Below are 56,827 nucleotides of genomic sequence, written 5' to 3'. Positions count from 1 at the left end.
TCATCTTCGTGATCTTCAACGCCGTCTTCTTTGTGGTCGCCTACAACACGCTGCTCGGTGTCTCCACCATTCCGATGACGATCCGCAATGCCGCCGCCTCGCTCGGTGCCGGACGATGGGCCTTGCTCACCGAGGTGCTGCTGCCGGGTGCGCTACCCAATATCGTGACAGGCGTGCGCACCGGGCTCGGCTTCGCGTGGCGCGGCCTGATCGCGGCGGAGATGATCGCGACCAATGTCGGACTTGGCTACATGCTGTTCGTCGCCCGTGACTTCTATCGCACCGAAGTGATCGTGCTCGGCATGATCGTCATTGGCGTGCTGTGGCTATTCATCGACCGGTTGCTGCTCGTTCCGCTGGAGCGCGCGACGATCGAGCGATGGGGACTGGTGAGGCGCACATGAACATTGCACTGAAATTCTGGAGCGGTTACGTGCGCGCGACGCATCGGTGGCCAATTATCGCGACCATCGTGCCGTTTATTCCCGTGGTGGCGATCTGGAGCATTGTCGCCAATTCAGGCATGTTTCCGCGCGCCTTCTTCCCGGCGCCGGCGGATGTGATGCGGTCGTTCATCTCCCTCACCTACAAGGGAATTCTGCCCGACTATCTGCAGGACAGTCTGATCCGGCTGCTGTTCGGTGCATCCATCGGCGTCGCGCTGGGCATTCCGCTCGGCATCCTGATCGGCTCCAGCCGCCTCGCGCATCGCATCTGCTGGCCAGTGCTGCTGTTCTTTCAGGCCATCGGCGATATTGCGTGGCTGCCGATCCTGCTGATCTGGTTCGGCTTCGGCCTCACCACCATGACCTTTGTCATCGTTTACACCGTGCTGTTCCCGATCGTGCTGAGCACCGTGCTCGGCGTGCAGTCGGTACATCGCGATCTGGCCCGTGCGGCGCAGAGCCTCGGCGCTTCGCCGATGCGAGTGTTGTGGGAGGTGACGCTGCCCGGTGCGTTGCCGAATATCATTACCGGCCTGCGCAACGGCCTCGGCTATGGCTGGCGCGCGCTGATCGCGGTGGAGATCATCGTCGGCACCAGCGGCATCGGATTCATGATGTTCGATGCACGTCGTGCCGGCTCAACGGTCGAGATCCTGCTCGGCATGATCGTTCTCGGCACTCTTTGGTACATCGTCGATGCCTGGATCCTTGCGCCGATCGAGCGCGCAACGGGCCAGCGGTGGGGATTGGTTACGTCATGAAAACGCTGTCGCTCAAAAATCTGCGCAAGACCTATTTCGATCCCTATGCGGGATCGCAGGTCACCGCCGTCCAGGACGTCTCGCTCGACGTCGAGCAGGGCGAATTCGTCTCCGTCGTCGGCCCCTCGGGCTGCGGCAAGACGACGATCCTGAACATGATCGCGGGCTTCATTCCCTATACGGGCGGTGAAATCCTGATCGACGGCAATCTTGTCAAGGGACCGGGTCCGGATCGCGGCGTCGTTTTCCAGTCGTTCGCCCTGTTCCCGTGGAAGACGGTACTGGAGAATGTCGGCTTCGGCCCGAAGATGCGCGGCGTACCAAAGGACGAGCGCGACCGCACTGCCCGGGAATATCTCGCGCTCGCCGGCCTCTCGCATGCCGCGGATCGCTACCCGAATGAACTCTCAGGCGGCATGCAGCAGCGCGTCGGCGTCGTCCGCGCGCTGGCCAACAATCCGGCCGTGCTGCTGATGGACGAGCCGTTCGCCAGCGTCGATGCGCAGACCCGCATGACACTGCAGGAGGAGCTCACGCGGATCTGGCAGGAGCGCAAGCCGACCGTCATTTTCATCACACACGATGTTGCCGAAGCCGTGTTTCTTGCGAACCGCGTCGTCGTGATGTCCAAGGGCCGCGTGCTCGATCAGATCAAGGTCGATCTTCCGCGTCCGCGCGTCTGGGATCAACTGATCGAGGATGAAACGTTCAAGCGTCTATCGGCGCAGGTGCTGCAAATGGTGCGGGCCGCATGAGTATCGCGCGAGATGTCATTCGTTCGACGCGCGGGCGTGTGGTGCTCGCTGTCATTGCCGTGTGGGCCGCGTTTCAGGGCTGGCTGAGCATCGAGGCGCCGGGCAAGATCTCCAAGGAGCTCGCCGGCGCGTCCGACAAGGTCAATATCCAGATCGATATGCCGTTTACGCCGGAGCGTTTTCACGTTCTGGCGTTTCAGAAGTATGGGCGGATCGCCGGGGCCGACGATCATTCCATCGGACTAAGGGGTGTGAAACGAACGGACCTCAACGCGGTTGCCCGGCCTTACTGGGTCACGAGCGTGGGGCCAATCAAAGAGGAGGACTGATTTTGAAACGCATATTATGGGCTTTGACTGCCGTGATGCTGGCTTGCGTGCCCGCACAATCGCAGACATTGACGAAACTGAACGTCGGCATGGTCAGCGCCATCGACATGCTGGCGATCCCGGTGGCACTGGAGCGCGGTTACTTCGAGAAGCAGGGTCTCGATGTCACCATCGCACGCCCCTACGCGACCGGCGTTGATGCGCTGAACGCGCTGCAGGCCGGCGAGACGGAGATCCTGCAGGTCGGCGTTCCGATGATCGGCGCCGTGCTGCGCGGCATGGATCTCGTGGCGCTCGGCAATTACAGCGGCAGCGCCACCAAGTCCGGTTCCGATGCGACCATGGCGATCATTGCCCGTGAGGGATCGGGCATCGTCAAGGGTGACCTCAAGAGCCTCAAGGGCAAGAAGATCGCGACCTCCTTCGGCACCATCAACCATCTCTATATCCTGGCGCTGCTAGAGAAGGCCGGCCTCAAGCCCGACGACGTCCAGCTGGTCAACACGCCGCCGCCGGATATGACGGTCGCGCTGCTCGCCAAGGGCATCGATGCGTTTTCCGGCTGGGATCCTTGGCCGATCATCGCGCAGAAGGACGTCCCCGGTGCCTTTGAAGTGATCCGCGGCGGCGATGTCATCGCCTATCTCGGCTATGTCGTCTCGCTTCGGTCCTGGGTCGAGAAGAATCCGGAGACGACGGAGAAATTCCTGGCCGCGACCTCACAGGCCGACCAGTGGATGCGCAAGAATCCCAAGGCCGCCGCGCAGATCGGCACCCGCTGGATTCCCGGCCTGAAGCCGGAGATCGCCGAAGCCGCCATGGAATTCAATGTCCAGCAGCTTGATCGACGTCTTTCGGCAAATAGCTACAAGGCACTCTGGAGCGCGCAGGACCGGCTTCAACGGCTGGGCGTGCTGAAGGCGACATTCGACGTCAACAAGAACATCGACGCCAAGCCGATCCTGAATGTGATGAAGAAGCATCCGGAGCTGTTTGCCGATCTGCCGCCCATTCCGGCTGAGGTGGCTATCGGACCGGACTTCACGTTCAAGCCCTGAATAAAGGAGGCGGTCCGCGCAATTGCGGACCGCCTTTTAGCAGCGTCGTGCTTTTGCGACCAGCTCACGTTTATCCGCAACCTCAACTGCAACTAAGCCAGTCCCAGGCCGCCATCAATAGCGACAACCTGGCCCGTCATCCATTCCGAAGCGGGACTCGAAAGCCTCACGATCCATTCTGCCAGGTCGTCAGGAACGCCGCGCCGCCCGAGCGGTATGCGCGCACGCTCCTGTTCCTTGATTGCCGCAGCCTGTTCCAGGGAGAGCCCCATCATGCCAGTCAGCGCGCCTGATTCCGTAGGCCCTGCCGCCACGGCGTTCACGCGTATGCCGAGTGGTGCAAGCTCCAGCGCCCAGCAGCGGGTCAGTTGCTCCAAGGCCGCCTTGCTGGCGGCGTAATGAGACAGTCCAGCCACCGGCTTGTGACCGAAAGTGCTCGAGACATTAACGATCGTGCCCCGTGTCGCCCTGAGGTGAGGAAGAGCGGCAGCGGCGAGGAGACTTGGGCCGAGCACATTGACGGAGAAAATGTCCCTGATGCGATCGGCTGTCGCGTCTGCCAGCGGAAGGATGGCACCTGCGCCCGCATTGTTGACCAAGGCATCAACCCTGCCCCAAAGATCGACCGTCTTGGCGATTGTGCGCTTGGCATCTTCGGCGGAGGCTGCATCCGCCACCATGCCGGCTATGTTCGCATGCTCGGCAATCGTTTCTTCGATAGGGCCGGGACGGCGGCCGGTCACGAACACCTTATTGCCTTCCCTTGCGAAGCGCAGCGCCGCCGCCTTCCCTATGCCGGAGCTGCCGCCCGTCACAATCACGACCTTTTCACTCTGCATTTTCAATCTCCTTCTTGCCAAGATGACGCGGCTTGGTCCCGCTACTGTGCAGTCCATCTGAATCGGCGCTGCTAAAACCAGGGCGCGCACTCATTAGCGAAGAGAACGCGCCCGTGTCCTAACCCGGCAAGCGATCAGTAGTCCCAGGAGATCGGAACCCAGCGAAACGCGTCGCCATCGATCGCCACGTGTCCGGCGGACGGGAATGGCAGATGGGTCGCGACCAACAATTCGCCGCTGGCCGCCAGCTCCCGCAACAGACGGGTCCGCACGCGCGCGGCTTCTTCGGGGTCGTGCTCGAAACCGTTGTGCCAATCGGGTTGGTCAAACCCGACCGTGAACACGGCGTCGCCGGCGAAGGTTAGCGCGTCACCGCCGGATGCCAGGCGGACGACACTGTGTCCGGGCGTATGGCCACCGGTCCGACGCACGATGACTCCCGGCGCCAGTTCGTGCTCGTCCGTGAATGTCCGGAAATGCTTTCCATATTCGGCCATGAACCGCTTGGCGGTCGCCCGCAGTGCGTCCGGGAATCCCGGCGGCATTTGGGTGTGAGAGAAATCGGGCGCTTTCCAGAATTCGACCTCGGCGGCAGCGACGTGGATCCGCAGATCCGAACGCAATTGATCCTTCACCCCTTCGACGAGAAGTCCGCCGATATGATCCATATGCAAGTGCGTCAGCACGATATCGGTGACGCATGCAAGATCGATCTCGGCAGCTGCCAATCGCTGGATCAGTTGTCCGGCCCGCGGCAAATGTAGGTCCGGGTCCAATCCCAGCCCGGCGTCGACAAGAATGGTCTGCTCGCCACTCTGCACGACGACCACGTTCAGCGGCCAGTCGAAAGCGTCCGGCGGCAGGAACATGTCGCGCATCCAGGCGGCCCGGACGGCGGGGTCTGCGTTATGTCCCAACATGGAGGTTGGGAGTGGCAGCACGCCATCGCTGACCACCAGCACATCGATGTCGCCGATCTTTACTGCATAGCGCGACGGAACCAGTTCGTTACGCCCCGACCTGACGGGGGCTGATGTCGTATCAAGGTTCATGTGTTTCTCCTTCTGAGTATTTTGCTGAGTGTTTTTCCGAGTGGCTTGAATCGTCTGTGTCATCTGCGGGTCCTCCTGGTTGATCGATTGCGAGAGCTGGCCACGCTCCGGCTTGGAGCGCGGTCCTTTCTTGTGTGAGGAGTTAGACTTCGGTCACATGCTCCGGATCGGCCGAGGCGAGAGCGGCGGCACGCTCGGGCTTCGGCGGATAAATCCAGACGGTGTTGATTTCCTGCTTGGTCTTCTTGGCGACGTCGCCAACCATCTCGACCTTGCGATCCCAGCCGCGCGTGAACAGTGCGCCGGCTTCGCCGAGATCGAGACAGGTGACGTAGGCCTTCTGGTGGTACGGCCTGGGCGCCATGCGCAATAATTCGGCGGCGGCATTGTTGCCGGCAAAGGCGCCCATCCGCGTCGCATGCTGACACGACATCAGCGCGTAGTTGCCGACATCGTCGCTGGCCGCTCTGGCGGCATCGCCCGTGGCAAAGACGCCAGGTACCGAGGGTACGCGCAAATCGCGGTCGACCAGCAGCCGGCCGAAATTGTCGCGCTCGGCGGGGATCTGCGTGGTCAGCGGCGCGGCGCGAATGCCTGCTGCCCAGATCACGGTCTCGGTTTCGATGCGTTCGCCGTCGGACAGTGTGATCCCGGATGCATCCAGCGAGGCAACGCCGGCACCGAGCCGGGTCTCCACACCGAGCTTGCGCAGCGCCTCCTCGATGATGGGACGCGGACCCTCGCCCATGTCGGGAGCGATCGCACTGTTTCGTTCGACAATGATAACGCGCGGCCGGGCGTCCTTGCCGAGGATCGCGCGAAGCCGCGTCGGGATTTCGGTCGCTGCTTCGATTCCCGTGAAGCCGCCGCCGGCGACGACGATGGTGTCGCGTCCGCTCGACGCCGGCCGGTTAGCCAGGCCATGCAGATGCTTGTCGAGCGCGATCGCATCGTCGAGATTGTCGACGCTGAAACCATGCTCCGCAAGGCCGGGAATATTCGGACGGAACAACCGGCTTCCGGTCGCCACGACCAGCCGATCGTAGGAGAGCGACTGTCGCTTATTGTTGGCGGTCGCGACCTGCACCGTGCGGGATGCGGTGTCGATCGTCTCGGCGCTGCCTTGCACATAGACGACGTCGACGGCCTTGAGGACATCCAGCAAAGGCGCCGTCAAGGTTTCGGGCTTCGGCTCATAGAGCCGCGGACGAATGACCAGTGTCGGCTCGGGTGCGACCAGCGCGATCTCGAGTTCTTCGGGCGAAACACCCTTGATGTCGCGCAGGCGTGCTGCGGAAAGTGCGGCGTACATGCCGGCGAAGCCGGCGCCTATGATGACTATTCGCATGTGATTTTCTCCTTGGGTTTAAGTTGCTCGGCAGTACGCGCGTCACCGCCGCCGCTTCTCACCTGCGGCAAATTTGTTGCGATCAACGATGACGCGAAGACGGGAAACGATGAGGTGAGCCCCTATGGCGGGGTACAGTCCAGCATCGACGCCAGTTGCATGGGACGTTCACATTCGGCGCGGCAGATTCGCGGAACCAGCGGCCGGTCACGGTGAAAGATGATCGGCTGAGCGGACGTCAGCGGCCGGTCGTTCAAAGCCTGGATGTCGTCGCTCACGATGATGGACAACGAAGGGGTGCTGTCTTGCGCGGTCTGCGCTGGCTTCTCGACCTCTTCGCCCGTCGATGTCGTCAGTCGAATGGTCAGTGAAAGTCCATATATCAGAGAGCTCGTGACGACTCTCCGTCGCGGTATCATTGCAAGTGGGTCGACGAAGGTCTTCCAGGCCATTGTCTGTCTCCGTCCGTTATTGGCGTGGGCACGGTGATGATCTAGCTGATCGGATCTGCAACTGCCCCAGAGCGATTGACGTACCTGTCGAGAGATTGCGGCTAACGCGTCCGTCGGCGCCAATCGCTTGGACTTTCGCCGGTCAGCTTCCTGAACGCCGCTGCAAACGCTGTCTGCGAGGCATAGCCAAGCGCCGCTGCCACCGACACGACCGATGCGTCGGTGTCGCGCAACATGTTCATGGCTTGCTCGAGCCGGTGTTGGCGCAACCAGGCATGTGGCGAAAGCCCGGTGCTTTCCTTGAAAGCGCGGCAGAAGTGAAAGCGCGACAGGCCGGCATCCGAGGCCAGGGCGGAGAGAGAGACGTCCGTATCGCTGTCCGAGCGCAAACGTTCGATGGCACGTAGCAGCGTCTTCGGCGCCAGCCCACCCATGGTCTGCTGGAACGTGGTTGGCGCGCCGGTGTGCGCAGCCAGCAGGCGCGTGGCCAGAAGATCCGTCACCTGCTGCCTGAACAGGGCATCCAGGGCCGCGTTACCCTCCAGGACGTCCGCCGCACTTATGAGCAACCGCGATGTGATGGGATCGGGATGCGCCGTTCGCTCCAGAAGGTCGCCAGGAGCGGCGATGTCGGCTTCGTGGGCAACACGCTCGAGTATTCTGTGCGGAAGATAGAGCTGAACGACATCAACAGGTTTCGGAATATCCCATCGGGAGCTTGATCCTTCTGGAATGATGATCACAACACCGGGACGAAACGTTCCAATCGCAACCGATCTTCCTGACCGCCGCTCCATGCGCTGCATCGAACCGTTGTAAGCCATGATGACGTGATGGGTCATGGGCTCGACGACGTCGTGCAATGGCTCATGTTTCCAGTGGGTGATTCCGGCACCGGAGGAATCCAAAGCCATATGAAATGGTGTGGTCCCGAGCACGCGGGACATCTCCGCACCGGCAGAACGCCGCTCCGCATGGGACGGAGTTTCCTGGGGCGTCTCAGATGCGGCTGCCGGATCATTCAAACGATCGTGAGGCTTGGTCATGGACGTGCACCCGCATCAAGGGTTCGTGTGGGTCCGATGAGACCTGTACCGCCCATGACGATAATCCTCATGACTTTCCTCCGATTGTTCGGGCCATCTGTGGCCTTGCTCCTGAAAGCACTGCCAGAATGCGCGCGTGCGGGCCGGAAAGCCTTGTAGGCATCTTGAATTGCCGTTGAGTTTTCCTTGGCTTCTTGTGCAATCGACGCGCGGACGTGCACTTTTCGTTCGAAAATGATGGTCTGGATGCCGACCGGCGCGCGCTCGAGCGAGGCGTCCGAGCTCGTCGCTGCTGGACCGAAGCTGTTCGATCTGCTGCTCTTTCCGGTCCAGAACCGGGCACAGGCTGTGCAGGAGCTGACCTCCTGCAGGGCGTTTGGGGCGGGCGGGTCGTCTCCGAGTCCACGCTGACGGCCACATCGACGCGGTGCGCAAGGCGGACCCACCGTTATGGCCTCAGCGTTCTGCTATCGGCGGACAAGCGGACGTGCTCCGCACCGGAGTGGGATGTCTGCAAATCTGGTCAACACAACAAGGGCGACGGGTTCTGGCGCACCGAACGACATGATTGCAAAACGCAACGCTCGCATCGGGATTGGCTCCTGCTCGATAATCCCGGCTTTGATAACGGCTCCTGAACCTTTCACTGCCTCTGGCGACCTAATCGGTGCGGAAGGAAGGTCATGCGCAATCAGCAGGCGTGTGGTCGCCTCCAAAAGTCGCAATGGGGCAAGAATCGTTGGTCTGCGTTTTTCCATGATCGTCGATGACGGCGTGTTTCGGCATCAGCACGGCCTAGAGATCAAAAAATTCGCACTGAATTGAATGACCCGCCTCGATCGAGGGGCAAGCTCGTCTCTTCGGCGAAAACATCCACCAAAGACTCTTACGATGAGGAAGTGGGACTCGCGGCGCGGGCCTCCCCGCAGGATTAATTCGATGAAAAGCGTCTTCGTCCTGACATTGACCATGCTAGGCGCAATAATTGGTGTCACGCTCTTTGCCGAGATTGGCCCGGTGTTCGGCTTCCGTCACATGGAGGGAAGCTCGGCAATATTCGGTTTTCTATTCGGTCTTCCAGTAGGCACTGTTGTGTTCGGGCTTTCCGCGTATCGATACGCGCGGCATCTCGATCGTCGCGGTCTGGGTCGGGCGGTCATTTACATTTGGCTTGTTACTATTCTTCTGGCTGTAAGCGGAGTGGTGTATGAGCTCTGGAGAACTTCGGATTATCTCTCCAGCAATCGGACAGCGGCGTCGATACAGTTCGAGATCTCCGTCCCGGACGGAACGTCATTGACGGGTCCCGATGCCATCTCCATCTCGATGGAGAGTCCGAAAGAAACCCGCTCGGCATCATTGGGCCAGGTTACCCCAGCCAGCGGAGGAGCCGCAGAGGGCCTCATACGCGGGTATATTGATCTCTACCGGGTGACGCCCGAACGTGTCATCAAGGCGAAGATCGGCAACGTAATCCACGAATTCAGGCTGGAGTTACCTGCACGACCTCGTCGCCAATCGGAGTTCGGAGAGTGGAAGCCGGCAGACCGGGGACCGGTGCCCAAGGCCCGTATCCGATACAAATATTGGCTGATGAACTGACAGGCCGTGTCGAATTGTTGCGGACCACGGTCATCAAAGGTCGGATGAGCCCTCGAATGTCCGATACCCCAGATCATTTGCTGGAGTTTATTGTCGCGGCGCTGGCGTCGAAGCCGCAAGAGCGTGGCGACTTGTTCTACGCCGTGCTGATTTTCACCGTTGGCATCGGCGTCGCGGCACTATGGCCGTTCGGCGGCACCTCGGCGGACGTCCTGACCGGCTACGGGATTGTGGTGGTGGCGATCGGCAGCGGCGTGTTGCTGGTGAAGTGGTTCTTTCACAGCATCAATTGATGCGGTCTTCGCAGTTCGCAGGCGTTGGCCTCACGCCACGCCTGCGCGACGCACGCACGGCGCAAACGGATCGACCGCCCATGCCTCGCCGGATTTGAGCCACGCCCGGCTGATCTCAAGCCAGTCCGCCAGCGGCAGCAACCGGAGACCAGAGGGCGTTGCCCAGCCCTGCGACTCCGTCACGAACGGCGCATCGTCATCGGGGCGGCGCACGATCTGAACCACATGGGTAATCCCGCGTGGCCGCGGATGGTTCGCGGCCCATGCTCCACCACCCTGTCGCAGGCCAATCGTTGCAAAGCGCGGCAGGCTTTCGAGATCGATCCGATCGCCTTCGAGAATAAACCCGGTGCGGGCCTCGATGACCTCGATCATGCGATCGGACCAGGTCGAAATCCCAGCAATCTCACTGGCGCTGAAGACGCCGCTTCTGGATGCATCATTCATCGCCTGCATCGCGCTGGACAGCAGCAGCGCAGCCCAGCCGGAGCAATCGATGACCGGTGGCCCCCACGCAAGTCCTTCGGACTTGACGCCGCCTTTATAGCCGACGTGTCCCACATAGCGCTCGACGAGTTGCCACATGGCGGGAGCGATCAGGCTCGTATGAGGAGGCTCAGTCAGCTCACGCACCAGACGCGCGACATGCGCTTTCAGCTCGCCCAGCGCGACGTCGGGAGGCGCCACGTCGATGTCATGCACGTGCCAATAGATCGCGCGGTCTTCCCAGCCTGGAAACCGCTCCGCCAGCAAGGTGCGGTGCTCGGCTTCGTTCACGGCCACGACCATATCGGACGCTGCAAGCGCATCATGCGTGCAAACCACCGGCATCCGCGACACGCCAATGGGCGAGATGCCATCGATGGTCAGGGCGTCGATGGTCTGCCGCGCCATCGGGCCGATATTGTCCTTGCCTCGCTCGATAGCCAGGGCGTGCGACGTCGCCTCCCAGTCCAGGCCGGCGCGGCGCGCCAGGTGATTGAAGAGTTCTTCCGCATAGCGGCTGCGATAGTAGTTGCCGGTGCAGAGAAAGAGGACGGTCCTGGCCATGGCCGAGTGTGTTTGGTGGGGCCTGCATTTGTCAATTGCAACGCCCTCGCCGCTCGCGAGCCCATGGACCCCGCAACCATTTTGCTGGATTGTGCCGGCCTCGCCTTGCGCCAACGAATCATTTTTCAGAGGAAATCCCATGTCGCGCTCGCTTTTCCGCACCACCCTCGTCGCCGCCCTCGCGCTGATTGGCGCCAGTCTCTCCTCTGCGGCTTTTGCCGATAGCGGCACGATCCGCATCAATGTGCTGAAGGGCGGCTGGTTCATCGGCGCGTCGGGCGGTTCGGGCACGCTGACCTTTCGCGGCCGGACCTATCCGCTGTCGATCGGCGGCTTGAGCGCGGGCCTCGTGTTCGGCGCGTCGCAGACCTATCTGTCCGGCCGCGTCAGCCGCATCGACAGCCCGGGCGATGTGGCCGGCGTTTATGGCGCAGGCGGCGCGGGTGCTGCCGTCGGCCGCGGCGTCAGCGCCATCGTGCTCACCAACGAGAAGGGCGCGCTACTGGAACTCAGCGGTCGCCAGACCGGATTGATGGTCAATGCCGATCTCTCGGGCCTCGCCATCTCGCTGAGGTAAGCGGCGAGCCCATAAGCGGAGCGCTGCGGCGCGTTTAAAACATGGCGGGCTGTTTTTGCGGAATACCGGACCGTCGTCGACGACCGCGTGCGCCCCGTTCTGAACGCACATAGGCAGGTCAGCTGGCAACCGGCTGACTGAAATTGAACTTGTCCTGCAGCATCAGGGCCGTGCCCAACGCCTGGCTGCGTTAGAACGCGTTGGCATCCGTGTTGGCGGAACTGATGCTGACATTCCAGCCCATGCGCTCCTCAAACACGAACAAGGTCATCGCCTTCGGCCAGGGGCCGAAGAGGTGGATCGTCCGCTGCTTGATCAAATCCTCCAGCTCGTTCGCAGTCCTGAGCGGTTTTTCCATGAAACCTCCGGGTGATGTGCACGAGGCTAGCATGCGCCAAGGCGGAAGGATCGAACCATCTCGCCGGAACAATCAGGCATAGAAAGACGCATCTTCCCGTCCCATACAGCCCAACCATTACAATGTACGGAACCGTACCAACCTGTTATGGCTGGGAATGACCATTCCTTTGCCGCGCTCGATCGAGAACGAGCCTGACTATCTCAAGGAACTGCTCGCGAAGGCTGGCGTCGATGCGCAGGCGCTCGCGATCGCGGCCAAGCTGCAGGAAGTGGTGATCGGTGAACTGCATCACCGCGTCAAGAACACCCTTGCCATCGTGTCGGCCATTACATCGCAGAGCCTGCGCACGGCCGGCAGCCTCGAAGAAGCTGCCAAGACCATCGGCGATCGCCTGCAGGCGTTGGCGGTGGCGCAGGATCTGCTGATCCGCGAGACCTGGACCGGTGCGAGCTGCCGTTCGCTGATCGAGAGCGCAGTGCGCGCATTCCAATCCAAGAGCCTCGATCAGTTCACGATCACCGGCGACACCCTCGCCATCTCGTCCGGGCCTGCCATGTCGCTGTCAATGGTGATCCACGAGCTTTGCACCAATGCCACCAAATATGGCGCGCTGTCCACGCCGGCCGGCCGCGTCACGATCTCGTGGTCAACGACGCAGGATACGCCGAAGCGCTTCATCCTGCGCTGGATCGAAAGCGGCGGACCGCCGGTGATCGAACCGTCACGGAAGAGTTTCGGCAGCCGTCTGATCGAACAGGCGCTGCCCGGGCAACTGCAGGGCGAAGCACGCCTGCGCTTCGATCCCGATGGCCTCAGTTGCGAGGTCAACATTCCGCTCAGCGTCATGCAGGAACGCTAGGCGCGAGTGTCACGCCGCAAGCCTGCGCAAGAATGACCGAGCGGCAGTTAAACACCACATTCAGAAAAGCCGCAGCGTCATCGATCGCGCGAATGTGCACGCGATGTCACGCCGGCTTCACAAATCCTGAAGATTTTTGCACTGCGTTTTATTCGAATGCGCAAGTCGTACTGCGCGTGGCGGGATGTCGCGCAACACCGCATGAAGGTTCAACGCCCACACTTCAAAACAATGTCACCAGCCGTCATCGACGTTTCATCGCACGGACCAAGATACGCCCCAATGCGTCAGCATGGTCCGCGTAGCTCGAGACGACGGAGTGTAGCATGACAACCGACCCGACACCGAAGTTCGACGCAAACTATGTGGCCACGCTGCGCCAGGTGCTGGATATCGCTGTGCAGCAGATCGCCGTGCAGCATCGTACGCCGGCGACGAAGGCGATGATGGCGGAGACCATCGTGCGCCATGCGGCCGGCGGCATCACCGATGCCCATGCGCTCGTGTCGCACGCCGTGACCGCAGGTGCGAACGGCGCGCCGTAACATTGCTGCGCAATCCTTCGCAACGCGAAAAGCGGGAACTGCCACGTATTTGATGGCATGCCGCCACGTCTTCGCCAAACCGGACAGCGAAGTTCCATCGAAGCCGATGGAAAACGATACCGATGATTATGTCAGAAAATTATTTCAGAGACCGCGCGGACGATTGCAACCGCCTCGCCCGCGAGGAGAGCGATCTGGAGATGCGCGGCATGCTCTGCGATCTCGAACTGGATTATCGCGCCAAGGCGCTCCATGCTGCAGCCCATGGCTGGCGCGACGCGCCGCGGTATTTCGAATTGGCTGAGGCGTAGCCCTGTCGCGCGCGACAGCAGACCGGCCGAAATCTTCGGCATTAGGTAGCAAACGCCACTAAAGCACCCTCAATGCATTGAGTTATTATGCTATTTTTTCTGCTTGCGGGCTCAAGAGCGGTTCTAACCGGGCAGACCGCTCGCCAAGGTCCGCCATGCCCCGAAAGCGACCATATTCCGCAGCGTAGCGATACGACGCGATGTGCCAATAACGGACCTCACTCTTTAACTAATAAGATCACAATTGCTCGATTAGTTGAACAAGCGCAGGAGAAGAGCTTTGCCGACCGGCGCCGCTCCAACGCCGAGAAAAGCGTGGGCATACTCTCCAGCGTAAAACGCACGCACGACGCGAACTCGGGTCTCGAGAGTTTCTTCGAATCGAACGCCGAAACCGTCGCCTGTCCGCCGTACGACAATTGCGGATACGTTCTGGCCATAGACGTTGCAATTGATGATGGTCCGCACCGGCGGTGGAGCGGGATCGAGGAAGCGAGCGCCGGTCATCGAGATATCCGCCATGCGAACCAGTCGCGAAGCCCCGCCCTCGTGAATGAGGACGGGTTCATGGCGTTGGAAGCGCTCGGCCTTCCGACGGCGAGGTTGCTCTATGCAGATGAAACACACGACCGCTAGGATCACGCCATTGTGGAGGCTCCAGGCAAGGGCAAGCCCGCCATAAGCAATGCTCTCTCCCTGCAGATTGAGTATAAAAGCGTAGGCGATTGCCAACAACGTTATCAGCAGTGCGGCCCCGTAAATCCGCAGAAGCGGCCACTCGATAAACCTCTGACTACGATCACCGCCTTTGGCGGTCACCTTGAATTTGTGACCCTGTGGCCTGATCAGGCCGGTGACCAGCGCCTTAAGAACCGCCGGCGCCGCGATATATTGCGACAAATCGGTCATGATCGCTAGCGATCGGCCGCGGGAGATCCAGGCCATCGTGAATGCGTGCCAGACGTAAAAGGGCAGAAAGTATTTCAACAGCTCGAAGAGATCAGCGTGAACTGCCTTGATCCCGAACAGTAGATAGAGCCAGGGCACGACGAGGCCAAACACTTTCGTTCCATAGGCCGCCGACCAACTCATGAAAGCATCGATCAGCGAAAGCCGATCGATAAACGTGAGCTTCGAGTCGAGAGATAGTGGGCCGCTACGGCCTCTCACGATCTGCATGAAGCCGAGGCACCACCGGCTGCGCTGCGTGATGTACTCTTTGAGTCCTTCGGGCGCTAATCCGAGCGTAAGTCTTTCGTTCAGATATATTGTACGATAGCCAAGTTCCTTCAGGCGTAGCGTGACGAGATAGTCTTCGGTGACTGAATCTGTTGGGAAACCGCCAATCTCCATAAGGCTTGAAAAACGGATCACTGAGGACGTTCCGCAGCAGAACGCTACGCCCCAGGCGTCCTTGGCTGGCATCAGAATGTCAAAGAAGAAGCGCTGCTCGTCGGGCCACACATGAGCGACAGCGAGATTAGATTGGATCGGGTCTGGATTGATAAAATGCTGCGGGGTCTGCACCACACTGACAGTCTTATCTTCCATCAAAACGGTCGTGCGAGTCAGGAAGTCAGGCATGGGCACAAAGTCGGCATCCAGGACCGATATGAACTCCGGCTTCTCATGCAGACCCGCTACGTGCTGCAACGCGTGATTGATATTGCCGGCTTTCGCGTGACGATTGTCTGGGCGCGTCAGGTAGTGACACCCAAGTTCTTCCGTCAGGCGTTTGAGCCACAAGCGTCGCCCGTCATCCAAAATCCAGACGCGATAGTTGCCGTACTGCAGTCCAGTGGCGCCGATGATCGTGCGCTCCAGAATCGCCTTTTCCTCATTGTAAGTGCAGATGAACACGTCGATGAGCGGAACCCGCGCAGCACCGGTACCCCGCTTTATTCCATTATTCACGTCGACGGAGCGATCGATTGTACGGCTGAGAAACAGCAGTGATAGGCAGACGGCGACCAGCGAGGCCACTTCCGCCAGCATGAACGGATATCCCACGAGACAGTCGGCGGTAAAGCCAGGCGGCGGCAACGTTTGCGTGACTCGCCACACGAAGTATCGGGCCAACAAGGCAAACGATATAACAGCCATCAATGATCGGGCGATCGTGCTGTTGCGTTTGAGCAGCGGCAGTATGACGAGACAACAACCGAAAGCGATCAGGCCCGGTGCAAGCGCTGCGATCATGATTTAGGTGGGTTGTCGAACACCACCCTTCCGGTGCGCCCGACTTCACAATCCTTGCCGGTCGTACCGGCACCGGGCATCGAAACCGACACACGGTATGGTTCCTTGTTCAGCGTATCGGGATTGATGGCTAGGTTCGCGGGCGCACCTGACGCTCCTGTAAGGTTGATGATCAATCCCTTGATTGACGGACTGCCGTCATTTGGCTCAAACCGCGCCTGGTCACCCAATTGCAACCGGTTGTAGACACCCTCGGTAACGTTTGCGGTCACGACAGCGCCGTTGCAGTTCAACAGCTTCAGCAACGCTTGCCCGGCCCTGACATCCTCACCTGTTGAGGTCATCATTTCCCAGATCCGGCCCGGCACTGGCGCCGTTATGTTTGCTTCCGATCGTGCGATGTACTGCAACTGCTCGGAAATAATCTCGGCGGAGAGCCAGTAGATTTCTGCATCCGCATGCGCCAGATCGGCGGTAAGATCTCCAACTCGTTGACGCATTTCTTCTTCTCGCTGGACGGAACTCGGCCGGTCATTGTAGCTATCGCCGATATACGTGCCATTCTTCGCAGCGGTGAGTTCGACATTTGCCGCATCAAGTCTATGACGGGCGCCGTTTTCTGTTTGTTGAACTACTGACCGATCCCGGATCAACCTGGCGAATTCGACAGTCGAGACGCTACCCGATTTGATGAGCGACGATGCCCGCTCAACGGTTGCTGCTGCTTCTTCGCGTCGCGATACTGCGGCTTCGATCACCGATTGAATTTCGGCGATGCGCGCTTCCAGCTGTAGAATCCGTCCTTCCCTAAATTGCGAGGCCTGCCGAGCGAGATCCTCTTGCAACGCGTGAGCGGAGGTGAGCTTGGCCGCGAGGGTCGGCCGTTCGTGATCCGACCGCGACATTTGCCGTCTCAGATCGTCCAACCGAGTTCGATCACCTCGCGCGTTCACAACCCGAAGGATGACGTCGCCTTCCTTCACACTCGATGCAGTTGAAAGACCGGACTTCGAACTCACGGTGCCATCGATCGGCGATCTCAGCGTCACTATCCTGGCGTTGACCACCGCCTCGACGCTGGAGGTTTGCCAGATAGCTTTAAGCGGCATCCATCCGAATACCGCAACGATGGCGGCGCCGGCGGCGATTTTCAATACCCGGCGAACCGTGCGCGATGATGGATGCACGGAGATCTCCCGATCAGACGAATCCCGACTTACTGGGTCGTCCACCTCCGGCTTCAGTCGATCATTCAAATCGCGCTGCGGCCCCCTGGCGGTGTGATTGGAATCACTCGGAATGCCGCCCTCGTCAGCAATTGCGGGGGCGCGTCCCTGAATGGACTGTCCGTTTTTCGCATGATCCATGACAACCTGGCCCACATACAGCGAATGAGCCAGCGAACTTGCCGCTCTCCGAGGTGTACTGAACGCGAGTAGGGACCCCTGTCCTTTACGGTCCACTAAGGAGCGTGAGGCATCTTTAGATAAAGCAGATAATTATTGCCACGTCAGTCAGAGCTCCTTCCGTTGTGGGTTGACGGTACGGCCGTCATCATCTGGAGGGCCATCGGTAAACTCCTCCCCCTCAACACGAAAAGCGCGCCTGATTGCGGAGCCAAAGGCTAAAACCGACAAGGCCACGTAGGTATCCCGCTCACGTTGAGTATATTTCATTCTGGATCTGATCAGGGTTCCGATAAGACGCCGCCATGACCTACCGTTCTCGCATAGCCCTGCGTGCCGAGCGGACATATGACCGCACGCGCGTCGTCCCGCGCTTTCCGCGGGAGCAACCGCCGACGTCGGCGAGTGATCCGGCTCCCAAATCCGGATGACCGTATCAAGCGCAGCAATTTGTTTGTCGACTTCCACCAGCCGATCGATGAGTAACTGGCGATCGCCCTTCAAATCATCCCGCTTGCGGCGTAGTTCTCAAGCCACATCCATCAAAAACGTAGATGCGTCCACTATGCCAAGGGATGGAATTTTAGTCTGGTGGTGTTTGCTACCTAATGCCGGAAATCTTTCTCGACCTTAGTCTTTCACGAGCCGCACCTGAGTGCCCCAGGGATCGGCGATCGCAATGCCATCTGCAATCGACTCGCCTGACAGGCCCGCCGCCGCAAGACGGCGCTTGCGGTCAGTTATGACAGCATCATCGGCAATACGGAGCGAAAACCAGGCCAGCCCGGTCTCCTGCGCATTGCGCGGACCGCTACCGGCGCTCTGCCATGTGTTGATGCCGATGTGATGGTGATAGCGACCAGACGACAGGAATGCGACACCCGGCCGGCCAAGCCGCGTCGGCTCCATCCCGATCAGCCCCTCATAAAAATTGCGCCCACGCGCGACATCGCCGACGCGTAGATGCATGTGGCCGATACGCAACGCCTTCGGCGCGGTGTGATACTGATCGCGAGTCGTGTCCGTCTGCGCCACGATGTTGTCGATGTCGAGCTGGTCGGTTCCCATGGTCACCATGTCGCCGGTCCACTTCCAGGCCGACGGCGGCCGGTCCGAATAGACCTCGATGCCGTTGCCCTCGGGATCGGTGAGATAGGAGGCTTCGCTGACATGATGGTCGGCAAAGCCGTCGAACGGTGTGCGCGCCAGCGCGGCATGGACCAGCCAGCGCGCGAAGTCCGCGCGGCTCGGCATCAGGAACGCGGTGTGAAACAGCCCGGCCGTGGTCTGCGCTTCCAGTGGCGCATCGGGCCGATGGATCAGATGCAACAGCGCCACGCCATCGACGCCAAGCACGACCTCGGCCTTGTCCGCGCTGATGGTGTCGAGCTTCAGCAGGTCCGTGTAGTAGCTGCGCATCTTGCCGAGGTCGCGGACACGAAGCGCGGCGGCGCCGATCCGCATCGGCGTCTGTTGCGCGAAGGGGAGCTGTGACGACGCGGCCGCGCCGAGATCGACACCGCCCTCGGCACGCACCGCGCCCATCAGCGCGGTCTGGCTGGCAGCAAAGGCGGCCAATTTCATGACTTGTCGGCGCGTGGTCATGCGGGGGTCCATGGCGGCAGAATGGGTTCAAGAGCGGATCATTGTGGATAGCAGGCGACCGCACGGGGTCAAATCACATCGCTGTAGGCCCAATCCACGGGGCCTTTTTAACATAATGTTACGTTCCGACATCGTTTTGGTAGTTGATCGCAGAGGCGAAGTGAGGAGAACTCACCCCAACTCAAAAATAAAACAGACGGGAAACGCCATGTCGACAGCCCCCCACATCATCCGTGATGACAACCGCGCGCCTGCCATCGTGACGGCGATAGCCTTGTTTGCCGCGCTATGCGGCACCACGGCCCCCGCTTCCGCACAGCAGCTCGCCTGCGACGACGGTATCAAGACTGCATTTCATCCGGATGAGGCCACCACCGTGGTGGCCGTGCGGGCGATCAAAAAGGGCGAGGAACTGGTCGCACAGGATTCGCCTCGCCCGATCACCATGGCGGCGGACATGTGCCTTGTGAAGCTTCTGGTGGGGCCAGGCTTCACGGCGGAAAAGGACAAGACTGCACGCTCCTGGTCCGAGGGCATCGGCATCGAGGTCTGGCTGCCGACACCGTCGAACTGGAATACGCGCATCCGCAATTACGGCGGTGGCGGCTGGGTCGGCGGTGGCCATCGCATCGCCGACAAGATCGGCAGCAAGGTGCCCGCCCTCGTCAACGCCAATATGGGTTATGCCTCGGGCACCACCGATGCAGGACAACCCTGGTATCAGGACGGCTCCTTCACCTTCCTCTCCGACGGCAAGGTCAATGTCGAGGCGTTCCGCGACTTCTCGGTCCGCGCCATGGTGGAGCAGGCCGTCAGGACCAGAGCGCTCGTCACGCTCTATTACGGCAAGGCGCCGGCTTACGCTTATTACGATGGCCATTCGCAGGGCGGCCGGCAGGGCATGAAGATCGCCCAGGACTATCCCGAACTCTATGACGGCTACATGATCGCCCAGCCGGCGCTCAACATCCCGCAATTCGGCACGGCCGCGCTGTATCCGCAGATCGTGATGAAGACCGAACTCGGCTTCACAGCGCTCGACAAGCCGAAAGCCACCGCCTTCGCCGCCAAGATCGACGCCGCCAACAAACGTGCCCTCGCCGCGTGCGACAAAGCCGGGATCGGCTTCCTGCTCGATCCGTTCGCCTGCGATTACGATCCCGCGCGCGATGCCGCAGCTCTCTGCAGCGGCGAGGCTGGCCAGGGCGTCACCGGCAGCAATGCCGATGCGGCAACCTGTATGAGCATCAAGGAAGCGATGGCGCTCGACAGGATCTGGTTCGGCGCAACGCCCGATGGCAGCTATGACGCCGCGCAAAGCTCCGACAGCCGCAGTGGCAAGGTGCTCGGCACGAAACAGGTGTGGTGGGCCTTCACCAGGACCACGGCGATCGGCAGCCAGATCACCGGTACAGCCGCCGGCAGCGTGGCCCTGGCCCTGCAGGACGTCCGCTACGCCGCCGATGCCAGCGCCACCAACCCGTCGGACATTCCGTTCAACAACGGCTCGAGCACCGAACGCAACAAGTGGCAGGAGCTCAGCTATGCCGACCTCGCCGATACGGTGAACAAGAACCTTGCCTTGCAACCCACTTTGTTCAGCAATCTCGGCACCGACAAGGCGGATCTCGGCAAGTTGCGCGAACTCGGTCGCAAGATCATCGTCTATAGCGGCCTCGTCGACGACGCGATCCCTCCAGCGGGCAACGTCAACTATCACGAGCGCGTCGCGGCGCAGATGGGCGGCCACGCGGAGGTGCAGAAGTTCATGCGGATGTATCTGCTGCCCGGCTCGGCCCACAGCTCGCAGGGCCGGGCCTATACGGTCAGCGGACAGAACGATTCCGTGCCGCTGCCGAAACTGCCGGGGAATGCCAACCAGACGCCGACGCGCGAGCAGGATCAGTTCTTCACCGCGCTGACGGACTGGGTCGAGAAAGGTGTGGCTCCCGGCGAGATCGCATTGACGTCGCGCGACAGCAAGTTGAGCTATCCGGCTTGCGTCTATCCGCTGCGGACAGTGTGGAATGGTGGAGCAGTGACGCAGGCGGGGAGCTTCGGCTGCAAGTAGCTGTCATTCCGGCGGCGCGAGAGCGAAAGCTCTCGCCTCTCGTTCGTCATGGCCTGACTTGATCCGGCCATCCGCAAATTGCCGCTCGGCACACTCCTGCGATTTTAACGGTTCTAGTGTGTAGAGGTTCTAACTTGGCAGGTAATGCCATGCGCGATTTGATGTCCTAGAGACCACGCAGGAATCGGGCTCGGTCAGTCCGAACGACATGCGGGGCGTTATCGGTGGGGATCGTCGAAAGAAAAGTCACCAAGGCAATGTGTCTTGGTGCAGCGAGTTCTATTGTCTTGTTGATGGGCCTGTCAGCGCAGGCAAGCGCACAAATGCTGGCGCAAGCCACCGGCACGGAGACGCCTTCAGCGCGCGCCACGCAGCTGGATCCCGTCATCGTTCAAGGCAGCGCAGACCGGCGCGCCAAACCCAAGAACACTGCGCGCAGCAGCGCGTCGCGCACCGCCGCGCGGACGGCGCGCACAGCCACGCGTCAGGGAACAGTCACGCCGAGCAATGTGCCGGGCGCCCGCGCAACGGAATCCGCATGGGGCCCCGTTCAAGGCTATGTGGCCACGCGAAGTGCCACGGGCACCAAAACAGATACGCCTCTGATCGAGACGCCGCAGTCGATTTCGGTGGTGACGCCGGAGCAGATGCGCGACCAAGGCGCGCGAACCGTCGGTGAGGCGCTGGCCTATACGGCGGGCGTGCAAACCCAACCCTATGGCTTCGATCCCCGCTACGATCAGTTCCTGATCCGCGGATTTGCGGCCAACCAATTCGGCGAATACCGCGACGGTCTGCGGCAGGGCAACGGTTCCTTCGCCCATTTCCGCAACGAACCCTATGGCGCCGAACGCATCGAGGTCATGCGCGGTCCGTCCTCCGTGCTCTATGGCGCCAACGAAGCCGGCGGCATGGTGAACTTCGTCAGCAAGATGCCGCTGGAGACGCGGCTCAACGAAGCCGGGCTCGATATCGGCAATTTCAATCGCTATCAGGGCCGTTTCGATTTCAGCGGGCCGACGCTCGACAACGACAAGCTGCTCTATCGCTTTACCGGCCTGGTGCGTGACAGCGGCACGCAGATTCCCGGCACCTGGGACGATCGCGTCTTCCTGGCGCCGAGCTTCACCGCAAAGCTGGGCGAAGACACGACGCTCACGGTGCTGGCCGAATACGAGCGCAGCAAGACGTCGATGTGGCCGTATTATTTGCGCAACCCGGCAACGGGCGTGGTGACCAATATTCGTCTCGGCGATCCGTCATTCGATGCGCTCACGCAGTCGCAGGCCTCGGTCGGCTACAGGCTCGAACATCGTTTCAATGACGCTGTGACGTTCCGGCAGAACGTCCGGCTCGGGCACTTGTCGTTCGAAGGCAACATGGTCGATCAGCTCAGTCTCGCGCCCGACGGCCGCACGTTGAACCGCTACGCGGCAACCTTCAAGGAAAGCCTGAACACCTTCAATATCGACAATCAGGTCCAAGCCAGGTTGGCGACCGGCCCGATCAAGCATACGGTCCTGGCCGGTGTCGATTACTTCCGGCAGGGAACGACTTTTGGCTACTATGCGGGCGCCGGTCCGTCGCTCGACCTGACAAATCCTGTTTATAGCACTTCGGTGCCGACATTGCCTTTGTCGATTATGAGCGCCAACAGCCAGACGCTCGGCCAGATCGGACTTTACGCACAGGACCAGATGGCACTGGGCGGCTGGCGGCTGACCATCGGCGGCCGGCAGGACTTTGCCGAACTCTCGAACCACGACGACCTGTCAGGCGTGACGACCACGAGCGACCCAAGCAAGTTCACGGGCCGCGCGGGATTGCTGTATCTGTTCGACAACGGGCTCGCGCCTTACGTCAACTACGCGACGTCATTTCTGCCGCAGAGTGGCACGACGGCGCCCGGGCGCGGCGCTACGCCCTTCGCGCCGACGACCGGTGAATCGTTCGAAGCCGGTATCAAGTATCAGCCGCTCGGCTGGAACAGTTACTTCACGGCGACCTGGTTCAACCTGACCAAGGACAACGTGCTGACCACCGATCCGGTCTTCGGTTCGCTGTACTCGGTGCAGACCGGCCAGATCCGCTCACGCGGAACCGAACTGGAAGCGGTGATGGGGCTGATGCCGGGGCTGAAGGGCATCGCCTCCTACAGCTACACCGACGCGACCGTCACCCGCAGCAATGGCTTCGATCTCGGCAAGGTGCCGATCGGCGTGCCCACTCAGCAGGCGGCGATCTTCCTCGACTACACCTGGCAGACCGGCCCGCTCGCGGGCTTCGGTGTCGGCGCCGGCGCACGCTGGATCGGACAGACCTGGGCTGACGACATCAATACGATCAGAAACCCTGCGATCACGGCGTTCGATGCGGGTGTGCATTACGACTATCGCGGCATGCGCCTGGCCGTGAATGCGCGCAATCTGTCGGACGAGCGTGTTCCGATCTGCAACGGTGGGACCTGCACCTTCACGCAGGGGCGCACCGTTCTCGGCAGCCTGACAACGCGATGGTGAGCGCGCGCCTGCGAAACCTCTGGTGAAGCAGTGCTGGCTGCAGGAATGACGTGAAACGACGGAGCGGTGGCGCAGGCGGGTAGCTTTGAGGGCAAGTAACCGTAGCCTCAACATCGATTTGTTGGTCCAGGCAATGCACTCTCATTCGTCATGGCCGGGCTTGACCCGGCCATCCACGCCTTCACCTGTGACAAGACGTGGATGCCCGGCTCAAGGCCGGGCATGACGTGGATAGATCGGTGCAGATCACGAGCGGCTGACCAGCGCGCATGATCTATTATTCGCCCCAGGCCGCAAATGCGTCGTTGAAGGCACGCTCGCCGGGCGAGCCCTTCTCGATGGCGATGATGGCGCGGCGCTGGTTGGCATAGACCAGCGGGATATCGAACCATGACCGCTCCTTCAGGAGCTGCAGGTTGCGCGCGCGATCGCTTTCGACATTGCTGAGACCGACCAGGAAGAAGCCGTCAGTGACCTTGACCGCGAGGCCCGCCAGCGGCGTGCCCCTCGCCTGCTCGTTTGACTTCATCAGCACGCCCGGAACATTGGCAATGCCGCCGCCGGCGAAATCGGGCGGCAGAACGAAAGTGAGTTCGGCCGTGTGGCTGGCAGGCAGCGACGTGTCGGTGTTACGGCGGAACGACATGGTCATCTTGAACTTGCGTTCCGGAATCTCGATGTCCGCGCGCACGGCGATGTCACCAGGCTTGCCGCCAGTGCCCTTGATCTGCTCGGTGCGCCAGACCACCGTGCCGACATATTGCCGCCCCTTCGGCTCAGCCGGATCCTCGTCATACAGAACGACGCGCTGCGCGACCGGCGCGATCTGATCCGACGACGACGGCTGACCAACGCGATCGGCGATTTTCGGCCGCGGCGCCAGCGGCGCATCCTTGTTGTCGGTGACGACGGGCGCCGAACCGCCGGCGAAACCGCGCACCATCTTGTTGATCGTCGGCCATCCCAGAATCACGGCGCCGATCAGGATCATCACGATGCCGATGAGAAGCGCAGTCTTGAACGGGAAACCGCCGCTGACGCGCTTCGGCTTCGGAGGCTTGGGCGGCTTCGCCTTCTTGCCCTTGGAATCCTTGATGCGCGACGGCGGCACCTGCGACTCGTCGCCGTCCTGGTCGTCGTAAGCCGTTTCGTCGTAGCCGAAAGCTTCGCTACGCGCTTCCATGCTGGGTTCGAGACGATCGAATTCCGGCGTCGGCGACGGCACGTTGGCGTAAGTTTTCCGCGCCGCGCGGTTGGCCTGCGCAGCGGCGCGACCGAGATCGTCGACATCGGCGGTGACGTCGCGGAAACCGCGCATCGCGGCATCGCCCTGATCGCTGCGGTCGTTGCGGGCCGGCGGGGGTGCTGCCGGATTGTTCTCGAAGCGGCGCGGCGTGCCTGATCGTTCGCGGGTTGGCGGACCGTTCGGATCCTGCGCGCCGGCATTGGGCGACTGCTGCTTCGGAATCGGCGGCGGATCGACGCGCAAGGTGCGCGGCGGGCGCGGCTCTTCCGGCCCGCGGGGAGACGCCGGCGTCGGCGTAATCGGCTGGCGGCCGCGCGGCGACGGCTCGGCCGGCGTGGCACCGGCACGCGGCCCGGCATTGCGGAAAGCATCGCCGGCGCGCGGCTTGCCGTCGCCCGTCGTTCCAGCCCCCGCAGGCCGCGACGCATCGCGAGCGCGCTGGGCCGCTTCAGATTCGACCTTGCGGACGGCCTCTTCGAGCGACAGCCGCTCCCTAGTGATCTCTGACTCGCTGAGGGGCGGCTCGACACTGCGCAACTGGGCAATCAGAGCCGTGCGGGCGCGCTCATAGAGCGCGCGCCGCTGCTCACCGGGAGCACTGGGGTCCAGTCCGGCGATGGCACGGGCGATCAACGGGTAGTAATCAGCCATCTCGACTCAATGTTGCGGGTGCATCAATTTGGAGGCTATCCGGTAACAGTCCGTTAAGCCTCGAACGGGTTTTGCACCAGAATAGTATCTTCGCGTTCCGGGCTCGTGGAAAGCAAAGCAATCGGACAGCCCACCAGTTCCTCGATCCGGCGCACGTATTTAATCGCCTGCGCCGGCAGATCGGCCCAGGAGCGCGCATTCGCGGTCGGCTCTTTCCAACCCTCGATGGTCTCGTAGATCGGCTCGATCCGGGCCTGAGCGCCTTCACCGGCCGGCAGATAGTCGATTTCCTTGCCGTCGAGCTTGTAGCCGACGCAAACCTCGATGGTGTCGAAGCCGTCGAGGATGTCGAGCTTGGTCAGCGCCAGGCCATTGATGCCGCAGGTGCGGACAGTCTGTCGCACCAGCACCGCATCGAACCAGCCGCAGCGACGCTTGCGCCCGGTATTGACGCCGAATTCCTTGCCGCGACGGCCGATCTCTTCGCCGATCTCGTTGAGCAGTTCGGTCGGGAATGGACCCTGGCCAACGCGCGTGGTGTAGGCCTTGCAGATGCCGAGCACATAGCCGACCGCGCCCGGGCCCATGCCGGTGCCCGTCGCCGCCTGCGCAGCAACCGTGTTGGACGAGGTGACATAGGGATAGGTGCCGTGATCGACATCGAGCAGCGCGCCCTGCGCGCCCTCGAACAGGATGCGCTTGCCTTCGCGGCGCTTGCTGTCCAGCAGCCGCCAGACGGCCTCAGCATAGGGCAGCAGCACCGGCGCGAATGCGGAGAGCTCCTTCACGATGTCAGCCGTGTTGAATTCTGCGAGGCCGAGACCGCGGCGCAGCGCATTGTGATGCGTCAGCAGGCGATCGACCTTGTGCGGCAGGGTGGCGAGATCGGCGAGATCCATCAGACGGATCGCACGGCGGCCGACCTTGTCTTCATAGGCCGGGCCGATGCCGCGCTGCGTGGTGCCGATGGCCGTAGCCTTGTTGGCATTCTCGCGCAGTGCATCGAGTTCGCGGTGCAGCGGCAGGATCAGCGTGACGTTTTCGGCAACGCGCAGATTGTGTGGGCCGACATCGACGCCCTGACCGCGGAGCTTGGCGACTTCATCGACGAAGGCCTGCGGGTCGAACACCACGCCATTGCCGATCACCGAGAGCTTGGACTGGCGCACGACGCCGGACGGCAGCAGCGCCAGCTTGTAGGTCTGGCCATTGATGACCAGCGTATGACCGGCATTGTGGCCGCCCTGATAGCGGGCGACGACATCAGCCTGATCCGACAACCAGTCAACGATCTTGCCCTTACCCTCGTCGCCCCACTGGGCGCCGACGACGACAACATTGGCCATTTGGCGCTAGTCCTCTGAAAATACACGCGTCGAAGCGTGATCAGCGCGGAAAACGGTCTGCCGTTTGCCGGATCACGCCCAGGCATCCGCCTAAACGCGGCCAATGATCTTGGTTACCCAAGTCTTCCAGGACGCTGTCTGCGATGCAAAACGGGAATAAAGGAAGCGCGGGGGGAAAACAAGCACGAACGCCCCGAAAATGGCTTCGTTAGCCTCATGCAAACCTTTGATATCCCCTGAAAATCCGGGGCGATGTGGCGAGATTGCGGCAACGCTCGCGGCCCGATTACTGAGAATGCCTCTCAATCTCACATGGTCGTGAGATCGGCGATCCCGGTTGGATCTGCCCTCGTTGTGCCGCCGCGTCGCCCTATATGGGTACCTCCAAGCGTTAATCACGCCGCTCGCCCGCTGACGTTGAACGGAATCGCCCGCCGCCCGCCTTATCGATGTGGCGTTCAGGAGTAACCAACATGACCCATTCAATCAGGCTGGCGGCGGCCATCGTCGCTGCGGCGTGCCTGTATGGCAGCGCTGCATCGGCGCAGCAGGCCGGCCTCGGCTGCACATCGAGCCAACCGGTCGGCGGCCCGCAAACCCTGCACTGCGGCGGCGTGACGATCATTGCTGAAAACGGCGCGCGTTTCACGCTGCTCGACCGCGACCGCAACGGCCGTATCGACGGCGTCGACCTGCAAAGCAAGGCCATTTTCATCGAGGCCCCCAAACAGAAGGCCGGCAAAACCTTCGAGGTGATGACACCGCAAGCAATCGCCGCCGTGCGTGGCACCAAATGGGCGGTGGACGCCGAGGGCAGCAAGACCTCCGTCTTCGTCGAGACCGGTCGTGTCGGCGTCAGGCGCGTGACCGGCCCCGGCAGCGTAACCCTCGGCCCCGGTGAAGGCGTCGATGTCGATACCTCGGCGACGCCACTCGACATCAAGCGTTGGCCGGCGCCGCGCGTCACCGCGCTGATGGCAAGGCTTAGACGTTAACAAGGCTTGGGCGTTAAGCGGCCCGGATACAAACGATGATGAAGGCCAGCAGATTGCAGACACCGCTCGCCATGGTCCTTGCGGGCGTGTGGGCGACAGCGCTGGCCTTTGGTCACAACCGCGGCGATGTCGGCTTTCTCGACCGGTTAGAGGCGACGCTGACCGATCTGCGCATCCAGATCCGCGGCGTGAAGAAACCGCCCGATCTCGTCACCATCATCGCCATCGACGATCGGGTCGCACGCGAACAAGGCAACTATCCGCTGCCCCGCGCCACGCTGACGACAATCATCGAGGAAATCGCACGCTACAAACCGAAAGTGCTCGCTCTCGATCTGCTGCTGGTCGATGCCGGCGCAGCAGAGAGCGATGCCGCACTGGCACAGGCGCTCGGCAAGACCAACACCGTCATCGCCGCGGCGGCGCTGTTCAGCGAGTCCAAACAGACCGTGGCCACCAAGGAGGCCGGGCCGCTTGCGGATCTGCCGGTGGCGTCGGGATTTCTGCTTCCGCTGAAAATCTTCGCCGATCAGGCCACGGTCGGCGTGGTCAATCTCAACACCGATAGCAGCGGCGTGCCGCGCTCGATGCCGATGCTGATGCGCTCGGCCGACCGCGTGATGGTGTCGATGCCGCTGCGCGTCGCATCCGCCGCCTCGCGCGACGATACCCAGATTGGCGAGTATAACTTCTCCCTCGCCGGCAACCACATTCCGACCGATGTCGGCCATTTGTTGCCGATGTCTTTCTATGGGCCGCGCGGCACGATCCGGACGATCAGCGCATCGGAGGTTCTGGCGGGCAAACTCCGCCGCGCCGATGTCGAGGATCGCGTCGTCGCCATCGGCGTCACCGTCAGCGGCGGCGGTGACTTCTTCTCCACGCCGTTCGATCCGGTGATGCCCGGCGTCGAAGTCGTGTCCACCGCAATCACGCATCTGCTCGCCAAGGACACCTTGCTGCGCAATACATCCATCCGGCTGTTCGATGCCGGCTTTGCGATCGTCCTGGCGATGCTGTGCATCGTCCTGCTCGCCTGGCGGCGCAATGCCGTCGGCCTCATTGCGATCGTCGCCGTCGTCGCATTGTGGGCCGTGATCAACACCATCGCCTATGGTCATGGCATCTGGATGAGCGCCGCATTGCCGCTGGCCGCGGCCGTACCGCCAGCGATGGCGTTCGGCGCGCTCCAGATCTGGAGCAGCCGCCGCAGCGTGCAGCGTTTCGCCGCCCGTAGCGACCTGCTGCGCCAGTTCCAGGCGCCGGGCCTGCGCGACTGGCTGATCAAGAATCCGGACTATCTGCTGCAGCCGGTGCATCAGCATGCCGCCGTCATCTTCATCGATCTCTCGCGCTTCACCGCACTCAGTGAGACACGCGACGCAGATGCGGTGCGCGAATTGCTGAAGTCCTTCCACGCCATGATCGATCAGGTGACCCTCGCCCATGGAGGTGTGGTGACAACCTTCATGGGCGACGGCGCGATGATCCTGTTCGGATTGCCTGTGGTCGCCAATGACGATGCCGCCCGTGCCGCACGCTGCTGTATCGAACTCACGACGCGCACCGGCACATGGATCGCCGGTCTTCCGCCTGAGATCGCCAGCCAGATCGGATTCAAGATCGGCGCACACTTCGGCGATATCGTCGCATCGCGTCTCGGCGGCGCCAGCTACCAGCACATCACCGCGACCGGCGATACCGTCAATGTCGCCAGCCGGCTCATGGAGGTGGCCGCGAGCCACGGCGCCAAGGTGGCCCTGAGCGACGACCTGCTGCGCGCCGCGGGAGCGGACTGTGCGGTGCGCGCGACGGGGGCGCTGAGCGGCCCGACCGAAGTCCAGATCCGCGGCCGCAGCGGCGCGGTCAGCGCGTGGCTCTGGCACGACGGCAGCGCGGCGGAGGCTATATCGACCTCAGCGTAAATCGACGCACGCGGCATCGCCGCGATTGAGCCGGAACCCGGTCTGGTCTGGCACGTTTGCTCGAAGACCTGTTAGCGTACATCCGCAACCGTATCTGTTTGCGGCCGTATTTCGTTGCAGCGTATTTTTGCGATCGGAGCCGCAGCTCCCGGGGTATTCGTGGATCAATCGTTAGGACCTATTCAGGACGCCAATTCATTCTTGCGAAGTTTGCTCGCAGCATCGGGCGACTGCATCAAGGTTCTCGATTTCGACGGCAACCTCATCTTCATGACCGAGGGCGGCCAGCGCATCATGGAGGTCACGGATTTCGGCGCGATCGAGGGCCGCCCATGGCCTGACTTCTGGCAGGATCAGGGCAATATCGACGCCAAGGCGGCTGTAAGAGCCGCTCAGCTTGGGCGTACCGGACACTTCCAGGGTTACGCCACCACGATGGCCGGCACGCCGAAATGGTGGGATGTCACCGTCACCGCCATTCCCGGCCCCGATGGGAAACCGCATCAGCTGCTTTCGGTGTCGCGCGATATCACTGCATCGCGTGCCGTGGATGTGGCGCTGCAGGCAAGCGAAAGCCAGCTACGACTTGCACTCGACGCCGCCGACACTGGAACCTGGGATCTCGACCCGCGTACCGGCGTGCTGCAATGGGACCGGCGCTGCTACGAATTGTTCGGCCTCACCTTCGGCAAGCCGATCTCGTTCGACGTCTTCCTGCAAGGGCTTCATCCCGACGATCGCGACGTCACTGAGAGGGCGTGCCTGAACGCCATGAAGCTGGACGGACCGCAGGCCTATGACATCGAATACCGCACCATCGGCCTCGATGACGGCATCGAGCGCTGGTGCTCGGCCAAGGGCCGTGCGGAATTCGAAAACGGCGAAGTCAGTCGCTTCATTGGAACCATTCGCGACGTCGGTAAACTGAAACGTGCCGAGACACAGCAGCAATTGCTGACGCGCGAACTCGAACATCGCATGAAGAACACCATGGCCATGGTCGGCGCCATCGCCAGCCAGACGTTTCGGACCGCAGCGACCAAGGAAGATGCGCGCACGATCTTCGATGCGCGTCTAGCCGCGCTCAACCAGGCGCATGACATCCTCACGCAATCGAGCTGGACCAGCGCGTCGATGCCCACGGTGATCGCTGGCGCGCTCGCGCCGCATCGAACGGGCGAAAAACGCATTCGCGTCTCGGGCCCCGAGGTGGAACTGACGGCCAAGCAGGCGCTGTCGCTGGCGCTCGCGCTGCATGAACTCGCAACCAATGCCACAAAGTATGGTGCATTGTCCGTTCCGGACGGAACGATAGATATCGACTGGGCTTGTCACACCGGCAGCGACGGGCTGGCGTTAGGTTTCGCGTGGCGCGAATCCGGCGGCCCCGTCGTGGCGCCGCCGACGCGACGTGGATTTGGCTCACGACTGATCGAAGGCACGCTGTCAGCCGACTTCGGCAGTTCCGTCAAAATCGAATTCTTGCCCGAAGGACTCACATGTCGGTTCGAAACCAGATTGAGCGAGCTGGCTTCGATACCCGACGAAAGGTGACACCAATTTTGATGGCAGCACTCCCAGATCCCAACGCGCGCGACATGCAGCGGCCTGCCGTCCTCATCGTCGAGGACGAGCCTCTGCTCCGCATTCACGCCGCCGACATCGTCGAGGAAGCCGGCTTCATCGCTATCGAGGCCAACAATGCCGACGAGGCCGTGCGAATTCTCGAGAGCCGCAACGATATCGTGCTGTTGTTCACCGACGTACAGATGCCCGGCAGCATGGACGGGTTGAAGCTTGCGCATGCTGTGCGTAACCGCTGGCCGCCGATCAAGATCGTCATCGTGTCCGGCCATTTGCAGGTCGCCCAGAACGATCTGCCTCACGACAGTCGCTTTTTCGGCAAGCCGTTTGAGACGACGAAGATGATTGCGGAACTGCGCGCATTGATCGGCTAGAGCCGGCGTTATTGGACGGGTTGCTCGCCCAAGATGGCGCGATCGATGGCGTCGATCACGTTCTGCATCTCGACAAACTTCATGCGAGCCCGTTCCGCATTGTCGCGATTGAAGGGCGCCGCCAGCACCTTCGCGTGCACATCGCGTTCCTCGATCATGCGCATACGCGCCGCCTTGAGCGTATCCAGACGTTCAATCATCTTGATCGATCCTCATATGGGACGCTGAAATCGGACGTATGATCATGCGTATAGCATGAAGCCCGCCGGTGATGATCACCGGCGGGCTTCAGTCATTCAAAATCTATAAGACGACGCAAAACTTGTCGGTCGAGAAATCCCAGTACATCCGTGGAAATTTCAGGACCTTCAAGCTCAGATCGCGCGGAGATCTTCCGCGCTGGTCTTGCCGCGCATCTTGTCAGCCTTGGCTTCGAAAGAAACCTTCTGGCCTTCATTGAGCGAACCCAATCCAGCGCGCTCGACTGCACTGATGTGAACGAACACATCCTGGCCGCCGTCATCAGGCTGAATGAAACCGAAACCCTTGGTCGCGTTGAACCACTTAACTGTACCGACTGCCATAACTATTCTCCAAGATGTGCGAATGCGCGAGCCCTACGCGACATCGCGTGAACCCGATCCGATTTCAACGATGTCTTGGGGAATGGAGCCGATTACGGCGCGGTCAACAAGCCAGAGCATATATTCGAATAAGCGCAATATAGATGATTTCAGCCGAATTACAAGAACAATGATTCCAGAGCGTGTTTCACGAGTGTTTACAACGGCGAACTTCAGATCGAAGCTGGCTGTGGAACTCTGATTTACCGTTGCTGCAATGGGCGCGCGAATGGACAGATCGAGGCGACGCACACCGGTTCTGGCCGAACTTCGCTTCGCCGAGCGGCGCCGCGAATTCGACGGGCTCGATCTCACTACGCGTTTCGAGCTGATCTATCGTACCAATCTGTGGGGCGCTGAAAAATCGCAATCCGGCCTCGGCTCCGAACTCGACGCAACAACGTCACTCCGCCGCGACCTCACGCAATTGCTGCGGCGATTGCGGGTGCAATCCATCCTCGATTTGCCCTGCGGCGATTTCACCTGGATGGCGCAGATGGACCTCGGCGGTATCCGCTATCTCGGCGCCGATATCGTTCCGGATATCGTGGCAGCCAATGCCGCGCACTATGGCAATGCAGGCCATATCGATTTTGCCCGACTCGATCTCGTCAGCGATACGCTGCCCGCTGCCGATCTGGTGTTGTGCCGCGACTGCCTCGTGCATCTGTCATTCGCCAACATCCACCGCGCTATCGCCAATCTGAAACGTTCCAGCACCCGCTGGCTGCTGACCACGACATTTCCCGACGCATCAGCCAATCGCGATATCGAGGACGGTGACTGGCGCGTACTCAATCTGCAGTACGCAACGTTCCTGTTTCCTGCTCCCTTAGCCGTGATCAACGAAGGCTGTACGGAAGCTGGCGGCGACTATGCCGACAAGTCGCTGGCCCTGTGGCGCGTGAGAGATCTGCCGGGCAATGCGTGATTCAGCTTACAGGTCGATACGGCCCTGCATCACCGGCACGCAACGGCCGGAAATGCGAACGCTCTCGACATGTCCATCACGCTTCCGCACCTCGACTTCAATGAGGCTACGGCGCCCCATCTCAACGCCCTGCTCGATGGTGATGCCACAGACCGCATCGCGGCGCGGGTCGAGCGTGACGAGATAGGCCGCGAGCGCCGCCGAGGCGCTGCCGGTGGCGGGATCTTCGGGCACGTTGCTGAGCGGCGCGAACATGCGGGCGCGCAAATGATCGATGCCGTCGCCGGTGCGGACATAGATGAAGGCCGAGAAGCGATCGTCGCGGTGCCAGTATGTCTTTCCCGCTACCTCAAAGGCCGATGTATTCGGACGCGCGGAGGCCAGTGCATCGAGACCCGACAGTTCAGCGACAGCGAAAGGCAGGCCGACGGAGACGATGCGCGGCGGATGCGTGTGTGACACGACCGCATCCGCCGGCAGCGAGATGCAGCCGGCCAGCGTCGCTACATCGACTTCGTCACCGATCTGAACGGATTGCGGCGCGACAAAGCCGGCGCCGATGACCTCCCCACCATCGCGCAACAGATCGAGATGGACGAGGCCCGCCTTCTCTTCGAACACCATGCGATCGCCGACAGGCCTGCCGAAGGCCGTGCCCTGACGGCCAAGCACGAAGGCAGTGCCGACATTGGGATGACCGGCGAACGGAATCTCATCGGTCGGCGTGAAAATGCGAACGCGTGCGGTATGCGCGGGATCATCCGGGGGAAACACGAAGGTCGTTTCCGAATAGTTGAACTCGGTGGCGATCTTCTGCAGCAGCGTATCGTCGATGCCACGCGCATCCGGAACGACCGCCAGCGGGTTGCCGCCGAAACGCTGGTCCGTGAACACATCCACGGTGACATAGTCGATCATGCTGTAGCCCTCACCATTCCGTTACCGCTGGGGTCGCCGACGTAACAGTCGGCGCCGGCCCTGCGTATTCGTAGCCATAAACCTAGGTATGCCGGCTGCACACCACCGTCCGATTCACCGCGGCCTCGCCATCCCATAGACCAGATAATGTGATGCCGATCCGCTCCCGTTCGAGCTGACCGGAGCGAACTCGTCAAGTGCAACATCCATGCTTCCCTTGTCCCTCCGGCCGAAACAATCGCCGGGCAACCGAATGGTGATACCATGCTGATGAACTCCCTCTCCAAGATGACGCTGCGTGCGATGCTGATGGCGACCATGTGCCTGCTGACGGCGCCGATGGCGCAGGCTGCAACCGCAGCGCCCGTGAAAGCCAAGAACGTGGTTCTGGTGCACGGCGCCTGGGCCGACGGATCGAGCTGGGCCGGAGTCATTCCGCTGTTGCAGAAGGCAGGCCTCCATGTAACGGCCGTGCAAAATCCGCTGAGCTCGCTGGACGACTCCGATGCCGCGACCCGCCGCGCGCTCGCCTTGCAGGATGGCCCGACCGTGCTGGTCGCCCATTCCTGGGCCGGCACCGTGATCAGCGACGTCGGCACCGACCCGAAGGTCTCGGCGCTGGTTTATGTCGCAGCCCGCGCGCCGGACGCCAATGAGGACTTCGTGGCGCTGTCCGGCAAATTCCCGACGGGCGAGGTGCGCGCCGGAATCCAGACCCATGATGGCTACACCCAGCTCTCCGAAGACTCCTTCCTGAAATATTTCGCCAATGGCGTTCCGCGCAAGCAGGCCGAAGTGCTCTATGCCGTGCAGGGCTCGACCGCCGCATCGATCTTCGCAGGCCGCACCACCGCAGCCGCGTGGCATGACAAGCCATCATTCTATGCGGTGTCGAAAGAGGACAAGACCATCAATCCCGATCTCGAACGCTTCCTCGCCAAACGCATGAATGCGACCACGATCGAGCTCAATGCGGGCCATCTGTCGCTGGTCTCGCATCCCAAGGAAGTGGCTGACCTGATCCTCGCCGCCGCAGGCGTCAAGAAGTAGAGCTGTCTCTTCCCCTTTACTGCGCGCGTCGGGTGTTACCCGGCGCGCATCGCTTCCATCGATTCAAAAACCATGACGCATGATCCGCGTCGCAACAGGAGGACGTCCCATGTTCTCACGGAGAGATCTCATGGCAGCAACAGCATCGGGCATCGTGATGACTGCCGCAGCATCCGCACAGGCTGCGACATTCGGCAATCCGGATCTGCCGCCGCAGGGCGCGATCAACGCCAAGGGGCCGAACAATCTGAGCGATCCCGGCCCGCAAAATCCCGTCATCGCCGGCCAGTTCCCATCCTCGCAATTGCCACCGGCGACCGATATCGGCGGCATGGCGCTGCCATGGGCGACGTTCAACAATGCTCCGCGGCGCATCCAGAACGGCGGCTGGGCACGGCAGGTGACGCAAGCAGACTTTGCGATCTCGACCACGATCTCCGGCGTCAATATGCGGCTCACCGCCGGTGGCATCCGCGAGATGCATTGGCACCAGGCCGGCGAATGGGCGATCATGACTTACGGCTCGTGCCGGGTAACCGTGCTCGACAATCAGGGCCGGCCTTATGTCGCCAACGTCAGCGCGGGCGATCTCTGGTACTTTCCCTCCGGCGCGCCGCATTCGCTGCAGGGCCTCGGCCCCGATGGCTGCGAATTCGTGATCTGCTTCGATGACGGTCAGGCCAACGAGTTCAATACGCTGCTGCTGTCGGACTGGATCGCGCATACGCCGCCGGAAATCCTCGCCAAGAATTTCGGCGTGCCGGTCGAAAGCTTCGCGAAAATCCCGCTGCAAAATCTCTGGATCTTCCAGGGCACGGTTCCCGGTTCGCTCGCGGCCGACCAGGCCTCGTCCTATCGCGACGCGGATGTCGCGCTCTATCCGTTCACCTATTCGCTTGGATCGTCCAAGCCGGTCAAATCGACACGCAACGGCGAGATCCGGATTGCCGACACCAGCAACTTCACCGCTTCGGCGACGATCGCGGTGGCGCTGGTGACGGTCAAGCCCGGCGGCATGCGCGAGATGCACTGGCATCCGAATGCCGACGAGTGGCAGTATTATCTCGCGGGCCGCGCGCGGATGACGCTGTTCAATTCCGGACCGAACGCCACCACCATCGACTTCACGCCGGGCGACGTCGGCTACGTCAAACGCAACTTCGGCCACTATATCGAGAACACCGGCGACACCGACCTGCAATTCATCGAGGTGTTCCGCACGGCGCATTACGAGGAAGTGTCGCTGTCCGACTGGTTGACGCACACGCCGCCGGCTCTCGTCGCACAACATCTCAACGTAGCGCCGGAAGTCATCGCCAAATGGCCACGCCAATCGCCGGGCATCATGCCGGTCTGACGCTGCAAGACCGCACGGGAGGTCTCAGGACTTCCCGTGCCTTTCGGCGATCAACCGCCCGACTGTCCATCGATCGCAACATCGACACCTTCATAGTTCTTGCCGCGAAGACTGACCTTGTCACCATCGAATGACAGCGTCCATTTCCGCGACAGTTCGCTCGCACCGATATTGATGCGCTCGACTTCGAACGCATGATCATCCAGCCACCGTCCCTTCACAGCAAGCAGCCCATAGGGCGTGTCCTTTCCCTTGCGATACAGCCCGTCGAGCCCGATGGGGCCGCTGATCATCTCGGGCGGCCGTGCCGAATTGCGGCTGTAGAGTTCGAAATCATAATGCGGGTTCGGGCCGACCAGTGTCAGCGTCAGCGATTTCACGCCCAGCGGATTGCGGGCGAACGTATAGGTCTTGCCAGAGATCGTCGATGCGATCTCTGGCGTCGGTCCGACCTCTGACGGTTTCTCTGTCGATATGGCGCGGAGGGCGCTCGCCAGTAATTCTGTGCCGGCCGTGTCCGGCTGTATTGCAGTCTCGGATTTGATAGATGCCGCGATGGAGGGCAGGAGAGTCGTCACGGCGCAGCCGTTTCTGCCTGTGGTCACCGCCACGAGATCCAGTGCTGGATAGACCACGATCAACTGACAATGATAGCCACTCGCCCAATAGACGTTGCTGTCGGGCAGAGCCCAGAAGAAATTCGAATAACGCCAGGCCGGAGCAAATGAGAGGTGCATGTCCACCGTGGCGTGGTTCACCTTGTCGATCCAGTCCCGCGGCACCAGCGGTTTACCCTCCCACTCGCCGTTGCGCAGATAGAGATAGCCGAACTTCGCCATATCGCGCGGGTGCAGCGCCAGACCGTATCCGCCGGTCGAGACGCCCTGCGGATCGCGCCGCCATTTCCACGCCGTGATGCCCAACGGACCGAACAGCTTCGCTTTCGCGTAATCCTCCGCGCTCATCCCCGTTACCTTGGTGAGGATCGCGGACAGCAGATGCGGATTGCCGCTATTGTAATTGAAGCGGTCTCCGGGCGTCGCGGCCATCTGTCGATTGAGGATGAACTCGATCCAGTTCCGGCTTCGCTCCATGTCGATCACCGACAGCGGCGGCCCTTCGCCGAGCCCTTCCTCCCACGTCAGTCCGGAGGTCATATCCAGCAGACCTTGAAGCGTGATGGCTTTCTTTCTGTCATCGAGGTTGAGGATATTGCGCTCGCCGAAGAATGGCAGCGCCGGCTGATCGGTGCCCGTCAGCAGACCATCCTTCAAGGCGAATGACGTCAGCGTGCCGATCACGGCCTTGGTGACGGAGTTGACCACGTGAGGCATGTCCGCGCTGTACGGCGCGTAATACGCATCCAGTACGATCTTGCCGTGACGCACGATCAGAATGCTGTCCATGCTTTGACGAGCACCGGACTCAACCAGCCTGGCGAGCGCTGCCGGGTCCACGCCCTGCTCTTCCGGCGTGGATATCTGCCAGCCCTGGGTCGGCCACACGACGGCCCGTCCCTCCTCTGCGATGACGCCCGCACTACAAAACGCGACGGCGAACATGCCCAGGCCGAGCACAAGCTTCAGAACGGGAATTCGTGAAGATCGCATGACAGCCTCGCTGTGAGTTTTAACGCTGCGCGAGAACCATATCTCCAGCTACAGATTGTTCAACCGAATTGCAGCTTCATTCCGTCCGCGGACTTGCAGGTGCCCGATCACCTACACGGCAACAGGAACAAGCTTCGCAACGGCGCTGAGCAAATCGGTCTGGGTGATCAGCCCCTGCATCATGCGGTCCTGATCGACGATGATGACGGCGTGCGTGCGTCCATCGGTCAACGTCGGCAGCAAGGTCACCGCCGGCGTCCGCATCGTCGCCGTCGCTGCGGGCGACATGGATTTTCCGACATCGCCCGATTCTTTCATCAGCTCGCGGAGACCGACCGTTCCGACGAGCTGTCCCTGCTTGCCCAGGACGGGAAGCGTGCGGACATTGTGCAGGAGCAGCCGCGAGCGGGCCAGCTCGACACTATCCCGCAATCCGACCGTGACGACATCGCGCGACATGATGTCTCCGCACAGGATCGTGCCGTGCGAGCGCAACATGGCTTGCAGTTCGACCTGCCGCAGCAGCGTTTCGAGATCGTCGGGGCTGATATCGAAAGTCTCGCTGAGCGCTTCCAGCGCCTTGTCGATATCCTCGGCGCGAAAGCCGACCCGGAGCTCCGGGCTGATGTCCGATGTCTGATGCGGATTTGCTGATGGCACCGGCGCTCTGTGAGGATAGGTCCGCCGCGAGATCTTGTGGAACAGATAGCCCAGCCCGACCAGAAGCACCGAGTTCAGGCCGACGGGCACGAATGGAAACAGATATCCCGATGCGGTCACGATGGGCCCGCCGATGATGGCCGTCAGCGCCGTGGCGCCGCCGGGCGGATGCAGGCAGCGCGCAAAGGACATCGCCGCGATGGCGAGCGATACGCCGAATCCGATCGCCAGAATCTGATCGGGAATGAGATGCGCGACAGCGACACCGATCAGAGCCGAGATGGTATTGCCACCAATGATCGCCCAAGGCTGGGCCAGCGGACTGGTCGGGACTGCAAAGAGAAGCACAGCGGAAGCGCCCAGCGGCGCCACAATCAGCGGCAGGCTGGAGCTGTCGCCCAACACCGATCGGCAGATCAATCCCGTGAGCACGATGCCCAGCAGTGCGCCCAGGCAAGCAATCATGCGCTCGCCAAGCCGTGCCCCCGCCAGGATGGGGACGAACAGTCGAATACCTGTCTTGCGAGGTGCAACGTCGCTCGAAACGTTCCTTGGGTCTTCTCTTTTTGTCATTGAATCGAGACCGGCGCATGGCCCCGCCAGAATGACGGGGCCCCCTTTGACCACTATGCGCAAGCGCCTGCAATGTTGAATACGACACGCAGGCCTGACCATCGCGATCTGGCAGAGCTATCCCTGCTCGGCTACAACGACAACGCCATTCGCCCGAACGCGCCCCATCAGGAGGGCGCGACGGCGATCTCAAGGGAGGACCCATGGCCCGCATCGACTACAGCGATCCCGCCGCAGCCAGCGAACGCACCCGCGAGATCCTCGGCAAGAACCGCAATGCCAACATCTTCCGCATGATGGCGCATTCGCCCAGCTACCTCGAACAATATTGCCGGCTCGGCGGCGCCATCCGCAACAAGGGCGAGCTCGATCCCGTCATCCGCGAACTGGCGATCACCCGCACTGGCATTCTCTGCGAGGCGCCCTATGAAGTGGTCGCGCACAAGCGCATCGGCAGTTATATCGGCGTCACCGAGGAGCAGAACGCGGCGCTGGAGAACTGGCAGGCCGCAACTTGTTTCGACGACACGCAGCGCGCGGCACTGGCCTTCACCGACGAGATCGTCAAACTGCATCGCCCCACCGACGCGACCTTCAAGGCGATCGTAGCTAGGCTGACGCCCGGTGCGCTGGTGGAATTGCAGCTCGCGGTCGGCTTCTACATCATGACCTCGAAATTCCTCGAAAGTTTTGCTATCGACATGCAGCCCGTGACCGAGGTCGTCTGAGTTCACCACTGCTTGAGCACTCCATGTCGAAAACCACCCGCGCCACGCAAACGCTGAGCAAGCTCGGCGCCGCGTTCACCCTGCATACCTACGATTACGACCCCGACGCCGAGAGCATCGGTCTGCAGGCAGCGGAGGCGCTCGGCATTGCGCCGCAGCGCATGCTGAAGACGCTGATGGCCGAGGTGGATGGCAAGCCGGTTTGCGTCGTGGTGCCCTCCGACAAGGAGGTCAGCATGAAGAAGCTCGCCGGAGCGTTTCACGGCAAGAGCGCAAAGATGATGCGCCCGGCCGACGCCGAACGGATGACCGGCTATCACGTCGGTGGCATCAGCCCGTTCGGACAGAAGAAGCGCGTGCCCGTCGCCATGGAACAGGCGGCATTGTCGGAAAATACGGTCTATCTCAATGGCGGCCAGCGCGGGCTGCAGATCGAGATCGCGCCGGAGGCCGCACGGGTAGCGCTGGATGCGATGGCGGCCACACTGACGGACTGATGCGCATCACCGCGGTTTGAAGTCCCGGTAGGACGGAGTGATCACGACGCGCTGTCGCAGGCGGGAACGGCGATGTAAGCTGCGCATTATCGATTTCAGACCTCAAGGGAGAATCGACATGCGCTCAATCCTGGCAGCAACTGCGCTTCTGGTCGTGATGGGCGCCACGCCCTCCATGGCCCGCGAATATCCATGGTGCTCGCGCACCTCGGCCACTGGCTTCAATCCGAGCTGTACGTTCACCTCCTATAACCAGTGCATGGCCACCGTGAGCGGCCAGCGCGGCGACTGTATGCAGAACCCGATGCTGGCCTATGGCGACCAGCGCCGCGGCAGCCGCGCTATGCGTGGTCAGCAGGACGGTTGGGACAATGGATGGAACAACGGCTGGAACAATAACTGGGATCGGCGCTGGTAACCTCATAGGCCAGCGGCGGATTAGCTGAAGGCATAATCTGCCGTTGGCATTACGATGCCGGAGAAGCAGCGGATTACGCTTCGCTGATCCGCCCTGCTTTCTCAGTCACTTCCGGCAATACGCCCATGCCGCAATCGCGATCGGCAGCCCGACGCCGAACCACGCAAAATAGCGGCCGGGATCGCCCGCGAGCAGCGCCGACAACAAGCCTGCCAGCGATAAGACGCCAATGACGATCGGCGCGCCGAACACGCGCCACCAGCTCGCCCTGCGCTCCTGCACCTCGCTCATGACGATCGTCCGAATGCTGCCGTCGCGCCGGCAGACAGCCGCGCCCCGCGCCTGACCTTGCTGCGCTTCACTGCCCACAGATACAGCCCGCTGCCGAGCACGATAATGGTGAAGACCGTGAGCAGCGCCCAGATGATCTTCAGCGGCATGCCGCCATAGTCGCCGAAATGCAGCGGCTGCGAGACGAGCACGGCTTTCAGATAGGTTGGCAGCTCGCTGGTGTCGGACACCTCGCCGGTCTCGCCATCGAGCAGCACAGGTTTCACCAACCGCGACGTCAGCGGCGTATCGCCGCGCAGAAAGACGGCGAAGTGATGCGTCGATGTGAACGGCGTGCCGGGGAATGCGATGAAGGCTGGATCCATGCCGGGCGTCGTCTTCATGGCATTGCCGACGACCTTGTCCAGCGACGCGAGCTGCGTCGGCGTGGGCTTGCCGGCATAGGGTGCGGCCATGGCCGCCAGCTCATTGCGCTGCCAGATGCCGAGCATGACTTCGGCATAGGCGTTGATGACACCGGTGCCGCCGACCACCAGCGCCCACACGATGGTCACCACGCCAAGCAGATTGTGCCAGTCGAGCCACAACACCCGGCGCGATTTTTGTTTGCGGATCGCCGCGAAATTCAGCCGGCGCGTGAACGGCCAATACAGCACCACGCCGGAGATGATGGCGATCATGAAGAGGAAACCCATAACGCCCATGAACCACTTGCCGGGGAGACCGAGATACATGTCGGTGTGTAGCCGCAACATCACCAGCATCGGGCCGGTGCCGAGCAGACCCACCGGCTTCGCCGTATAGGCATCGAATGCCTTCACCACCGAGGTCTGCGGATCGGAGGTCACCGACGTGTTGGTGAAGGTCGAGACCATGCCGGGCTCGTCCTTGTCCCAGGCCATATAGAGCAACACACTGCCGGGATGATCCGTGATCGCGGCGCGGCCGATGGCATCGAGACTGAGCTTCGGCGCGCCGGGCACATGCACATCCATCTTCGGCGCATAGCCGAGCGCCTCGTCGATCTCATGATGAAAGATCAACGGCAGGCCCGTGAGGCACAGCAGCAGCAGAAAGACGGTCGAGACAAGGCTGGTCCATTTGTGGATCAGTGACCAGATGCGGGCCGTACGCGCTTTCAGGGGATCGATCCTTCTTCAGCTACTGAAAATGTCGTCCCCGGCAAGCCGGAGACGACATGGGCAGATCATTTTGACGTGGCGACCGTGCGGCGAGCGGGACGTACGGCGACCTATTGCCGTGCCGTTTCGCTCGCCCGTACCGTTACCACTTGTAGCCGATGCTGCCGGTCACGCGGCGGCGATCGCCATAGAAGCAGGAGTTCGGATCAGAACAGCTACTAACATAGATCTCGTCCGCGACATTCTGAAGATTGACCGCCAAGCGCCAGTTCTGCCACTCGTAGTGAACTGCAAGGTCACCGAGCACACGCGACGGAACCGCTTGCTGATTGGCAGGATCGGCATAGGACGCACCGACATAGCGTACGCCGCCGCCGAAGCCGAAGCCAGCGAACGCACCTGACTGGAACGTATAGTCCGCCCAACCCGATGCCAGCTGACGCGGCGCAGCGGTCGGGACCTTGCCGATCAACAGCGGATTGAGATCCTGACTGATGAAGAGATTATAGGACGTGAACGAGCCGACCACCTTGAAGCCCGGCGCCAGATTGGCGACGGCCTCAAGCTCGATACCCCGCGACGTTACCTCGCCAAGCTGCGCTGGCAGGTTCGAGTTGGGAAAGTCAGTCGATGGCGTGTTCTGTCGCTTCAGGTCGAACAGAGCCACGCCGAAATGACCGTTGAAGCCATTGGGCTGAAATTTGACGCCAACCTCGGTCTGCTGTCCGGTCTCCGGCAACCGCAGTGCTCCCGTTGAGAACACCACACCGGTCAGCGGATTGTAACTGGTCGCGTAGGAGACATACGGCGCGAGACCGTTGTCGAAATTGTAGATCAACCCGGCGCGTCCAGTGAACTTGCTGTCTTCGCGGGTTGCGCTGGATCCAGCGCCCAGCCTGCTGACATCGTCCGTCGTGACGAAGTCGTTGCGGCCGCTCAGCACGAGCGTGAAGCGATCGAGCTTGATCTGATCCTGGGCATATACGCCGAGCTGCTTCTGCGTCAGGGTGCCATCGCGATAAGGCACTCCAGCGAACTGGGCGTTCGGCGTGTAGACCGGATTCACGACATTGATCGAGGTGGCAGGAAACAGCGAGGCCTGAAAATCGCTGATCTGGTAGTAGCGCATGTCGAGACCGAACAGCGACGTGTGCTGCACTGCGCCGGTGCTAAAGCGATATTCAACCTGATTATCGAGGTTGGCCTGGTTCGCGATACCGCGGGTCGCAAAATACAAACGCGACAGATCGCCGGTCGCATTGGTACCAAGTCCCTGCAGCGTCGATAGATTGACGTCCGTGTGTGCGAAACGTGCATTCTGGCGGAAGGTGACACTGTCCGACAGGCGCCGTTCGAACAGATAGCCAAGCATTTCCTGCTCGCGCGTAAAACGATCTGCACTCGGCTCGCTGGCGAAGAAGCCGGTTCCGATACGGCCGTAGGGCGCGGCGACCACGGTCCCGGTATAAGGCAGGAAGCCCTGTACCCGCGAGTCGTTCTTCGAAGCAGATGCCAGAACTGTCAGCGATGTATCCGCGTCCGGCTTCCAGGTTATCGACGGCGCGATGAAGTAGTTGTTGTCGGAAATATAATCAGTCTGTGTGTCGCCGCCCTTCACCTGCCCGACCAGTCGGGTGAAGATCTTGCCGTTTTCGATCGGCGTTGCGACCGGGCCACCGACATCGAATGACAGATAGCTGTTGCCATAATTATTGACGCCGACCTCCATATAGCGGATCGGCTCGGCCGGCGGCATCTTACTCACTACGTTGACGATACCACCAGTGCTGCTGCCACCGTACAGCACGGACGACGGCCCGCGCAGAACCTCAACGCGCTCCATGTTGAAAGGCTGCAGCTTCCATGTCGCGAACGCCGTGGCGAACAACTGCATGCCGTCAAGGAACACGCTGTTGTCGTCGGCCTTGAAGCCGCGGATCAGGAACCAATCATTGCGGGTATCGGAGCCGAACGTGCCTGCGAAAACACCAGGCGCGTAGCGCAACACTTCGTCGAGCTTGGTGGGCTTCTGATCGCGGATCTGTTCGGCGCCGATCACCGAGATCGCCTGCGGCGTCTCGTTGATTGGCGTGTTGGTCTTCGTGCCGGTCGAGCTGCGATTGGCGACATAGCCCTGGATCGGACCGCGCGGGCTTTCCACGAAAACATTGGTCTGGCGCGGAGCGACCGGACGCGGGGCGACGGCGGTGCGGGCGCGCGGCGTGCGGCTCGGCGCGGCGGCCGCGCGGCGATGCTGCTGCGGCTGGTTGACGACCACGGGCGGCAGGGGCTGCGCACCGCTCTGCGTGGAACTGGACTGCGCCAGCGACGTATCGAGCGTGACGACGCTGAGCGCGCAGACCGACGACAGAAGCGCGAGACGCGACAGACGAATGGTGTTGTTCAAGGCGATCCCCAAATCTCATCCGCATCGACATATTCGATGATGGATGCCCTCATGTGATGGATCGGGGTTAGAGGGACGGCCGCGTCATCGCCAATAGAAGCGTTCCAAACAACAAGCATTCTGCGGCAGTGTGACATCACTGCCGCAGATTTTAATGGTTCTAAATTCAGCGGGTATTTTTCTCAGCAAGATGCAGTCCAGGCGCGACGGTTATGTCTGCCCGCAAATAGCTGTGGCGCCGTCGCGCGCGATTCTTGTCTTTCCCGGTGGATAGTTACGCGGCGCGCACCGAGCGCAGGAAGTTGCCGACCTCCTGCTTCAGTCGCGTGCTTTCGCTGGACAGCGACTGTGCCGCGGACAGAACCTGCGACGAGGCGGAGCCTGCTTCTTCGACGCCGCGCTGCACGTCGGTGATGTTCGAACTCACCTGCATAGTGCCTGCTGCGGCCTGCTGCACGTTGCGCGAAATCTCCTGCGTGGTGGCGCCCTGCTCTTCAACGGCCGATGCGATGGCGGAGGCGATCTCCGACATCTGGCCGATGGTCATGGAGATCTCCTTGATGGCCGACACCGAATCCTCGGTCGCCTTCTGGATGCCGCTGACCTGCTGGCTGATCTCGCCAGTGGCCTTCGCAGTCTGCTCGGCCAGCGCTTTCACTTCCGCGGCGACCACCGCAAAGCCGCGACCGGCCTCACCGGCGCGCGCGGCCTCGATGGTCGCATTGAGCGCCAGCAGATTGGTCTGCCCCGCAATATTGTTGATCAACTCGACGACATCGCCGATGCGTGCCGCAGCCGTCGCCAGTTCGCTGACGCGGTTGTTGGTATTGTCAGCCTGCGTAACGGCCTCGCTGGCAATGCGCGCGGCGCCCTGCACCTGGCGGCTGATCTCGTGCACGGACGACGACATTTCCTCGGTGGCGGATGCGACCGACTGCACATTGGTGGCAGCTTCTTCCGATGCCGCCGACACAGCGATCGCCAAAGCCTGCGAGCGATCCGATGTTGCCGTCAATGTGGTGGCCGAACCTTCCAGTTCCTTCGAGGCGGATGACACGGTCTCGACAATCTGGCCGACGGCGCCTTCGAAATCGGCGGCCAGTTTCATCATCTCCGCCTTACGCTGCTCGGCCGTGCGGTTTTCCGTCGCGAGCTGCTCGGTCTTCATGCGCTCGACTTCGAGGCCGTTGGCCTTAAACACACCGAGCGCCGTCATGATCTCCCCGATCTCGTCGGCGCGCTTGCTTGCCGGAATGTCGACGGTGAGGTCTCCTTTGGCGAGCTTGTTCATCGTGGCGATGCTTGCCTTCAACGGACGCACCACGCTGCTGCGCGCCACAACATAGCTGACAATGATGGCGAGTAGCATCACGCCGAGCGTCGCATAGATAATGGTCCAGAGCGTGTCGTTGGCGGTTTCGAGAAACTCGACCTTCTTGATGCCCACATAGAGGATGCCAATCACGTTGCGGCTGGCGTCGAAGATCGGATCATAGACGGTCATATACGGCTCGCCGAGGATAGCCACTTCACCACGGAACGCGGTCTTGCCATTGAAGACTGCGTCATAGGCCGGCCCTTTCGCCAGCTGCGTGCCGATAGCGCGGGTGCCATCCGGCTTCATCACATTGGTGGAGATGCGGGTGTCATTCATGAAGATCGTTGCGGTGCCGCCGACCAGCGTCTTGATCTTGTCGACCGCTGCGAAATTGCCGTTCAGCGGCTTGCCGTCCGCCAGCAGCTTGCCATCCGCGATACTGTATTTGTCGCCGCTCTCACGCAGCACGTTCCAGGCGACGCGCATATTGGTCTCGACCCGCTCTGTCGCGGATTTGGCGGCGCCCTGTTCGAGCACATATTTGGCGACCAGCGTGATGCAGACGCCGAGGATGAGAATGCCGGAGACCGTCATCAACATGATGCGCGGGCCAAGACCGAGACCCCGGCGACGGCCGGGTTTGGGTTGGAAGGTGGACAATGGCATTGCGATCTCCTGTCGCGCCGACCCCTCGGTCGTGCGCTCAAAGCCGAACGGCTCCAGACACACTCACTGCACAACGTCGACGAGGTATCCAGACCCGCAATTCAAGAAACAAGTTCCATCATTATGATTCAGTTCTATCGGCTAGCCGTTGGAAAGCAGTTAATGTTCGCCTGGCGGAAAAGGTATAATCGTCTGATCTTGCGTGTTTTTCGGCATCTAAATACCTGAATCGAGGCTCATTCCTGGCGTCCATTCGACGCATCTACCGATGCGCGCTCCGCTGCCGCGCATGGTGCCCGCGCGCCAGCGTGACTTGTGCCACCCGGCGAACTGCCGCCTATGGAAAGCTGCATTGACCATCGAGCCGATGACCCCTTCCGCTCCGCCGCGACAAACGATCGTCGGCTGGTTCGCCAACCAGCCTTATCTCCTGCTCAGCCTCACCTCGCTGTTCTGGGCCGGGAATATCGTGCTCGGCCGCTATGTCGCCGGCCACGTACCGCCAGTGACGCTGGCCTGCGTGCGTTGGATCGGGGCCTTTTTCCTGTTGCTGCCCTTCGCCTGGACGCATCTGCGCACGGACTGGCCGGTTCTCCGCGCGCAACTTTCTCTCATGACCATGCTGGCGCTGACCGGCTTCGCTGCCAATACGGTACTGGCCTATTGGGGCCTGAAATACACGCAGGCCCTGAATGCGCTGCTGATCCAGTCGTCGGGCCCCCTCTGCGTCGCGCTGTGGACGCTGATCCTGTTCGGCGTGAGGCTGACGCTGGCGCAACTGCTCGGCATTGTGGTCTCCATGGCCGGCGTGCTGATCATCATCCTGCGCGGCGATCTCACCGCACTGGCCAGTATCCAGATCAACAAGGGCGATGCGATGCTGTTCGCAGCGCTGCTCGTGTTCGGCATCTATTCGGCGCTGATGCTGCGGCGGCCGGTGACGCACCCGATGTCGCTGATTGCTTTCACCACCGCGGGCGGCGCGATCCTGACCCTGCCGGTCAGCATCTGGGAACTCAATTCCGGTTCACCGCTGATCTTCGACACCGTAACGCTGCTGACGCTCGCCTATGCCATGATCTTTCCGTCGGCGCTGGCCTATCTGTTCTTCAATCGCGGCATCGCGCTGATCGGCCCGAATCGGGCGGCACCATTTCTGCATCTCATGCCGGTGTTCGGATCGGTATTGGCCATCGCGTTTCTCGGCGAACAGCCGCAACTGTTTCACCTTATCGGTTACGTGCTGGTGCTGTCGGGCGTATTCATCGCATCACGGCGATAGACCGAACATCCGCTCCGGCCAGCCTGACATCGGGAGTAGAAACATCACATGACCGTTTTCTCGCTCGCCCACCTCACCGTGCTATCGCTGGCGCCGCCAGAGATGATCGACGTTGCCGCGCGCTGCGACTACCGGAGTGTCGGACTGAGACTGATCGCCGTGACCGCGGAAAGCCCTGGCTACCCGCTGATGAACGACAAGGCGATGATGCGGCAAACCAAGGCGCGTCTCGCCGATACCGGACTGCACGTGCTCGATATTGAACTCGTCAAGATCACGCCCGGGATCGACGTCGCGGCGCTTGAGCCGATACTCACCGCCGGCGCGGAGCTCGGAGCACGCCATGTCATCGTCGCGCCCTATGATCCCGACTTGTCCCGCCTCGCCGACCGACTGGCGGCCATCGCCGATCTTGCGGCGCGATACGGCATCATGCCGGTGATGGAGTTCTTTCCCTGGACCAATGTGTCGAACCTGCACAAGGCGCGCGCCATCGTCGAGACCGCAGGCCGCGCCAATGCGGGTATCCTTGTCGATACGCTGCATTTCGACCGCTCCGACAGCAGCCTCGCCGAACTCGACGACATGCCATCGCGCTTGCTGCCGTTTTTCCATTTTTGCGATGCTCCGGCGGAGAAGCCTGGCACGGTGGAAGGACTGCTGCACACCGCGCGCGCTGAACGGCTGCCACCCGGCGACGGCGGCATCGACCTCTGCGCCATCGCCGCGCACCTGCCGAAGCATATTCCGGTCGCGCTCGAAGTGCCGATGGATGCGCTGACCCGGGAGCGCGGCCCCGAAGTCGCGCGCCGCGCAATCGCCGGCGCGAAGCGCCTGCTGGGAGATTGAGAATCTAGCGAGTAATCTACGCGCACACGCCACCGCCCGGCATAGCACCTGTCCCGCGCGCGTTATGCCAACGTATGAACGATAACCGGCCCGGCTATCGCTGTGGCTGGTCCAATCAGCAAGGGCGCCAGATTCTGTTCGCTCCACGCGAGCCCGCGTCGGTTCGACTCCTCGGCGCCCGCGAAATTGTTGAAGATGCTGATCGCCGTCACCGTATCGTCGGACGCATAGACCACATAATAGGCCATGAAACCTTCGACATCACTGATGATCGGAATGGCACCTTCCTTGATCCTGCGCGTCAGTTCCTCAGCCATGCCGGTCTTTGCCTTGCTCTGACGAATGGCAGCATACATGGGACGCTCCTTCACCCGTAAGCTGCCCGCGATCGCACCTGCCGCGATCATGCATCGCACACACTCATCATCGGCGGGACGAGCAGCAGGGTTTCCCGCGCATAGAACCTACGCCATCCCGCGCAACGACGCCATCTGACGCCTCCCCACCCGCTACGCGCCTCCGATCAATATTCCCACCGCCAGAACGATGACGCCGCCAAGCACCACCTGAAAGACGGCCTGCAGGAACGGCGTATCCATATAGCGCGCCCTGATATAGGCGATGGCCCAGAGTTCGAAAAAAACGACAACACCCGCGATAGCCGTCGCGATCCAGAATGCATTCGGCCAGCTGTCCGGCACGAGATAAGGCAGAGTATGGCCGAGACCGCCCAGCGTCGTCATCAGCCCGCAGATGCCCCCACGCAACCACGGCGAGCCGCGTCCGGTCATGGAGCCATCGTCCGACAGTGCTTCGGCGAAACCCATGCTGATGCCGGCGCCGATCGACGCGGCGAGGCCAACAAGGAATGTCTGCCAGTTGTGATGTGTTGCAAACGCGGCCGCAAACAGCGGCGCCAGCGTCGATACGGAGCCGTCCATCAAGCCCGCAAGACCTGGCTGGACATATTGCAGGACGAACATCCGGTGGCGGGTGTTGTCCTCCACCGTACGAACGTCGGACGTCAGGATGGCATCCGATAGTTTGGCCGCGAGATGCTCGTGTCCTTTTTCCAGCTCGGCCAGATCGCCCAGCAACTTGCGAACGCCGACATCCGTCGCCTGCTCGGCAGCCCTGGCGTAAAAGCGCTCGGCCTCGAACTCCATCCTCTCGGCCTCCTTGCGGATGGTGTCGAGCGACAGGTTGCGCGTGAGCCAGATTGGTCGGCGGCGGATGAAGCCCTTGACGTCTTCGCGCCGGATCGGCGGAAGGTTCGGTCCGAAGCGCTCCTCATACATCTGCAACAGCAGATGCCGGTGGCCCTTTTCCTCTTCGGCCATCTCGCTGAAGACTTTCGCGGAATCGGGATAGCGCTCTGCCAAATCCTCGGCGAAGCTGAGATAGATCCGGCTGTCCTCTTCCTCGCTGGAGATCGCAACCGCTAGCACCTCGCGTTCGGTGAGCTCAGAAAACGCCTTCATATCAATGCCTTAATTAATTTAGAACTATTCTAATTTATATAAGAGCTGCTTTGCATTTGTCAAAGAGCTTTGCGCCTGCGCGGCGCTGAACCTGTCCGCTGGTCGGGAAGCAATAGCGGGGACGAGAAGGACCGCGACGAAACGACCGTGCGTGCTCCGGAGTTCGCCCCGGCATTCGCACCGACCCCGACGTGGAGATGCTGCGGAGATCAGCGGCCGTCTGCAGGTGCTGTCGCTCACGAACGCGATAAGGTCGACCCGGTGCAGCAGACGTCGATGCATGGCCTACACCATCGACAGCGCGCTTACCTGAACTGCATACCTTTCCGCTTCCGTGCGTCACCGACCTCCGCTAGTTTGCCCGCAACAAATGTGGGCTACCAAAGCCGATTCAGGGAGAAAAGCGGAATGCACGGACTTTCAGTTCTTCGCGGTGTGGCGAGCGCATCGTTTATCGGAGCGCTGCTGTTGGCGACCCCGGATGCCGTCGCACAAACCGCGAATTATCCAAACCGGGCGATCACGCTGGTGCTCCCTTTCGCCGCCGGCAGCGGCACTGACACCACGACGCGCCTGATCGCCAAGGAACTCGGCACCGCACTGAACGCCAACACCGTGATCGACAACAAGGCCGGCGCCAATGGCTCGATCGCCGCCAGTTTCGTCGCTCGCGCCCCCGCCGACGGTTACACGCTGTTCGTCACGACCAACACGACGCATTCGGCCAATCCTTTTCTGCTCAAGACCATGAGCTATGATCCGATCAAGGATTTCACGCCGATCGCGCGCACCGGCGACCTGCCCTTCATGCTGGTGATCAATCCTGAGATTCCCGCCAACTCCGTGGAAGAGCTGATCGCGCTCGCCAAGAAAGAGCCGGGCAAGTACTCCTACGCATCGGGCAGTTCGTCGGCGATCGTCTCGGGCGCGACCTTTGCCCGCCTCGCCAAGCTCGATCTCCTGCACGTGCCTTACAAGAGCTCACCACCGGCGCTCACCGATGTCATCGCCGGCCGTGTCAGCATGATGTTCGTGGACGTCCCGACCGGCCTGCCGCATGTCAACGCCAAGGCGTTGAAGTCGCTCGCGGTGACCACCAAGTATCGCTCCAAACTGCTGCCGGATCTGCCGACCATGGACGAGGCCGGCGTGAAGGGCTTCGACATTACGTCGTGGCAGGGCTATCTCGGCCCGGCCAACATGCCGAAAGACATCGTCGTCAAGCTCAACGCCGAAATCCGCAAGATCGTCGAGCGCCCCGAAATCCAGAAAGACCTGGCCAACCGCGGCATGGAAGCCTTTTCCGGTACGCCGGAAGAATTCGACGCCTTCCTGAAGGATCAGCTCAAGGTGTGGGAGAAGCTGATCACGGATGCGGGGATCGAGAAGCAGTAGGCGCATTTCAGATAGAACCGCACGGCAGGTATGTTCGTCATGCCCGGCGAATGCCGGGTATCCACGTCTCGGCCACAAAGAAGACGTGGACGGCCGGGACATCCAGCGAAGCCGCGCTTCGCGCTTTGCCCGGCCATGACGTGGTTTTGCGTGGGTTGAATGAAGAGGAACCGCGCCTAACCCGCAGACTCGGCGACTGCATGTCGCAGGGTTTTCCCCTCTCGTCATTTTCTTGTCACGGAACTGTCAGCGCAGCGTAACGCCCGCGCCCCAGAACACGCCGCATGGTCACCACAAAGGAGACAACCATGCGCAGCACATTCCTCTGCTCCGTCGCTTCCCTCGTCATGCTTTCTTCCGCAGCCTTTGCGCAGTCGGAAGGCGAATTTCCAGCCAAGCTCGCCGGCCATGCCGTGCTGCCGGCGACGTCGACCATCGACGCCCCTGCCGACGCACCGAATGACCTGAAGACCTCGGGCAAATACACCACCGGCAAGCGCGTCGACGCGCTCGGCACCGTGATGGGCAAGTCCTATGAGCGCGCCACCGGCATCTCGCTGCCGATGAAGGGCCAGCCGCTGCAGGGCCATTCCGGCATCAAGGTGATGCCCGACGGTTCGTTCTGGGTGCTGACCGACAATGGCGCCGGCTCGCGCTACAATTCGGCCGACTACATGATCTATCTCAATCATCACAAGATCGACTGGAAAAACGGCAGGGTCGAGCGTCAGGCCACCGTGTTCCTGCACGATCCCGACAAGAAGGTGCCGTTCCGCATCGTTCATGAAGACACCGCCAAGCGCTATCTGACCGGCGCCGATGTCGACACCGAAGGCTTCCAGATCGTTGGTGACAATTTCTGGATCGGCGAAGAATTCGGCCCCTATATCATCAAGGCCGACAAGACCGGCAAGGTGTTGGCCGTGTTCGACACCGTCGCCGACGGCAAGCCGGTGCGCTCGCCTGACCATTGGTCGGTGCAGTCGCCGGGTGCGCCGGGCGCCACCTACACCACGGTCAATCTGCGCCGCTCCAAGGGCTATGAAGGCTTCGCCTCCTCCAAGGATAGCAAGTTCCTCTACGGCCTGCTCGAAGGACCATTGTGGGATGCCGAGAAGAAGGACTGGGAAAAGGTCGACGGCAAGGAAGCCTCGCGCATCCTGGAATTCGACGTCGCCAACGAGAAGTTCACCGGTCGCTACTGGCAGTACGTGTTCGAACAGAACGGCAATGCCATTGGCGACTTCAACATGATCACCGCCGACAACGGCCTGATCATCGAGCGTGACAACGGCGAAGGCACCAAGGACAAGGCCTGCGCCGACGGCAAGCGCGGTGAAGACTGCTTCCCGGATCTCGCCAAGTTCAAGAAGGTCTACAAGATCGAACTGAACGACGCCAATGTCGGCAAGCCCGTTCGCAAGATCGGCTTCATCGACCTGATGAAGATCCAGGACCCGAACAAGCTGGCCCGCAAGCCGCTGAATGATGGTGTGCTGACCTTCCCGTTCTTCACCATCGAGAACGTCGACCAGGTTGATGCCACCCATATCATCGTCGGCAACGACAACAATCTGCCGTTCTCGTCGAGCCGCGAGCCGAACAAGGCCGATGACAACGAGTTCGTGCTGCTCGAGGTCGCCGACTTCCTGAAGGCGAAGTAAGCAACGCGAGCAGGCATCAGCCTGAACGACGAAAGCCCTCCCGCAAGGGAGGGCTTTTTACGTTCGAGCGCGATCTACTTTCCTCTCCCACAAGGGGAGAGGGGAAGAAGAGCCTCTACGCAGCCCGCACCTTGGTCAGGAACTCGTCCACCGCCGTCCGCAACATGCCGGACTGGGTGTCAAGCTCCCTGGCATTCGACAACACCTGCGAGGCCGCCGTCCCGGTCGCTTCTGCTGCGCTGCTGACGCCGCCGATATGTTCGCTGATTTCACTGGAGCCCGCCGCGACCGACTGAATGTTGCGCGCGATTTCCCGCGTGGCCTCGCCCTGCTCCTGGACGGCCGTGGAGATGCTGGTGGTGATCTCGCTCATCTGCGCAATGGTGCCTGTAATGGCGCTGATCGAAAGCACGGCTTCGCTGGTGGACGCCTGCATGGCGGCGACCTGGGCGGAGATCTCTTCGGTAGCCTTGGCGGTCTGGCTCGCCAATGCCTTCACTTCAGAGGCGACGACCGCAAAGCCGCGGCCGGACTCGCCGGCGCGCGCCGCTTCGATGGTCGCATTCAGCGCGAGCAGGTTGGTCTGGGAGGCGATGCTGTGGATCAACTGAACCACTTCGCCGATCTTCTCCGCGCCGCTGGACAGCAGCTGAACGGTCGCATTGGTGCGCTCCGCATCGCCGACTGCCTTGCTCGCAATTTGGCTCGACTGCGAGACTTGCCGTAAGACTTCGCTGACCGAAGCCGACAATTCCTCGGCAGCGGCTGCAACCGTGCTAACATTGTCCGACGACCGCTCCGACGCGGCTCCGACCGTCGATGCACGCGAACTGGCATCGCTGGCGGTCGCCGTCATGGATTGCGCGGTGGTCTGCATCCCTGCCGCTGCCGCCGATACCGAGCGGACAATCCCGTTGACGCTGCGTTCGAAATCATCGGCGATGCTCTCCATGGTCGAACGACGCTCGGCAGACGCGCGCGCCTGCGTCTCGGCTTCGATCTTGTCGAGCCCGCGGATCCGGACCGCATTGTCCTTGAAGACCTGAACGGTCGATGCCATCGCACCGATCTCATCGCCGCGCCCGGTCCCGGGAATGTCGTCCTCAAGCGCGCCATCGGCCAGCGTGCGCATCCGCACACCGAGCTGACCGAGCGGGCGGCTGATGCTGCGACCGATCATCCAGGCGATGCCGCCTGCAACCGCACCAATGGCAAGGATCGCCAAACCGAGCGCCCAGATGATCGGCTTCAACCTGGCATCGAGGTCTTCCAGATAGGCTCCCGCGCCCACATACATATTCCATCCCGGGATCGCAGCGGCATAAGCAACCTTGCGCAGCGGCTCCGTCTGGCCGGGTTTGACGTAGTCATAGAACATCGTGTGCTCGCCTTTGGCAGCAACACTGTCGCGCCACTCGCGACCGATCGCCTTGCCATTGGTCACCACCTCGAGACGGTTCTGACCGATCTGCTTGGCATCCGGCGACAACACCGTCACGCCGTCCATCATGGAGCCAAACAGGTAGCCCGCGCCGTTGTCGTAGGTCATCGTATTTGCACGACGACCGAATTCAGCCATCGCGGCTTCCTTGGTGAGCTGGCCGGCGTCGACTTGTTTCTGCAATCCAATCGCCACGCTGCGCGCGGCATCGACGAAGTGGCGAAGCTCCTCGATCCTTGAGGTCATCATTTCGCGCTGAACGAAATATCCCGCGAGAACGCCAGACGCGCACAGACCAAGCAACATGACACCCACCAGAATACCTAGCTTGGGCGTGATCGTCAGATTACTTATCTTCACAATGAGTTCTCCAAAAAAGGTCGCGGGTGCAAATACCAATTGAGGAGAAGAATACCGAACAGACCTTTTTTTGTTCTTTACAAACCAAAACCGCAAATCATCGAGCCTGTGATACTTGATGATGAGCAACGATTGCAGCGCTACAAGAGCTCGCCCTCCGCGAGAGAAGAGGAAAGGCTCTACGCTGCGCGAACCTTCGCGAGGAATTCATCCACCGCCTTGCGCAGGATGCTCGACTGGCCATCCAGCTCCTTTGCATTCGACAGCACCATGCCTGCCGCCTGCCCCGTTGCTTCCGCCGCTGCGCTGACGCCGCCGATATGAGCGCTGACCTCGCTCGAGCCAGCGGCAACCGACTGGATGTTGCGCGCGATCTCCTGCGTGGCCGAACCCTGCTCTTCCACTGCCGCCGAGATCGTCGTGGTGATCTGGCTCATCTGCGCGATCGTGCCGGTGATGGCGTTGATCGAGTTGACAGCCTCCTGCGTCGACGCCTGCATCGCTGCAACCTGCGCGGAGATTTCCTCGGTCGCCTTGGCCGTCTGGCTCGCCAGTGCCTTCACTTCCGACGCGACGACCGCAAAGCCACGGCCGGATTCACCGGCGCGTGCCGCTTCGATGGTTGCGTTCAGCGCAAGCAGATTGGTCTGCGAGGCGATGTTGTGGATCAGCTGCACGACCTCGCCAATCTTCTCGGCGCCGCTGGAGAGCTGCTGCACCGTCGCATTGGTGCGCTCCGCATCGCCCACGGCCTTGCTGGCGATATCGCTCGAGGCTGCGACCTGACGCAGCACTTCGCTGACCGATGCCGATAGTTCTTCTGCCGCTGCCGCAACCGTGCTCACATTGTCAGATGAGCGCGCCGATGCCGCACCGACCGTCGATGCGCGCGAGCTCGCGTCGCTTGCTGTCGCCGTCATCGACTGCGCGGTGCTCTGCATACCGGCCGCGGCGGTGGAGACGGAACGGACGATGCCGTTGACGCTGCGCTCGAAATCATCGGCGAGGCTTTTCATCGCCGCACGGCGTTCGGCAGCAGCACGGGCCTGCGATTCCACCTCGATCTTGTCGAGCCCGCGAATGCGCACCGCGTTGTCCTTGAACACCTGAACCGTTGCGGCCATGGCGCCGATCTCGTCGCCGCGGTCGACGTCGGGAATCGCTTCATCCAGCGCGCCATCGGCGAGACCGCGCATGCGCGCGCCGAGCCGGCGAAGCGGGATGGTGATGCTGCGGCCAATCATCCAGGCAAGCGCGCCGAGAATGAGGATGACGGAAAGCGCCGCGATCATCACGGTGCGCGCGCTCTCCCAAAGTTGCGCCTGCAGATCGTCGATATAGACGCCGGTGCCGATCACCCAACCCCAGGGCTCGAAGCCGACGACATAAGACAGCTTCGGCTGCGGTGCGTCCTTGCCGGGCTTGGGCCACAGATAGTCGACGAAGCCGGCCTTCTGCTTCTTCACGACATCGGCGAATTCGACAAACAGCCGCTTGCCGTTCGGGTCCTTGTTCCCGGAGAGATCGCTGCCGTTCATCTCGGGCTTGATCGGATGCATCA

At 61.5% G+C, this 56,827-nt stretch carries 53 protein-coding genes (2 of these 53 only partly in view); 28 read left to right on the top strand and 25 right to left on the bottom strand.

Annotation, left to right across the window (positions count from 1 at the left end; all coding sequences use genetic code 11):
* The 5 genes in view from SFY93_RS10920 to SFY93_RS10900 are tightly spaced (at most 2 nt apart) and all read left to right on the top strand, a layout consistent with a single transcriptional unit that may run on beyond the window.
* Positions 1–404, top strand: the 3' portion of a protein-coding gene (locus SFY93_RS10920) for an ABC transporter permease (protein ID WP_309947350.1). Its footprint begins 418 nt before the window's first position; only the last 404 of its 822 coding nucleotides appear in the window; the start codon falls outside the window, past its left edge; its stop codon occupies positions 402–404.
* Positions 401–1,207: an ABC transporter permease gene (locus tag SFY93_RS10915; protein ID WP_320447092.1), complete on the top strand. Its 807-nt coding sequence runs from the start codon at positions 401–403 to the stop codon at positions 1,205–1,207. The genes SFY93_RS10920 and SFY93_RS10915 overlap by 4 nt, the downstream gene beginning before the upstream one ends.
* Complete coding sequence (locus SFY93_RS10910; protein WP_320447091.1) at positions 1,204–1,962, top strand: ABC transporter ATP-binding protein; 759 nt, start codon at positions 1,204–1,206, stop codon at positions 1,960–1,962. The genes SFY93_RS10915 and SFY93_RS10910 overlap by 4 nt, the downstream gene beginning before the upstream one ends.
* Positions 1,959–2,291, top strand: a complete 333-nt coding sequence (locus SFY93_RS10905) for a hypothetical protein (RefSeq protein ID WP_092138836.1) — start codon at positions 1,959–1,961, stop codon at positions 2,289–2,291. Before SFY93_RS10910 ends, SFY93_RS10905 begins: the two co-directional genes overlap by 4 nt.
* A gap of 2 nt (positions 2,292–2,293) precedes the next feature.
* On the top strand, positions 2,294–3,349 hold the full coding sequence (locus SFY93_RS10900) for an ABC transporter substrate-binding protein (protein ID WP_320447090.1): 1,056 nt from the start codon (positions 2,294–2,296) through the stop codon (positions 3,347–3,349).
* A 92-nt stretch (positions 3,350–3,441) separates the two neighbouring features.
* Here SFY93_RS10900 and SFY93_RS10895 read toward each other — a convergent pair whose 3' ends face one another.
* The 5 genes from SFY93_RS10895 to SFY93_RS10875 all read right to left on the bottom strand — a co-directional run bounded on the left by SFY93_RS10895 (position 3,442) and on the right by SFY93_RS10875 (position 8,086).
* Positions 3,442–4,188 carry an SDR family NAD(P)-dependent oxidoreductase gene (locus tag SFY93_RS10895; RefSeq protein ID WP_320447089.1) on the bottom strand — a complete coding sequence of 249 codons (747 nt, stop codon included), beginning with the start codon at positions 4,186–4,188 and terminating at the stop codon, positions 3,442–3,444.
* A gap of 134 nt (positions 4,189–4,322) precedes the next feature.
* Positions 4,323–5,240: an MBL fold metallo-hydrolase gene (locus SFY93_RS10890; RefSeq protein ID WP_320447742.1), complete on the bottom strand. Its 918-nt coding sequence runs from the start codon at positions 5,238–5,240 to the stop codon at positions 4,323–4,325.
* A gap of 142 nt (positions 5,241–5,382) precedes the next feature.
* The gene (locus SFY93_RS10885; protein ID WP_320447088.1) at positions 5,383–6,588 is read right to left on the bottom strand and encodes an NAD(P)/FAD-dependent oxidoreductase; all 1,206 of its coding nucleotides are present in this window, start codon (positions 6,586–6,588) and stop codon (positions 5,383–5,385) included.
* Positions 6,589–6,710: 122 nt separating this feature from the next.
* Positions 6,711–7,040 (bottom strand): hypothetical protein, encoded by a 330-nt coding sequence (locus SFY93_RS10880; protein WP_320447087.1) that lies wholly within the window; start codon positions 7,038–7,040, stop codon positions 6,711–6,713.
* A gap of 101 nt (positions 7,041–7,141) precedes the next feature.
* On the bottom strand, positions 7,142–8,086 hold the full coding sequence (locus SFY93_RS10875) for a helix-turn-helix transcriptional regulator (protein WP_320447086.1): 945 nt from the start codon (positions 8,084–8,086) through the stop codon (positions 7,142–7,144).
* 507 nt (positions 8,087–8,593) lie between these two features.
* On the opposite strand from SFY93_RS10875, the gene SFY93_RS10870 reads away from it, so the two are divergent.
* The 3 genes from SFY93_RS10870 to SFY93_RS10860 all read left to right on the top strand — a co-directional run bounded on the left by SFY93_RS10870 (position 8,594) and on the right by SFY93_RS10860 (position 9,981).
* Positions 8,594–8,911, top strand: a complete 318-nt coding sequence (locus tag SFY93_RS10870) for a hypothetical protein (RefSeq protein ID WP_320447085.1) — start codon at positions 8,594–8,596, stop codon at positions 8,909–8,911.
* Between the two features lie 114 nt (positions 8,912–9,025).
* Entirely contained in the window at positions 9,026–9,688 is a 663-nt protein-coding gene (locus tag SFY93_RS10865) for a hypothetical protein (protein ID WP_320447084.1), read from the top strand.
* Between the two features lie 56 nt (positions 9,689–9,744).
* A complete protein-coding gene (locus SFY93_RS10860) occupies positions 9,745–9,981 on the top strand; it encodes a hypothetical protein (protein ID WP_320447083.1) in 237 nt (78 codons plus the stop codon).
* A gap of 30 nt (positions 9,982–10,011) precedes the next feature.
* On the opposite strand, the gene SFY93_RS10855 is transcribed toward SFY93_RS10860, so the two are convergent.
* Entirely contained in the window at positions 10,012–11,172 is a 1,161-nt protein-coding gene (locus SFY93_RS10855; RefSeq protein WP_320447082.1) for an arsenate reductase/protein-tyrosine-phosphatase family protein, read from the bottom strand.
* On the opposite strand from SFY93_RS10855, the gene SFY93_RS10850 reads away from it, so the two are divergent.
* The gene (locus tag SFY93_RS10850) at positions 11,171–11,608 is read left to right on the top strand and encodes a lipid-binding SYLF domain-containing protein (RefSeq protein WP_320447081.1); all 438 of its coding nucleotides are present in this window, start codon (positions 11,171–11,173) and stop codon (positions 11,606–11,608) included. The two genes, SFY93_RS10855 and SFY93_RS10850, sit on opposite strands and share 2 nt — an antisense overlap.
* Positions 11,609–11,798: 190 nt before the next feature.
* On the opposite strand, the gene SFY93_RS10845 is transcribed toward SFY93_RS10850, so the two are convergent.
* Positions 11,799–11,966 (bottom strand): hypothetical protein, encoded by a 168-nt coding sequence (locus SFY93_RS10845; RefSeq protein WP_320447080.1) that lies wholly within the window; start codon positions 11,964–11,966, stop codon positions 11,799–11,801.
* Between the two features lie 157 nt (positions 11,967–12,123).
* Between SFY93_RS10845 and SFY93_RS10840 the strand changes: the two genes are divergently transcribed.
* From SFY93_RS10840 to SFY93_RS10830, 3 genes are all read left to right on the top strand, one after another.
* Positions 12,124–12,828 carry a sensor histidine kinase gene (locus SFY93_RS10840; protein ID WP_093759269.1) on the top strand — a complete coding sequence of 235 codons (705 nt, stop codon included), beginning with the start codon at positions 12,124–12,126 and terminating at the stop codon, positions 12,826–12,828.
* Between the two features lie 326 nt (positions 12,829–13,154).
* Complete coding sequence (locus SFY93_RS10835; RefSeq protein ID WP_068731389.1) at positions 13,155–13,373, top strand: hypothetical protein; 219 nt, start codon at positions 13,155–13,157, stop codon at positions 13,371–13,373.
* Positions 13,374–13,495: 122 nt separating this feature from the next.
* Entirely contained in the window at positions 13,496–13,684 is a 189-nt protein-coding gene (locus SFY93_RS10830; RefSeq protein ID WP_068731284.1) for a hypothetical protein, read from the top strand.
* Positions 13,685–13,936: 252 nt separating this feature from the next.
* Here SFY93_RS10830 and SFY93_RS10825 read toward each other — a convergent pair whose 3' ends face one another.
* From SFY93_RS10825 to SFY93_RS10815, 3 genes are all read right to left on the bottom strand, one after another.
* Positions 13,937–15,883: a glycosyltransferase gene (locus SFY93_RS10825; RefSeq protein WP_320447079.1), complete on the bottom strand. Its 1,947-nt coding sequence runs from the start codon at positions 15,881–15,883 to the stop codon at positions 13,937–13,939.
* Positions 15,880–17,250, bottom strand: coding sequence for an HlyD family secretion protein (locus SFY93_RS10820; protein ID WP_320447078.1), 1,371 nt, complete (start codon positions 17,248–17,250; stop codon positions 15,880–15,882). Before SFY93_RS10820 ends, SFY93_RS10825 begins: the two co-directional genes overlap by 4 nt.
* A 669-nt stretch (positions 17,251–17,919) precedes the next feature.
* On the bottom strand, positions 17,920–18,894 hold the full coding sequence (locus SFY93_RS10815; RefSeq protein ID WP_320447077.1) for a VOC family protein: 975 nt from the start codon (positions 18,892–18,894) through the stop codon (positions 17,920–17,922).
* 208 nt (positions 18,895–19,102) lie between these two features.
* Between SFY93_RS10815 and SFY93_RS10810 the strand changes: the two genes are divergently transcribed.
* Complete coding sequence (locus SFY93_RS10810; RefSeq protein WP_320447076.1) at positions 19,103–20,965, top strand: tannase/feruloyl esterase family alpha/beta hydrolase; 1,863 nt, start codon at positions 19,103–19,105, stop codon at positions 20,963–20,965.
* Positions 20,966–21,288: 323 nt separating this feature from the next.
* Positions 21,289–23,484, top strand: coding sequence for a TonB-dependent siderophore receptor (locus SFY93_RS10805; RefSeq protein ID WP_320447075.1), 2,196 nt, complete (start codon positions 21,289–21,291; stop codon positions 23,482–23,484).
* A 277-nt stretch (positions 23,485–23,761) separates the two neighbouring features.
* On the opposite strand, the gene SFY93_RS10800 is transcribed toward SFY93_RS10805, so the two are convergent.
* Together SFY93_RS10800 and SFY93_RS10795 are read right to left on the bottom strand one after the other, a co-directional pair.
* Positions 23,762–25,381, bottom strand: a complete 1,620-nt coding sequence (locus tag SFY93_RS10800; protein ID WP_320447074.1) for a hypothetical protein — start codon at positions 25,379–25,381, stop codon at positions 23,762–23,764.
* A 53-nt stretch (positions 25,382–25,434) separates the two neighbouring features.
* Positions 25,435–26,727 carry an adenylosuccinate synthase gene (locus tag SFY93_RS10795; protein WP_089261652.1) on the bottom strand — a complete coding sequence of 431 codons (1,293 nt, stop codon included), beginning with the start codon at positions 26,725–26,727 and terminating at the stop codon, positions 25,435–25,437.
* Positions 26,728–27,200: 473 nt separating this feature from the next.
* Between SFY93_RS10795 and SFY93_RS10790 the strand changes: the two genes are divergently transcribed.
* From SFY93_RS10790 to SFY93_RS10775, 4 genes are all read left to right on the top strand, one after another.
* Positions 27,201–27,722 carry a FecR domain-containing protein gene (locus tag SFY93_RS10790; RefSeq protein WP_320447073.1) on the top strand — a complete coding sequence of 174 codons (522 nt, stop codon included), beginning with the start codon at positions 27,201–27,203 and terminating at the stop codon, positions 27,720–27,722.
* Positions 27,723–27,757: 35 nt separating this feature from the next.
* Positions 27,758–29,647 carry a CHASE2 domain-containing protein gene (locus SFY93_RS10785; RefSeq protein ID WP_320447072.1) on the top strand — a complete coding sequence of 630 codons (1,890 nt, stop codon included), beginning with the start codon at positions 27,758–27,760 and terminating at the stop codon, positions 29,645–29,647.
* Positions 29,648–29,848: 201 nt separating this feature from the next.
* Positions 29,849–31,201, top strand: a complete 1,353-nt coding sequence (locus SFY93_RS10780; RefSeq protein WP_320447071.1) for a sensor histidine kinase — start codon at positions 29,849–29,851, stop codon at positions 31,199–31,201.
* 11 nt (positions 31,202–31,212) lie between these two features.
* Complete coding sequence (locus SFY93_RS10775) at positions 31,213–31,605, top strand: response regulator (protein WP_320447070.1); 393 nt, start codon at positions 31,213–31,215, stop codon at positions 31,603–31,605.
* Positions 31,606–31,613: 8 nt separating this feature from the next.
* On the opposite strand, the gene SFY93_RS10770 is transcribed toward SFY93_RS10775, so the two are convergent.
* Positions 31,614–31,805: a hypothetical protein gene (locus SFY93_RS10770; protein WP_320447069.1), complete on the bottom strand. Its 192-nt coding sequence runs from the start codon at positions 31,803–31,805 to the stop codon at positions 31,614–31,616.
* 174 nt (positions 31,806–31,979) lie between these two features.
* On the bottom strand, positions 31,980–32,189 hold the full coding sequence (locus SFY93_RS10765) for a cold-shock protein (protein WP_068731259.1): 210 nt from the start codon (positions 32,187–32,189) through the stop codon (positions 31,980–31,982).
* A gap of 268 nt (positions 32,190–32,457) precedes the next feature.
* Here SFY93_RS10765 and SFY93_RS10760 point away from each other — a divergent pair, with 268 nt between their 5' ends.
* Positions 32,458–33,159 (top strand): class I SAM-dependent methyltransferase, encoded by a 702-nt coding sequence (locus tag SFY93_RS10760; protein ID WP_320447068.1) that lies wholly within the window; start codon positions 32,458–32,460, stop codon positions 33,157–33,159.
* Positions 33,160–33,165: 6 nt separating this feature from the next.
* On the opposite strand, the gene SFY93_RS10755 is transcribed toward SFY93_RS10760, so the two are convergent.
* Positions 33,166–34,077, bottom strand: a complete 912-nt coding sequence (locus tag SFY93_RS10755) for a PhzF family protein (protein ID WP_320447067.1) — start codon at positions 34,075–34,077, stop codon at positions 33,166–33,168.
* Between the two features lie 288 nt (positions 34,078–34,365).
* Here SFY93_RS10755 and SFY93_RS10750 point away from each other — a divergent pair, with 288 nt between their 5' ends.
* Both SFY93_RS10750 and SFY93_RS10745 read left to right on the top strand, forming a co-directional pair.
* Positions 34,366–35,127, top strand: coding sequence for an alpha/beta fold hydrolase (locus tag SFY93_RS10750; RefSeq protein WP_374725704.1), 762 nt, complete (start codon positions 34,366–34,368; stop codon positions 35,125–35,127).
* Between the two features lie 109 nt (positions 35,128–35,236).
* A complete protein-coding gene (locus SFY93_RS10745; protein WP_320447066.1) occupies positions 35,237–36,484 on the top strand; it encodes a cupin domain-containing protein in 1,248 nt (415 codons plus the stop codon).
* A gap of 50 nt (positions 36,485–36,534) precedes the next feature.
* On the opposite strand, the gene SFY93_RS10740 is transcribed toward SFY93_RS10745, so the two are convergent.
* Together SFY93_RS10740 and SFY93_RS10735 are read right to left on the bottom strand one after the other, a co-directional pair.
* Positions 36,535–38,094, bottom strand: coding sequence for a serine hydrolase domain-containing protein (locus SFY93_RS10740; protein ID WP_320447065.1), 1,560 nt, complete (start codon positions 38,092–38,094; stop codon positions 36,535–36,537).
* 111 nt (positions 38,095–38,205) lie between these two features.
* Positions 38,206–39,327 (bottom strand): HPP family protein, encoded by a 1,122-nt coding sequence (locus tag SFY93_RS10735; RefSeq protein ID WP_414717103.1) that lies wholly within the window; start codon positions 39,325–39,327, stop codon positions 38,206–38,208.
* A gap of 203 nt (positions 39,328–39,530) precedes the next feature.
* Between SFY93_RS10735 and SFY93_RS10730 the strand changes: the two genes are divergently transcribed.
* The 3 genes from SFY93_RS10730 (at position 39,531) to SFY93_RS10720 (ending at position 40,970) form a co-directional block, all read left to right on the top strand.
* Positions 39,531–40,055, top strand: coding sequence for a carboxymuconolactone decarboxylase family protein (locus tag SFY93_RS10730; protein WP_320447063.1), 525 nt, complete (start codon positions 39,531–39,533; stop codon positions 40,053–40,055).
* A 23-nt stretch (positions 40,056–40,078) separates the two neighbouring features.
* Positions 40,079–40,552, top strand: coding sequence for a Cys-tRNA(Pro) deacylase (gene ybaK / locus SFY93_RS10725; RefSeq protein WP_320447062.1), 474 nt, complete (start codon positions 40,079–40,081; stop codon positions 40,550–40,552).
* Between the two features lie 118 nt (positions 40,553–40,670).
* A complete protein-coding gene (locus SFY93_RS10720; protein ID WP_309947311.1) occupies positions 40,671–40,970 on the top strand; it encodes a DUF3551 domain-containing protein in 300 nt (99 codons plus the stop codon).
* Between the two features lie 105 nt (positions 40,971–41,075).
* On the opposite strand, the gene SFY93_RS10715 is transcribed toward SFY93_RS10720, so the two are convergent.
* The 4 genes from SFY93_RS10715 to SFY93_RS10700 form a co-directional block, all read right to left on the bottom strand.
* Positions 41,076–41,261, bottom strand: coding sequence for a hypothetical protein (locus SFY93_RS10715; RefSeq protein ID WP_320447061.1), 186 nt, complete (start codon positions 41,259–41,261; stop codon positions 41,076–41,078).
* Positions 41,258–42,370: a PepSY-associated TM helix domain-containing protein gene (locus SFY93_RS10710; protein WP_320447741.1), complete on the bottom strand. Its 1,113-nt coding sequence runs from the start codon at positions 42,368–42,370 to the stop codon at positions 41,258–41,260. The genes SFY93_RS10715 and SFY93_RS10710 overlap by 4 nt, the downstream gene beginning before the upstream one ends.
* 175 nt (positions 42,371–42,545) lie before the next feature.
* Positions 42,546–44,810 carry a TonB-dependent siderophore receptor gene (locus SFY93_RS10705; RefSeq protein WP_320447060.1) on the bottom strand — a complete coding sequence of 755 codons (2,265 nt, stop codon included), beginning with the start codon at positions 44,808–44,810 and terminating at the stop codon, positions 42,546–42,548.
* Positions 44,811–45,084: 274 nt separating this feature from the next.
* On the bottom strand, positions 45,085–46,794 hold the full coding sequence (locus SFY93_RS10700; RefSeq protein WP_320447059.1) for a methyl-accepting chemotaxis protein: 1,710 nt from the start codon (positions 46,792–46,794) through the stop codon (positions 45,085–45,087).
* Positions 46,795–47,161: 367 nt separating this feature from the next.
* Between SFY93_RS10700 and SFY93_RS10695 the strand changes: the two genes are divergently transcribed.
* Positions 47,162–48,076: a DMT family transporter gene (locus SFY93_RS10695; RefSeq protein ID WP_068731383.1), complete on the top strand. Its 915-nt coding sequence runs from the start codon at positions 47,162–47,164 to the stop codon at positions 48,074–48,076.
* A gap of 48 nt (positions 48,077–48,124) precedes the next feature.
* Positions 48,125–48,925 carry a sugar phosphate isomerase/epimerase family protein gene (locus SFY93_RS10690; RefSeq protein WP_320447058.1) on the top strand — a complete coding sequence of 267 codons (801 nt, stop codon included), beginning with the start codon at positions 48,125–48,127 and terminating at the stop codon, positions 48,923–48,925.
* Between the two features lie 62 nt (positions 48,926–48,987).
* Here SFY93_RS10690 and SFY93_RS10685 read toward each other — a convergent pair whose 3' ends face one another.
* Both SFY93_RS10685 and mbfA read right to left on the bottom strand, forming a co-directional pair.
* A complete protein-coding gene (locus SFY93_RS10685) occupies positions 48,988–49,281 on the bottom strand; it encodes an antibiotic biosynthesis monooxygenase (protein ID WP_089263582.1) in 294 nt (97 codons plus the stop codon).
* Between the two features lie 153 nt (positions 49,282–49,434).
* On the bottom strand, positions 49,435–50,406 hold the full coding sequence (mbfA, locus tag SFY93_RS10680) for an iron exporter MbfA (protein WP_309947304.1): 972 nt from the start codon (positions 50,404–50,406) through the stop codon (positions 49,435–49,437).
* A 408-nt stretch (positions 50,407–50,814) separates the two neighbouring features.
* Here mbfA and SFY93_RS10675 point away from each other — a divergent pair, with 408 nt between their 5' ends.
* A complete protein-coding gene (locus tag SFY93_RS10675) occupies positions 50,815–51,801 on the top strand; it encodes a Bug family tripartite tricarboxylate transporter substrate binding protein (protein WP_320447057.1) in 987 nt (328 codons plus the stop codon).
* A gap of 308 nt (positions 51,802–52,109) precedes the next feature.
* Complete coding sequence (locus SFY93_RS10670; RefSeq protein WP_320447056.1) at positions 52,110–53,465, top strand: esterase-like activity of phytase family protein; 1,356 nt, start codon at positions 52,110–52,112, stop codon at positions 53,463–53,465.
* Positions 53,466–53,580: 115 nt separating this feature from the next.
* Here SFY93_RS10670 and SFY93_RS10665 read toward each other — a convergent pair whose 3' ends face one another.
* Together SFY93_RS10665 and SFY93_RS10660 are read right to left on the bottom strand one after the other, a co-directional pair.
* Positions 53,581–55,266 carry a methyl-accepting chemotaxis protein gene (locus tag SFY93_RS10665; protein WP_320447055.1) on the bottom strand — a complete coding sequence of 562 codons (1,686 nt, stop codon included), beginning with the start codon at positions 55,264–55,266 and terminating at the stop codon, positions 53,581–53,583.
* 179 nt (positions 55,267–55,445) lie between these two features.
* Positions 55,446–56,827, bottom strand: the 3' portion of a protein-coding gene (locus SFY93_RS10660) for a cache domain-containing protein (protein WP_320447054.1). It continues 307 nt past the right edge of the window; the window shows 1,382 of its 1,689 coding nt (coding positions 308–1,689); the start codon falls outside the window, past its right edge; the stop codon is at positions 55,446–55,448.

This window comes from Tardiphaga sp. 42S5 (assembly GCF_034044155.1).
GTDB classification, from domain to species: domain Bacteria; phylum Pseudomonadota; class Alphaproteobacteria; order Rhizobiales; family Xanthobacteraceae; genus Tardiphaga; species Tardiphaga robiniae.
The sequence above is the reverse complement of the archived record's forward strand: the minus strand, read 5'-3'. Positions and strand labels throughout refer to the sequence as shown.

Coding starts and splice junctions, on each gene's coding strand:
- SFY93_RS10880 (WP_320447087.1), bottom strand. CDS start 7,040: ATGGCCTGGAAGACCTTCGTCGACCCACTTGCAATGATACCGCGACGG.
- SFY93_RS10860 (WP_320447083.1), top strand. CDS start 9,745: ATGTCCGATACCCCAGATCATTTGCTGGAGTTTATTGTCGCGGCGCTG.
- SFY93_RS10735 (WP_414717103.1), bottom strand. CDS start 39,327: ATGACAAAAAGAGAAGACCCAAGGAACGTTTCGAGCGACGTTGCACCT.
- SFY93_RS10740 (WP_320447065.1), bottom strand. CDS start 38,094: ATGCGATCTTCACGAATTCCCGTTCTGAAGCTTGTGCTCGGCCTGGGC.
- SFY93_RS10885 (WP_320447088.1), bottom strand. CDS start 6,588: ATGCGAATAGTCATCATAGGCGCCGGCTTCGCCGGCATGTACGCCGCA.
- SFY93_RS10695 (WP_068731383.1), top strand. CDS start 47,162: ATGACCCCTTCCGCTCCGCCGCGACAAACGATCGTCGGCTGGTTCGCC.
- SFY93_RS10800 (WP_320447074.1), bottom strand. CDS start 25,381: ATGGCTGATTACTACCCGTTGATCGCCCGTGCCATCGCCGGACTGGAC.
- SFY93_RS10840 (WP_093759269.1), top strand. CDS start 12,124: ATGACCATTCCTTTGCCGCGCTCGATCGAGAACGAGCCTGACTATCTC.
- mbfA (WP_309947304.1), bottom strand. CDS start 50,406: ATGAAGGCGTTTTCTGAGCTCACCGAACGCGAGGTGCTAGCGGTTGCG.
- SFY93_RS10875 (WP_320447086.1), bottom strand. CDS start 8,086: ATGACCAAGCCTCACGATCGTTTGAATGATCCGGCAGCCGCATCTGAG.
- SFY93_RS10845 (WP_320447080.1), bottom strand. CDS start 11,966: ATGGAAAAACCGCTCAGGACTGCGAACGAGCTGGAGGATTTGATCAAG.
- SFY93_RS10815 (WP_320447077.1), bottom strand. CDS start 18,894: ATGACCACGCGCCGACAAGTCATGAAATTGGCCGCCTTTGCTGCCAGC.
- SFY93_RS10810 (WP_320447076.1), top strand. CDS start 19,103: ATGTCGACAGCCCCCCACATCATCCGTGATGACAACCGCGCGCCTGCC.
- SFY93_RS10890 (WP_320447742.1), bottom strand. CDS start 5,240: ATGAACCTTGATACGACATCAGCCCCCGTCAGGTCGGGGCGTAACGAA.
- SFY93_RS10715 (WP_320447061.1), bottom strand. CDS start 41,261: ATGAGCGAGGTGCAGGAGCGCAGGGCGAGCTGGTGGCGCGTGTTCGGC.
- SFY93_RS10675 (WP_320447057.1), top strand. CDS start 50,815: ATGCACGGACTTTCAGTTCTTCGCGGTGTGGCGAGCGCATCGTTTATC.
- SFY93_RS10895 (WP_320447089.1), bottom strand. CDS start 4,188: ATGCAGAGTGAAAAGGTCGTGATTGTGACGGGCGGCAGCTCCGGCATA.
- SFY93_RS10870 (WP_320447085.1), top strand. CDS start 8,594: ATGTCTGCAAATCTGGTCAACACAACAAGGGCGACGGGTTCTGGCGCA.
- SFY93_RS10690 (WP_320447058.1), top strand. CDS start 48,125: ATGACCGTTTTCTCGCTCGCCCACCTCACCGTGCTATCGCTGGCGCCG.
- SFY93_RS10760 (WP_320447068.1), top strand. CDS start 32,458: ATGGACAGATCGAGGCGACGCACACCGGTTCTGGCCGAACTTCGCTTC.
- SFY93_RS10745 (WP_320447066.1), top strand. CDS start 35,237: ATGTTCTCACGGAGAGATCTCATGGCAGCAACAGCATCGGGCATCGTG.
- SFY93_RS10835 (WP_068731389.1), top strand. CDS start 13,155: ATGACAACCGACCCGACACCGAAGTTCGACGCAAACTATGTGGCCACG.
- SFY93_RS10825 (WP_320447079.1), bottom strand. CDS start 15,883: ATGATCGCAGCGCTTGCACCGGGCCTGATCGCTTTCGGTTGTTGTCTC.
- SFY93_RS10775 (WP_320447070.1), top strand. CDS start 31,213: ATGGCAGCACTCCCAGATCCCAACGCGCGCGACATGCAGCGGCCTGCC.
- SFY93_RS10755 (WP_320447067.1), bottom strand. CDS start 34,077: ATGATCGACTATGTCACCGTGGATGTGTTCACGGACCAGCGTTTCGGC.
- SFY93_RS10855 (WP_320447082.1), bottom strand. CDS start 11,172: ATGGGATTTCCTCTGAAAAATGATTCGTTGGCGCAAGGCGAGGCCGGC.
- SFY93_RS10915 (WP_320447092.1), top strand. CDS start 401: ATGAACATTGCACTGAAATTCTGGAGCGGTTACGTGCGCGCGACGCAT.
- SFY93_RS10830 (WP_068731284.1), top strand. CDS start 13,496: ATGATTATGTCAGAAAATTATTTCAGAGACCGCGCGGACGATTGCAAC.
- SFY93_RS10730 (WP_320447063.1), top strand. CDS start 39,531: ATGGCCCGCATCGACTACAGCGATCCCGCCGCAGCCAGCGAACGCACC.
- SFY93_RS10865 (WP_320447084.1), top strand. CDS start 9,026: ATGAAAAGCGTCTTCGTCCTGACATTGACCATGCTAGGCGCAATAATT.
- SFY93_RS10700 (WP_320447059.1), bottom strand. CDS start 46,794: ATGCCATTGTCCACCTTCCAACCCAAACCCGGCCGTCGCCGGGGTCTC.
- SFY93_RS10765 (WP_068731259.1), bottom strand. CDS start 32,189: ATGGCAGTCGGTACAGTTAAGTGGTTCAACGCGACCAAGGGTTTCGGT.
- SFY93_RS10790 (WP_320447073.1), top strand. CDS start 27,201: ATGACCCATTCAATCAGGCTGGCGGCGGCCATCGTCGCTGCGGCGTGC.
- SFY93_RS10720 (WP_309947311.1), top strand. CDS start 40,671: ATGCGCTCAATCCTGGCAGCAACTGCGCTTCTGGTCGTGATGGGCGCC.
- SFY93_RS10770 (WP_320447069.1), bottom strand. CDS start 31,805: ATGATTGAACGTCTGGATACGCTCAAGGCGGCGCGTATGCGCATGATC.
- SFY93_RS10685 (WP_089263582.1), bottom strand. CDS start 49,281: ATGTATGCTGCCATTCGTCAGAGCAAGGCAAAGACCGGCATGGCTGAG.
- SFY93_RS10850 (WP_320447081.1), top strand. CDS start 11,171: ATGTCGCGCTCGCTTTTCCGCACCACCCTCGTCGCCGCCCTCGCGCTG.
- SFY93_RS10820 (WP_320447078.1), bottom strand. CDS start 17,250: ATGGATCATGCGAAAAACGGACAGTCCATTCAGGGACGCGCCCCCGCA.
- SFY93_RS10795 (WP_089261652.1), bottom strand. CDS start 26,727: ATGGCCAATGTTGTCGTCGTCGGCGCCCAGTGGGGCGACGAGGGTAAG.
- SFY93_RS10805 (WP_320447075.1), top strand. CDS start 21,289: ATGCTGGCGCAAGCCACCGGCACGGAGACGCCTTCAGCGCGCGCCACG.
- SFY93_RS10785 (WP_320447072.1), top strand. CDS start 27,758: ATGATGAAGGCCAGCAGATTGCAGACACCGCTCGCCATGGTCCTTGCG.
- SFY93_RS10750 (WP_374725704.1), top strand. CDS start 34,366: ATGACGCTGCGTGCGATGCTGATGGCGACCATGTGCCTGCTGACGGCG.
- SFY93_RS10905 (WP_092138836.1), top strand. CDS start 1,959: ATGAGTATCGCGCGAGATGTCATTCGTTCGACGCGCGGGCGTGTGGTG.
- ybaK (WP_320447062.1), top strand. CDS start 40,079: ATGTCGAAAACCACCCGCGCCACGCAAACGCTGAGCAAGCTCGGCGCC.
- SFY93_RS10910 (WP_320447091.1), top strand. CDS start 1,204: ATGAAAACGCTGTCGCTCAAAAATCTGCGCAAGACCTATTTCGATCCC.
- SFY93_RS10670 (WP_320447056.1), top strand. CDS start 52,110: ATGCGCAGCACATTCCTCTGCTCCGTCGCTTCCCTCGTCATGCTTTCT.